Genomic DNA, 56,853 nt, shown 5'->3' on the forward strand with positions numbered 1-56,853 from the left:
CCAAGCTGATCAACGAAAACCAAGTGATCTGTTTAGAGGACTTGCAAGTAGAAAATATGGTCAAAAATCACAAGTTAGCAAAATCCATTGCAGATGCTTCGTGGTCTATGTTTCGCACGATGCTGGAATATAAGTCAGAATGGTATGGCAGAAAGGTCACAATTGTTGGGAAACAATTCCCTTCCAGCCAGCTCTGCTCGACTCCAAACTGTGGATACCGTAACAAGGACGTAAAAAATCTAAATTTGCGTAGTTGGATATGCCCGAACTGCGGCGTACAACATGATCGTGACCAAAACGCTGCCATCAATATTGAGCAAGAAGGACTTCGATTGTTGGCGTAGCCAACTAAACTGTGGGACTCACAGGGATAGCTTGGTATATTTCACTCTGTTAGGAGTGACTACCCAAGAATCCCCTGTCTTTAGGCATGGGGAGTGTCAAAAAAGCGTTCAAGATCGGAATAGAAAATGAAGCACCAAACAAATAGAGCGACTACTCGAAGCTTAAAAACCATCATCACAAACGAAAGAAAATAGAGTAATAATTCACCTATTTCTTCTGAAGTCCAATTTTTCACACTAAGAGCCTCCTCAGTATTCGATTAAACAGCAGAAGTTAAAAAAACTTGTAATTCCTCTTTCATCATTTCTGACACACTTCACATTTCTCAAAATTAAGGGCAAGAAGTTTATTTCTCCCCACGTCTTACCTCGAATATCTGACGAGCTGCTAAATACACAATTAACAAAATTGAGAGAACCGAGCTTGCAAGTCTAGTCAAAGCCATAACGATAAGAACAATGTATACAATGATAACTGATATACTACTCACTTTTTCAAAAAAAGGTAATTTGAACCATAGCTCCATTGGATCAGCATCAAGCATAAGGACTTTATCTATTGGATTGAGAAACAACTGGCTCGCAGATAATACCACCAAAATTGCCATCAATATGTTTATACCTGTTTTTAGAACCATGCTACTCACCTTTCTCAAAATGAGCTGCTCTTTTTGAAATGCAAGAAGTCACGATTCACATTTCAACACAGTCACAACTCTTCTTCTCTGCCTTCTAAAGGTTCGATGTTAGTTTCAACAAACGAGGCAAAAGGAAGTCACATTTGTTGTTCCAATTTGGCTCAAGTATAACCTTACGGGTACTGCGAAGAATAAATGCAGACTCTATCATCAGTTCCAGAAGAGCTAACTTATCAATATCTTTTATGATCCTAGTAGAATGCTGATTGGGGTTGTCTACGTCAATGTATTCCCTTAAACTCCGGCACCATACTTCGCTTTGTGGTGGAATATCTGGTACACGTGATAATAATTTGTATGTATCACAAAGCGCAAGGATAGCAAGCTGCTTACGGACAGAACTTGCCGCACTCTCTCTATTCGCTCCGTATTTTACAATCACTCTAGAATCATCTGGAAAATGCAGCAATAGGTAAGAAATGTACATTTCCTCCAATTCCATGAGCCGATCTTGCATCACTGGTTTCAACTTTTTTAAGCATAGCTCCCGAAATCCGCCTTCCCATAATTCGAAATCATGAATAGAGCTATTCCCTTCGTATAATTTTCTACCAAGATCAGTTAAGACTGAAAAAGGATCTCTATTTCTTATTTTCTGGAAGAAACCTAACACCTAGTAACACCTCTTTCTATCACCATCAATTAGATACTACACTTTGATTATAGCTTCCGACTTTTAAAACATCTTTTCCAATGTACACAAGTCCAATAGCAACAAGTAAAACGATTGGATTCAAAGTATATACAAAAGTATTTATGATTACTAATATCAATCCTACACCAATAAGAGTATCAATGAAAAACTTCAGGCCATCCGAAGAAAAGGCAAAAATACTATTTTTAATAGATTTCATGCTAGGTTTTGTGAAAAATGGAAGCAATAAAGCGGAGAACAGTATCATTGAAAAACGAAGGATCTTGATAATTCCTACTCCAATGATAATTGCGAGCGTGGTAAAGTAGATAATGGATGAAAAAGATATAGGTGTAAGTGATCTTATTCCATTCAAAAATTGATCTTGATTAACGCCATACCGTTCTTGTAAAACGATTGTTAAGCTAAAAGTGAAATATCCAATAATCATTAAAATAGTATTCACAGCACAAAAGTTTCCTACCAGCAGACTCGTTTCTTTGAAAAAACGTTCACCTTTTATAACTTTGTTGACAATAATCCCACTTACAAAAATAGCAAAAATAACCCAGAATATTCTCCAGATTTCCTCAATCCCTTTCATTATTAAATTCATGTCTATGGGAGTAGAAAGCTTATATGCGATCAGAGGGTAATCACTCATCAGATCGACACGTGTTTGTCCAAGAAAAATATAGTCAAATGCAATCCAGATCACCATCAAAAAGAACACTAACCAACCAATTGCTAATGCTGTAACAAAATACTTGCCATCAAAAATATTATGTATTCTTTCTTGTACAAACTTTGATTTAATCATATATAACTCCTTTTATCTTCCTTTTTTCGATTTGGTCATTTTCCAGCTAAATTATTCTTGATATGAATATTATTTAAATCAACTTTAATCAACCAAATAATCTGACTTCCATTCAAAGTTACACTCAGTGAACTCATATACTTATTGCCATAATAATCGATCTAAGTGAGTCATTAACTAATCTTGGCTAACTTACGTGCTAGAGAAACCCTTACTCCTATTCTTAATAAGCACTCAGCAATTGTCGATGCTAGGGAACGCGATTTACAAAAGCCTTCCCATTTAACCTGTCTGATGTATCTATCACCAATCTTGTCCATGACATGTGACGGTATTGTTGCACCATGAAGCAATTCAAAATAACAAAAACGCAAATCCTGGTCATTGTCTGGTGAACATACCTTAAAATCCTGGTATGAGATTTCTGCGCTCTCATCAGGCATAGCAATTAAAAGTAGTGCTGGTTCATATATCAAAACAAACTTTGAAGCAGATGCCATGAATTAACACCTCTTTCCTTGTAACAAGAGAATAAAAACTAGATATCTTTCATGGACCATTGCTTTTCATATAACACTGCCAGCTTAGTGTTTCGCTCGGCTTGGGCAATCGTAGTAACCGTTACGATTCGTTCTTAAAAAATTCAATATCCCGACCAAATCGGATTGCATAAAAACAATTGTCAGATGCTTGTACAATCTCATATTCTGTATAAGTCGGATGTCTATTTATTGGTGTAAGCTTTCCGTTCTGATAATCGATGTTCAATATTACCAAGTCACTTTGATCAAGGAACACGTCCAATTCTATAAGCTCACCACTATCTAAAAAATCAACTAACCAACCACCAACAACGAATTTCCCATCCATGCCGTTAATATTCATCTCAGCAATTATTATCACCGCCATTACGTTTAGCTGCTTCGCGCTTCAAATTCAACCACTATTCAGTACATTTCTCCTGGTGTGTTATGAAAAATGCAATTACTGTATCGATCAAATACCTCACCTGATTCATTATTTGTGGCGTGACTAACCTGAACAGTTGAAGCCCCTTCCGAAAAAACTTCCTTTAATACCTTATGAATGGCTAGCTTAAAATGAAAAGCATCAACATCCTTTTGATTTTCTAGTACTTTCCCACCTATGTAAGAAGCCTGATAGTATACAGTAAATTTAATCAATCCATTTTTTTGAAGTGCTATATCTAATTGGTTTTTCAAAGTTCCATTCATCTCTAATCCTCCATAAATTTAGTTAGCAAGAAGTAACATCATCCTTTCTTAATAAATACCGGAGAAAATAAATTCATTTTAGTAGAACGTCTCTTTAAAAAACACTTCCCTAAAGTTGGTCCACGCCTCTATATTCATAGACAAAATTAGTTCTATGGATAAGTCATGATAGATGTCTTCTTTTGTATGATGTACCTAGGTGCGATTAATCCGCGCTGCGCTTCGACATTGTTTTTTGGGGCAATATTCTTCCCATCAAGATAATCCAAATTTTTCCTTCCACTCTAATTTAAATCCGTCCGTTTAATTTGTTTAATAAGCTCTATTGCCATTTCCCAATACTCACGATCAACTGAATATCTCTGTGTAAACTCTTCATACGAAAACAAGTCTCCATGTTCGTTTAAAAAATCATGCATTGTGATATTCAGATAGTCTTGTCCATGACGAATCCGAAATGGGCTAATTGAGATACTATTTTCAGGATTTATCTTTATTATCTTCCCATCCAATTGTTTTACAATATGATCAAGCTCTTTCTTATCCATTATCCTCACCCTTTTTATCTTATTTGCAATGTGAAGCCACTGGCTGAAATAGGACCTACTACGATTTATTTTGGATACTCAATATGATAATTCTTACCTTGTTACAAAGACATAAGTTGCGAAAGCAAACAAGAACATCATCCCATATATTAGAAAAGAAAAACCTATGTCTCCACTATTTTCTAATTCCACAATTTTACTAAATATTTTCACCCGTTCTTTTTCGGTTAGATTTGAATCATGCAGTTTTTCCTTAAGTTTCACTATCTTCAATATATCATTCAATTCACTTACACCCCCTTTACGTCTACTTCCTGGTCTTGTTGCTTTAGAATCTTGTCTCTTCAACTATTGAGCAGTACGTATGTAGACTGATTCAATTTAGAAAATCATCAAGGGATTGAGTAACGATTGCAGGTGATTTTTCCAGTAGGAACTTTTCACGAAGCTCATTAACCTCTGATTCATGGTAATACCAAGATGTCTGGAAGCCTTCAATGTTCAAGACCTTAGCTCCAATATTGCCTTTCTTTGCTAAATTCCTAAGACGGTCTACATTGGTTCCTCTGCGAGTATAGTAATGTGCCGATTGCCATCCATCCAAAATTATGTCTTTTTTGTATTGCTTCAGTTCAGTTCGAGTAATATGAATTATGTTTATCATTTCGTTCCTCCCTACACTATCAACTCGGATCACTGATGCCGACTGCCTGTACTTTGTCTTCTATGATTTGCTCGATCCTGTACCATTCGTCAGTATCGTCATTTTTGATGATGCCACCCCACCCAATTTCGGTTTATAGCTTAATATCATCACCCTTTTACCGCTTGCATTTCATTTCCCACCCGTTTGTCAAACTACATAGTAGATTTAAATTACCTGAATGCACGTCAAAGCCTTGATATAACAACGTTTGTATATCGTGTACCGACAGGATTTACATGGAGATGCGAGCATGATAGGCTCAGGAGCCAAGCGAATCCATTACTGGCATTGCTCCGTTCGCCCTCAATCATGCTCGTAGAGGCTCCGTGTCAATCCGTCTTTACTGTTGGTACACCATATGTAACCCCTACAGCCTGTAAGGATGACAGGTGTTTCTCGACAAGTTAATATAATACACATTAAGTAAAAATCGATCCAATCCAGCCAATAAATTTAATTCCGCATAACTACCGATCAGTTCTTCAAAGCGATCGATTCAGAACTTGGTTGAATATTAAACGACTGCTGCTTCCACGCTAATTTGAGCTTGCTACATTTTTTCAAATACCGCTCGGCCAGTAATTCTCAATTATTAAAATAAATCCATACGTGAGTATTAAACCGACTATTAGAGTGACTGACATTACTTTTAAACTATCCAACAACAAATAGCTCTCCTTTCTTCAATGAGCAATTTGTATCCAGTGCTGGTCACACGAGCAGTACGCTAACCTAGTTATAATTTAATTCTATTCCAACCTTTGTTTAAGCATTTTAGATTGATAGCCAATCGGTTTCCCTTTTTCATAGACATCGTTAAGAATTTTCTTTGATTCCTCTGAAATTTTAGGGAAATGGGTATGCGCTTCATCTAGTACTACTAATTTTTTCTTCTTGTCCTGATTCATCATTTTGAAACCCTCCATTTATTTGAGTGAGCAAAATGTATATAATCCAAAAAATTCGGCAATACAGTTAATGGAACCAACACAAATGTACCTGGAATACTGGAAGGACGTTGAGCCGTCGTTTTAATCCCTGCATAGGTGAGACTGCCGACTCGTAGGAAAGGTACCATATGACTGTATTGTAACGTTAAAGCAGGGGCGTTAAGGTTTTTTATGATGCCGTTCCAGGGCACTGGGCGGCAGTTTGTGCTGCACTGGATCCGGATCGGTGACGCAGCTGCACTCCTACCCGTTTTTGTCATAATGAGCAGTGTAACCAGCGCGGATCATCGGGATCCACAATACACATTAAGTAAAAAGCAACCAAAACATGGTAATAAGCCCCGATACAATTATGATTATTGATATAAAGAAGTCTACTCTATCTCTAATCTCAAACATCTAAACGCCCTCTCTCAATACTTTACGCCTTTCAATCCATTGACCAATTTCCCAACCTATCCAAGGTGCTACATGCCAAAGCGCAAAAAGTACGGGTAATGAAAATACAAACCAAGGCTCAAACATCATTACTTATTTCTCCTTTCTGCTTCACGCTTCCAATGTGCCCGCAGCCATTCCGCATCCTCTTCCGTAAATTTCCGATCTTTCTCGACTGACATATATTTCTTTAAATCAAAATGCATAAACACAATCAAAGTAAGACCAAGAATCACACCAAAACCAATGATCCAAGGAGAATAATGATCATTCCCCACAAATGTTTTAAGGGATACAAGTGTAGAAGTCATAGAATCAGAACCAGGAACCATGATTTACCCCCTCATCCGCAGCTGCTTCAACAATTCTGTATTCTTTCTTCAATACACACTAAGTAAAATCCGTCCGTTTAATTTGTTTAATAAGTTCTATTGCCATTTCCCAATACTCACGATCAACTGAATATCTCTGTGTAAACTCTTCATACGATAACAAGTCTCCTTGTTCGTTCAAAAAATCATGCATTGTAATATTCAGACTGTCATGCTCATGATGAATCCGAAATGGGTTAATCGAGATACTATTTTCAGGATTTATCGTTATTACCTTCCCGTCCAATTGTTTTACAATCTGATCAAGTTCTTTCATATCCATTATCCTCACCCTTTTTATCTTATTGAGCATTGTGTTAAATAGCATTTTTACAAATCGTGTGTTGTGACAAGTCGACGTATTGTGTCGAAAACAACTACTGTAAATCAGGACATACGAGCTGTATAATTTGCTTGCCCGTTGTAAATTTTCTTTCTTATTCGTTGATGGAACGCCGTGTGCGATGAAAGTCGCCTGCACGGTGTAGGCTCGAACGAAAACCCTCACAAAAAGAAGGGGATAAGTCGAGAATAGCAATCGACCTCCTGTAGTTCATGATAATGATGGAGTTCTAGAGGTAACTTATATAAATCAATATGCTGAGGGTACTGGTACTTTAAGTCCGATTTACTCTGCTTTTTCGGACCCAGACGGAGATGAACTTAGATTTACAGCCAATTCAGATGACCCATCAGTCTCCGTTTTTGTTTTTGAAAACAATTTATTTGCGAGATTTCCAAAACAAACGGTTGGAAATACTATAACTATTACCGTTACAGCTCACGATGACAAAGGCGGCACAATATCCAGTAAGTGGCTTATCATTTGCAGATAACAACTTCCATCAACGGCCCTCGGGTTACTCCGGGGTTTTTTTATAGCCTTTTTCTAGGAGCGTACATCATACTTTCCACAATTACCGATGTGTTAAGTTAACCTTCCTCTATCTGGAAATACTTTGTTACAATCAAGCTTGAGGTGATCCATTTGAAGAAGGTTGTTAAGGCAAAAGTTAAATGGCTAACTGCTGAACAAGGTGGACGTACGACTCCTTTGGGATTCGGTTTTCGTTACTGCCCAATTGTCGAGTTTGAAACTCAAGTTAAAACTGGTGATACTTGGAGCGCTGATATCATCTGGCATTCCGAGATTGGTACTGATCTAACTACCATTGCAGATTTCTCATTCTTTTCTGAGGAAGCACCTTTTGAATTATTAACCCCAGGAAGCAAATTCAATTTATTTGAGGGTAGCAGGCACGTTGCTATCGGTTACCTACTTTAGGCGCTAAACAACATAACTACTTTGTTAAATCCACGTAGGACTCGCTTATTTGCTCTCAGATTGTTCCAACCTTCGAGCCTTTGCAGCAAGTTGCAAAGCCTTTGTTCTAAGATTTCCTGCTCTATCAAGATCACCTTTCAAGGCAGCTCGCTTTGACCTTGTTTCCCAAAGACCTGCTCTATCAAGTAATTTACCAACCTCACGATTTTTTGCCATGTATATGCCCCACCATCCAATCTCAATTGAATAGAATACACAATAAGATAATGGGATTTAATAATTAAACCCCTATGGACACCACTCAACAGTTCTGCATCCAGACAACCTCCTGGATCGTCAGCCGTCGTCTCCATCTGAATAGTCTTCTAGTAAAATATCAAAAGCCAAAATCACGATGCATCAAGTTCGTTGTATTCACGCAATATAACCTCGTAGAGAACCGGGCTATGAGGAGTTATATATTTTGAGATTTGTTCAAAAAACATTTCCCGTCCCTCAGCGAATATCGACATATCGCTCAGCACATCGTAGACAGCTTCACTAAGTACATCTAGCTCTTCTTTCGTAAGTTCCTCATCAATCCATTCCAAAAACACACCATAACTTTGGTGAAAATGTTCTGCGAAAGGATGTCCATCCATTCCATTACATTGAGATGCTTCAATTATGAAATTAACCATCCATCGAACAGCCATCTTGCTCATATCGCTCATTTCTAACACAACTCCTCCATAGTTGCAGCCTCCTGCCGCAAGTTATCAAATATTTGTTTTGGGTACCGAATTATCGACCGATTATTTATTGATTTCCTCCAACAATTCTTTTAATTCCTCTTTTGTCAGCCAAACAGTATGGTTCAACTCCCCATCCTTTTGAATAACACAAATTAGATCTTTTTCTTGGTAGAACACTACACTCGTTTTCTCATTTAAAGCTATGCCTCTACTCAAGGGATTACCCTCCTTCACTTAGTGAGCATTTTGTTAATTGAGTCTTAAATGAAAAAAAGTATGATAAAGCAGATTCTCATGGGAAAACATATGACCTGTGCGATTGATAGTTCAGACTCTACTGATTTAGATTCGATCCTGTTCACTTCTTTGCATACAGCCTCAATTGCCTTAATAAGTAGTACTGCACCAATGACTGTTCCAGTAATGGCCCAGCGAACATGCTTAGTGAATGCATCGAAATAGATACTGTAGTTTAGTAAGAACATCGAGACAAACAATAAAATCCCAATAACCCGAGCAAAGTAGATCATGAAAGGTTTCTTTTTTTTTCGCACTTTGTTACCCTGCTTAACATAACCATTCCCCCTCTAAACTGCTTTTTTACTTATTGAGCAATGACGTCCTTAAAATCATCCTTATCTAAATTGGACTTTGAGTTCTGATATTAATACTGATTCAACCATAAATCTCGGAATTTCCAATACGTCAGCGATATTTTCAACGTCTAGTTGTTCTTGATAAAACCGTAGAATTTCACTTTTAACTTTCTCAAACTCTTGTTCGTCCATAAGTTGGGTCACCTCTTTAACTGGAATTCCATACCGATCCCGTTATTATCAAACCTAATGTATGTTAGTTATCCCAGAAGTTCAGTTACACTGCGCTGTCCTCCATAAAATAAACCGTGAACTAGCCATTATGAGCACTGTTATTTTAGTGAATCTTCTTATTGATGTGAAAGCTCTCTTTCAAATCGTCTCATACTGTTTCCAGAACTTTACGCTCCGCTTCTTTCTCCATCATCTCTAAACGGTCTTTTTGGAAGTCGCGGTCTGGAAAGGTAAGAAAGGCAATTCATTTAATCCGTTGCTCATCGTATTTGTAGAATAGATGTTCGGCTCTTTTTTGAAATATAAGAATGCGAATTTCATTAATAATGGTGACAATGGTTGCGCCCAGGAGAAAGTAAAATAAGTTGTTTAACAAGGTAGTTGACTCCTTCGATTTCTACTCTTCTAAAATGTAATAGAACATCGGTGCTTTTCCCTCAGAAGATCTCTCATAGTCGATAAGCCCGAGCCCATATAGATCATCCCGAGAAGAAGAAATAGTATTATTCGCTATGCCTACAAATATCTTAATGTCCTCACGTTTAACGAGAATTGGTGCCTTCCCTTCAAGCTTTTGTTCTATACGAAAAACATGAAGAGCAAGATACAATCGAAGAGCAGATTTCGATACCCCAAACAACTTTTTAACAACCAGCGGGTGCAAAACAATGTATTTCATTTTTTCAATTACCCGCTCCACAAAACGATAGTAATTAACGTTATTTGTTGTCTGTTTCATTTCAAGGAAAGAAACATCAACCAACCGCCTGATTCCGTGTGTAAAGGTATCACTACTTGTCCCTAGCTCCTGCTTAATCTCGCCGTAGCTACACTTGAACCAATCCTCTGAGTCGGTTCCATTTACACAGCGGAAGTACTGTAGAGCGAGATAGATGACCATGACCGCTTTTTTCTCCTCCAGGAGCTGATCATATACAAGGAGATCCATGACTACTCGATCGTGATGATATGACTCGATGACCTTGTCCATACGACTCTTTCCCTCCAACAATATAATCCCAAGAAAGAACTAAGATAGAGGAATGCCTAGAACAGCCTCTATCCCCTCTCTATATCCCCAGTACAGTATATATGCAGTAGCAGCTAGTAGTGTAGTTCTATCCACAATCACATACAGAAAACGGGGAATCGGGACTCCAAACCATCCTTGTCGAACTGGCCAAAACAACTGTATACGCCCAACGAAAGCGTCACTTAAAAGATGAGAAAGTAGACCGTATAGAGCAGCAAGGGCAACAGACGAATCAGAAATAAGAAGAGCCGGGAGCAACAATATGACCCAAGAATGTGTCAACGTTCGGTGACCAATCCCTTTTTCCACCAACCATGACAATGGCCATATTGCTTTCCCGGCTTTACTTCTTGCTTTATCAACATCGGGCACTAACGCCATAGTCGCACCTACGAGAATCCCCTTCCATGAAGGGTAGGCATAGTAACCGGCCATTGCCCCTAACACTACATGAGTCTTCCATGTCATTAGCTGGCTACCCCTGCTTTTTTCTTTTGCTTGAAAACTTTCCCTAAGGTCATTGAAGTAGCAATGATATACGCGATACTAAACCACACGAAATATTGCGCCTGAAGACCATTCGTAACGAATATCATCATGATGTTTAATACCGCAAGAATGACACCCATCCGCCGTAATCCAGAGTACAAAAGCATCATCAAAGATAAGAGAGTCATGAGACTAAACAATATGGTAAAAAACAACACCATCAAACTACACCTCCATTTTGATGTACAATTACTGGTTTGCTATTAAGCACATCTTATCATACAGATATATCCAAATGCAAACCATTTTTTGTACATCAAATGTAGTTGTCAATGATTCGGGTATGTCTATTCAATCAAAAAAACGACTCAGGTTGCTGCGATGTATTCTTTCATGCGGTAACTTGATACCCCTTCTAGAAATATGTCCACAATATGTGGAGCATATTGCGTCCCTTTGCCCATTAACAGCTGTTCAACAGCTTGTCCATGGCTCAATGCGGGTCGATAGGTACGCGTGGTCGTCATAGCATCAAAGGAATCCGCTACTGCCACGATCAATGCTTCTTGTGGTACCTGCTCTAAGCAAAATCCTCGGGGATATCCTTTGCCATCCACCCGCTCATGATGGTAGAGAACGATATTGTGGATTCCAATTTGACTGAACGGTGTAATCTCTTTCACAATATCGTGACCAATGGAGGGATGCTTCTTCATAATCGAATACTCATCAGCTGTGAGCACTCCCTCCTTCAATAGAATGGAATCAGGAATACCGAGTTTACCTATATCATGGAGTAACCCACCAATATAGATGGCAGTAGAATGGCTTTCATCCAATCCCATATGTTTCGCTATCATCCATGAATAGTAACCGACATTGAGGGAATGACGGTACGTATAAGCATCTCTGGCTTGAATGGCCAGTAAGAACGACTGGATCGTTTCGATTGTCTGATGGGTAGGCAAGAATCCATTCCGTTGTAATGTTGCTAGTAATTTAATCATTACCGCTCCTCCTGTCTACTCATTAGCATCTAATCACCTGCATGCAAATGTGGATACAGCTCCATCACACTATTTCCACGTAGGCGGTTTTGAAGGCGAGAACGACCGCTTCGGTTCGGTTTTTCACTTTCATTTTCAGCAGAATACTGGATACATGATTCTTCACGGTCTTTTCACTGATCCCTAAGCATTCCGCAATTTCCTTATTTTCATGGCCTTGTAAGATTTGATGAAACACACTGACTTCCCGATCAGTGAGGATTCCCCAATTGATATCATGGACACGTTTTAAACTAACTCCTTGAATAGGGGGTTGCGGTTCCTTTCGCTTAGTCATGTGGGTTCCTGTATTTGGCGGGACAATAATAATGTTAATTTTATCTTCACTTACACCTTCTAACTGTTTCATAACGGTTTGAATCGCCTGCATTCTCTTATCACCTCGTGGTTTTATTTTCGAAACATCCGTTTCAAGGAATGGGTTACTCTTTTTCCAAAACCCTCTTTTCGAATGAAGACCTTTTCATCAATGTACTGGGACAAGAACTCTTCAGCTATGTTAATCATGTGTTCGTCATCGATTGGTTGGTGATTCCACTCAAGATCTGAAAAGTAGGTACCCATGTCCGGGATTCGCATGGAAACGGGAACCTGTACTTGATCACGAGCTGGATTTTCTTCCATGGATTGTAGGTAAACATAAACGTAATCCTTAATTTCCTTGTATGTGTCTGAGTATCGGTTTAAACAAACGGAGAAGCGGTCTCCGTATTTTTTCATCAGATACTGAACGCTAGGAGTCGCAGACCAGAGACGACTATTCGAACAGTCAGTTACACCGACGATGGCATCCGCTTGCATCATCCAATGTTCTGCATAACGTGATCGCCAACCGCGTCCAATATCGACAATGACGAAAGGATGTTGGCGACTGTTGCTAATGAACAACAGATTCTCTTCTTCCGAATACTCAAATTCTGGGCAAGCAGGATCTAATGGCGCCCAGTGTATTCCATATTGTTCCCAATGATTATGAATGGAGCCAGTGTCTTTCGTCTGCCTCATCCAGCTGATCCATGGCTCACCTTCCTTCCCCATAGGCAAGTTTTCTTGCCCAAGGTACTCAAGCATCTGAGGGATACGTCCCTGTGTAAAGGCTTCAACAACAGCCGTATAAGGACCAATTGGAGCTAAAGCAGCTGCTAACAAATGACTAATCGTTGAAGCACCAGAACCACCGGTCGCGTTCAAGGTTCCGACGATAATGACAAGCGGTTTTATTGTTACGCTTGCATTGATCCGTACGACCTTCTCAACAATTTTTTCAACGACGACCTTTTCCTTTTTGTAGACGATTTTCGGTTCGTTCCCTACAGTCTGCGCGGGAGCTGCTTCGTATTTTGGTAGAACTTGATTTTCTACATCACCTGGTTGTTGTTCGGCCTCTTCATTGGAATCTGGAGGAGCGGGAGCAAACGGGGTCCAATTAAACCCTTTGCTCATATCACTTAAATAATCCACGTCCTTATAGTCCAAGCGGTTCTCGTCCAAGAAGTGAAACGAAAACTTCTCTGGATCGATCGTTCGCTGATACCAGATGTCATAAATACCAAGATGGACCAGCTCTCCTAAGAAACCGTCCCCCTCTTTTCGATGGGGATGAACTAAAGAGAGAAAGATAACCCGAATTTGCTTTTGCCGTAAGACCTTCATGATTTGTAGTAAAGCAGCGTCTCTATCTCTAGGGGATTCATCCTTCTCATCCCCCATCAACTTATCACTCATGACAATGATCTCTGGGCTATACTGCTCAACATGCATTAACAATGAGCTGCGCACGTTGATTGAATCATCCAGGATAGGTGTCATGTTCGAATTTTCCGCTACCTTCACGACGAACTCATATAGTTCTGTTGAGGCATTGAGTGCTATAAGTACTTTTTTCATCTTTTCAATTCACCCGTATTCTTTCGAAGTAGGAGAGATAACTGAACATATGTCCACGTAATGAAAAAGAGCGACTCACCTTGTCCCCGAAAGACAAAGTGACTCGCTCTGGTATCTCCATCGCATTTATGAAATTCTATTTCCACAGTTCCATGATTACTGCTATCTATTATAAAGCATTGATAAATCGAATGTAAACAAGATTTACCAAGGAACACGGATAACCTTTAATCATCCTCCCAAACACTGTCCATTAGTTTTTTGATTTCATCTTGTCTGGATGAGGTCTCGGTTACATCCTTTACCCATATTCCATTCTCCAGCGTCACTACATCGCCAGCAACGACATCCCGGTCTACCTTATGCTTTTCAATGTCTTGTGTCTTGCCTTCTATCTCAATCACGACAAAAGAATCCTCAAAACGATCTACGATACCTTTCATCACTCATCCTCCTATTTTTCGCATGCAATGCCATCATTATCACGGTCGAGTGCAGCTCGATAACCAGGATCACCTTTTCGTAATGGAGCTGCTCCAGCTGCTTTCGCTTCTGCACAATTCTTATAGTACACCGTTTCCTTTTGTTCTGTCGTTGCTTGACTAGGTGACACTTCGATTGGTTTACTTACAGGTTGTACAGGCACTGCACTCTTTGTGGAAGGCTTCCATTCAGTAACGGAAGGGATTATCTCTTTTCCGTTCGAGGAAAATACAATGTTCCCTTGTTCATCATTACGATAGATTTTGATCCCTTTCTTCGCAAGGCGATCCAACACTACGTTCGTAGGATGGCCATATTTGTTTTCCTTGCCACTTTGTATGATCGCATAGGTAGGGTTCACTCGATTAAGAAACGCTTCGCTCGTAGACGTTTTAGATCCGTGATGACCAACGAGGAGAACATCCGAATTTAGATTAACTTGAGACTGAACCATGTCTTTCTCGCTTTCCACTTCAGCATCCCCGGTGAATAAGAAAGAAGTTGTTCCGTATGTGAGCTGTATCACAGCACTCATATCATTGGCGTCCGGATAGGTTCCGATCGGTGCAATCATCTTAATAGTGACATCGGGTTCCCACTCTAACGTAAGCCCCGCTTTTGCGGTTGAGACCTTCAGTCCCTTTTTCGCTATTTCGGTTAACACACTTTCAAATGTCTTCGTATTTGCTTGAACCCTGGGCATATAAATCTTGCCTATATCAAAGGTCCGAATGACCGCATCAAGCCCCCCCGTGTGATCCGCATCAGGATGAGTACCAAGGAGGATATCTATCTTTTTTACGCCTTGTTTCTTTAAATAATCCGTGACCACTTTTTCTTTATCATTGTTGCCAGCATCAATGAGTATCGTTTTTCCAGATGGACCAATGATTAATTGAGATGCCCCTTGTCCAACGTCTATGTAGTGTACGACTACCTTTCCCTCTTTCAAGGGAAGCGGGCTAGCAACCGAAGTTGTCTTTGCCTCTTCTTTGTTTGTGGGCTGATCAGTTGAAACGGGTTCAGGAGCGGCAGCTTGCGCTGTAGTAGATCCATTAGCCTGCTCTGTAATCGCCCCTTGTGCATTGACAGAATCTGTCCCCAGGTTACTGTTAGAGCATCCGGAAAGCAATACGGTTACGAGGAGTAGTGCAATCGTTGATGTATGTAAGGTTCTACGAATTACACTCATCATTTGGTGGTTAATCAGCATTCCATTCACGTATTTCAGTAAGTTCACGGATATCCCCCTAGTCGATTTTTTCTCTTATATCTCCCCACAGGTACGCTTGAAATGATGTAACCCATATGGTTGATGGGAGTACACCGTAACACTGATTCATACCTGGTCAATCTGAGTCCAAGTTTAAACGGTTCCATCTCTTGAAAGAAATTCCTTTGAGCCAGAATAGGGGATCGCTCTTCTGTAAATATTATCCTCAACAAGGAGGTGATGATCATGCTTCAAAGTAGTGGAAGAAACAATCAAAACGTGCTGGTCCCTAGTGCTCAGCATGCCTTGGACCAGCTCAAATACGAGGTCGCTACCGAGTTAGGCGTCCAGCTTGGCCCAGATACGTCTTCGCGATTGAATGGCTCAGTAGGTGGAGAAATTACGCGTCGTCTCGTGGCATACGCGGAGCAATCTCTAACTCGTGGCCATATCTAATGAGCGGCATTTATAATCTACTCGGGTGTGCGACAAGGTGACTCTAGATTTGAAGAGCCACCTTGTATCTTGTTCGGGCATCAATACCCGATACGAGGCAGCTGCGCTCCCCTTCGACGTACCGGCTCAGTTGAGATCCCATTGATAGATCACTACATACTTTTCTTCTCGATTCTCATCAATTAATTGCTCTAAATTCCGAGACCAATGGGAAACGGTAAGATTTTGCACGTCATCGATTTTGAGGCCGATTTCTTTTTTAATACTCTCTTCTGAAAACGGATTACTGACCCGTTGATTCATGCGATCATAAATAAAGTAAGATCCAAAGTGATCCCGTAACATAACTAAAGCAAATTGTTTCACGATTACCACCTCATCCCTATTCTACCTACAAATCTACAATTTTGACTATTCCATTTCTATAAACACTCCCCCGCTCCCATACTGAGACGAAATCAGAAAAGGCCTGTTGGAATAGAACATGGCAAATACCCATGATTCTAGCCAACAGGCCAAATGAATGTTTCCTGAAACCCTTCAGGTACCGATCCGTCTCAAAAATCCAATAGTCTTCAGCTTGATACCTTTATCATATCAAACACATGATCTGTAAGCAAAGGATCAGAGATAGATCATCTATTATTTGTTTTTAGCGCTAACGACATCAATTGCAATCATTCCGTACTCTTTGGATGACGAGAAAATGATCTTGTTTCCGTTTTTCTCGTGAACAATTTCTTGTTCGCCCTTATTCATTCGATCAATGGCATCGATAATCAGGTTAGCAGCATCTTGGTCTGTTGACTTTGGAATGACTTCACGCAAGAACGAAACCAGGTATAAGATTGTGGCCTCACTTTTTTCAGCACTGTTAGCGTGTTCAATTCCTGAGATGCTTAGTCTTTTTAAATCGTCTTTCGGTCCAAAGAAATTAAACGAAACCATATTATCCTCATCAGAGACACTGATATTTTCTAGAAAACTACCCTGATTATGAGTTTCCCACTTTAATCCGGTTAGCTTGTTCTCGAATGGTTCTAAGGATAACCCTGTGCCAATCATGGCATGGTATTTTTGTTCTGCAATACTGGCTTCAGGTGCAGCTGAATTTTCTTGTACAGCAACCTTCTCTTGCGGTTCAACAGTGGCTACTTGACTTGCCTGATTGTTAGAACAGCCTACAAGGAAAATGAGTACGAATGCAACTAAAGATAACCGTTTCACCAAAATCACTCCAGATTTTCTAATGGAAATAGGCAACTCCATATACTACCTAAGTCCTCAACTAGAACTTATCTTTCTATCGACAGAAATTAACATTCATGCTTTTGAAAGCAGGTTCTCTTATTCGTACAGCAGCTTGTTTTCCCCCAATGTATCGTCCTCTTCCCCTATGTGTGAGGCATTATCTTTTTACAAAAGTGAGGATGCCCATCACCGTTTGTATATTCAAACGCTGCATTCGTAAAGAGTCGATTGAAACCAACGACATCCTTCTCGGCGTTTGCAGGAGCGATTAAAAAGGAGACATGAAGAACTTTAGAAAGGTACTCTTCTAGTTCTTCAAGTGTTGCCTGCCCCAAGCCTTTTCTTTGATACTCTTCTTTTATTTGTAGATCTGTTAGAACAGCGATCCTTCCAAAAACAAGGCAGGTAAATGGATCTCGATGCAACCGAGAAGCAGATTCATAAAATCTAACGGACCGAATTGCTTTAAAAAGGACAGGATCTACTTTCTCAGCTAATTGATAGACATTTGATTCAAGCCAATTTTCATCAATTAGGTATAATTGAACCTCGCCAATTTCGAGTAACTCCCCATGTTTTTTGGCATGAATAATCCCTGTTACCAGTTGATACTCCTTTTGATAGGTCGTAGAAAATTGCGTACCTGAGTAATCTATTTCTCGATTCTCACCCAATAAGATTTCCAAACTTTCCGAATGTGTTGATTGTCTATTCAAAGAATATGTCCCCTTTCTGGTTCTTCATTAATCAAACGCGACTGGTACTACTTTCAGTCCCGCTTCTTTTGCAACTAAATAATGCATCAAGTTCCCAACCAAGCTGTTGCTAAATGGTTTAAGCAATACAGGTTGATCAAGTTGACCGAATAGTTCTACATGGAAGCGTATAGGAGCTAAGTCTTTATCCTTGACCTTTGGAGCTTTTGCCTGCATCGGTTTTGATAAGGCAATGTCTGATAGCGCTATCACCCTATCGGTTCCTCTTGGCGGTAACGGGCCCCAGATTCTCAGGAAGAAAAATTCATCTTGATCGAGAGACCATGGTTTCCAAGCAAGAACAGAAGATACTTGAAATTGCTGCGATAGATGGTACCCATCATCTTCGAATAAGGTGTCCTCTGGGATAGAATCACTTATGACTTGCTTATAACGATCCCAGATGTGGTATTGCTCAGTTCCTTTCATTTGGATTAACGCGTATCTCTTCACAAATACACCACCATGGATTTATCTTTACCTGATTAACATGTTGTCCTCAGAAACAAAAAGAGACAGGTTACCCATGCTTTGCTGGGATGACCTGTCTCGGTATTTCCGTGACCAATTATTGATTTGTTTCGATTGTAACATATGTTTGAAAAAGATAGTAGACCTAATCTAAGTTGAAAATGAATTTGTTCTAAGGAGGATAGAGAATACATACTACTATAAATACCAGAGAACTTTTATTAAGACAAAAGACTTTTATAGATTTCGTCATGCTTACGTACACTTATGCTCTACCCTCTTTTTAGAGAACGGAACCTAGAAGTAGCCTATGAAAGTGCGATGAAAAACGAGAAGCTCATTTTTTAAATCAGATAAAAGCTAGATCAAGTTGATTCATGCATTGCATAATAAACCGATTGTTCTTGGGAAGGTCAATTATCCACGATTGGATATCGCTTATCTACATCATAAACAATAATCACATCTATGTTCTAGGTTTCATCTGAAACTACGTTTTAAGCGTTGATAAGTTACTCAGATAATCCCAATTATGCACAATTGTTCTGCTGATGCTTCTAGGTTTCATCTGATTTTGAATTAAAAAGAAACATTCGAATGGATTCGGAGCAGATTAACAGGTTGCATAAAATCGTATAAGTGATGCCTAGTTTTGGATTTCCAGAGAAGTGTTGATCCGTGTTGCTGAAAATCTTCATTCCTAGTCCAAGCCGAATAGCCCTCTTTTTGAAGGTGAACAAAAAAGAGAGCTTACGGAGTTAACATATGAGAAAAATGAGTATGTAGATACGCTTCCAATGTAAACGTTGGCGGAACGATAACAATACGATCCGCTCCTGGAAGCTTTTCCACTTCACCTAACAGGTGATCGATGAGCTGGCTATCAGAAAGCTTACCTCGATTAAGATAAGCAGCTCGTTCCATCTGACAGTAGGCATCTACCTGCTTCTGTAATGAAAATGCCTTACGTCTTACCAAGTCAATGCCTGGCATGTGGTGAAGCTCCACAGCTCCTTGATACTCTGCGTAATCGTAGGATACGGTCCGTGTATATTGTTTTTGGAGGAGCGGTTCGGCAGCTTTACACACTTTCTCCACTTTTCTTGGAGAGTATGTACTCATGGCATTAAGGAATTGGCTCCACCGGGTGTCTGCTTCCGTTTCTAAAGGTGATAGATAGTCGATGACACGAGTCCGTTCTAAGATCCCCTGAAACGTGAATTCTGTCATTGAGCGAATGGATTTTACTAAGTATCCAATCAGATTATGAGGAAGGTTCCGGTGTTTCTTGTGGTACTGCTTAAGGATCTCTAATGCTGGCCGAATGATGCGGTACCCTTTGCCTTTAAAATAGCGAACCAAGTCGTTCAATTCGATCTCCGTTACATATTCACGAAGGGAAAGCGATGTAAGAATTCTCTCGATAAAGGCAGCTGTTCTTTTATACACCTTCTTTGGTGCCAGCGCTTCTCGAAATGCTTCCCCTTTTTGCGGGGAGAGAACAAAGTCTGGGTGAATCATCATGAAGGCTTTGTATTGACCAGATGCTTTTTGAATCTCAGCACGAGCAAAGAGTGGTGTTTGCGTAAATAGAGATGGTGAAGAAAGCTCATCTAACACCTTACGAACCTGGTAAGGATGGGCTTTATGGAGGAGTTTGTATAGACCTGTGTATTGAACATCTTTGTTACGATTGGTAAAGAGGCGCTCTACTGCTTTATTTTTCTCGTTTCCTTGTTGAGCAGCAATCGAGTAGAACAGTTTTTTGCTGGCAAGAGATAAGGATGTAAAGGCAGCACTGAATACGACCGGATGCAAAAGGAAGTATCTTGCTGCTTTCGGTCGCTCTGTCTTTAACCATGGTAATTCATAGTCGTTCTCATCTTGCAGGAAGTAATTGATCTTATAGCTAACTACACCGTATTGATGTTGCTCTTCCGTGATAAGACGGTGTATTTTGAATTTTTCCATCGCTTCATAGAATTGAGGAGAGGATATTGGATTCTCATAGAGCTCTTCCATGCGTTGATAAATGGCATGTCGCGAAACACGATTGATGTGGCCATTCGTATTGCACAAACCAAAAAGGACCGTAGCGACATAGAGATCCGCTTCGGTTACGTGATTGAGATGGCGCTTTCTTCCACCATCGTTGATCGAATAGGTCATGCTTTTATCATTGAAATCTTGTTCGATGTTAAAGAGTGCCCGTAAAAATGGAGCGCTCATCGCAACTGGAAGTGTTTTTTGTCCCGCTATGCCCCGTTTATTTGCTAGTATCAACGCTTTTCCCCTCCTCTCTTCATTGAATATCAGCGATCGATTTGGTATATTTATGAAAAAGGCATGCCTTAAGTAGACCTCGGACAATCCTCTTTTTTGAAAAGGGATGTAAGGTGTCAAATTAAGGGTATGGTTTTAATCGGCTGGTAACCGATGCATTTAAACGTTGAAAGGTTACAAGGTACTGGTAATACCTTGGCAGAAGCTCCCGCTGGTAACGGGGGCTTTTTTGTTCTGATCCATTGTCTTTGATAGAGAAAATGTTGGTAAAACTCTACCTGTTTACGAATATATCCTTCATTCTATCATCTTGCAATATCACGAAAAGAACGGATAACCATCGTACTAGCGAGTATAAATTTGAATGCTCTGCTGCGAGGATGTTGTACTAACGAGTATATTTTGTTTGAAGGGAATGACAATGTAAGTATCGTACTAACGAGTATTTTTGGGTGAGGCTCATATCGTACCAACGAGTATATTCGAGTAATTCCTGAGTTCATGAATTAGAGAAATGATTCGGAAAAGTATCGTACTAAAGAGTATAATGAGCACTCTTGTGAAGTAGTTCCTTAATAATCGTTTCTATCGTACTAACGAGTATATAATGTCATAGCGAAGGGATCGAATGATATCGTACTAACGAGTATTTTTTGTGGATGATTCTGGATATCAGTGGAATTCAAAATATTTCTTAAGAACAACGACTATCGTACCAGCGAGTATAAAGTTAGAAGCTGCGTATTTTTGCATAGTCGTACCACCGAGTATATTTAAGGCAATACGATCGGGAATGGAAAGTAAGTGGTGTACATAGAGGAGAGTAATGAATTTAACTGAATAGTGGGAACCTCAATTATCGTACTAACGAGTATAATCAGTTTGCCTACAACTAAAAGATAGTCGTACTAACGAGTATAAACTTGAAGCGGTTTGATATCGTACTAACGAGTATACGATCGAAGGGAAAACGACTTAGATATTGTACTAACGAGTATATTTTGGGCTCAAAAAAAATTATCGACATTAATCGACAATAAGCAATGTATGCTGTTTCTCGACCAAAATGGGAAATATACCAGAAAGTAAATGCCATGATTGTAATCAAAACAGAGGCTGAAATGGACAAGAAGATAAGGTCCTAGAGTAGCCTCCGTTTTATGGATCTATCAAAACAGTTGAATTTATCTCATTCCTTGGCTTTGTAAGTCATCAGGCTTATAAACAAATACTGTCTGCGTGCCTTCAATAGGTTTAAACTTTAACTTTTCCCAGAACGTCGCGCTCTCTTTGTTGTTAGGGATTAAGTAAACTGTGCATCCAGGTAATTGGTTGTTGAGTAATTCCTCAATGATTTTTCGCCCATATCCCTTACCTTTTTCCAGTACTTCGAACATATCTATTTATATGCTATTTGGTTCATACATATCGGATTGATCAATGTCGATGATTCCAAGAATTTTCCCTTCAAGAACAATCTTATAAACACCGTCTGCCAAAGGATTTGTATTCTTTGAATCAACATTGTTGATAGCCATGCGCCATATGGAATCTAATTTGTATTGTTGAATCAGCTGTTGTAATTCGTTTTGTGTGCATTCATGAAATTCCATCTTAATGGCTCCTTTTTGAGGCTCCCAAGTGGTGCGCCTTCATCATCTTTTCCACCGGCTCCTTTTCACATTCCATGACTCCATTCGATGGCAACACTTCGCTAGTGACAAAGAGTAATCCACCATGGTGTTAAATACTCCCTTGCCACATTGAATTATTACAAGGTAACCGTATTACAAGCGAATGTCTTTTTTTATTAGAATGGATGCATCCTCTTCAAAATGGGCGTATATCACTCTTGGCTCTCGCTCAATGATGCTTTTAGCCCTTTCAACTCTTCCCTCTTGATAATTCGTAATGATCTCAATAAGGTCGGAACGATCCAATAGAAGAACACCATTGACCCCCGCTAGCGTCTCAGAGGAGTCTGTATAAGTAGTAGATGTGATAACAAGGGTTTTCTTTGCGCGATAGAAATTCTTGGCTGTATAAACCTGTTGAACGGCATCCAGGCCAATCTGGTAGTTCGTATCATATCGTTTCGCTTGAATAATCGCACGATCTCCACTGGAATCAGTAAAGACTACATCTGCTCCAAAATCTCGACTATTTACGGTTTTATAAGCGTCATGATAGCCTAACTCGATCAAGAGGCGTTGAAGGTATATTTCAAAATCTATACCATCTTGCATTTTATCAATGTCCTCAATCCCGATATTCTTGATATCATCGAAATTAGAAAATTGAAAGGGAGTAACCGGTGAGCTCCGTTTTATTCTCAATAAGATTCCAATAAGAACAAATATTATGATCAGTACAGATATCCCAATTAGATAGTAATCCAATTACGTCCGCTCCTACCCTGCTTTTTCAAGAACCCTGAAGCAATTGTTTTGGTTCACTTATACTCTCGTAAGTAATTCTTACACTCGTAGCTTTTGTTGGACTTGTTTTGACGAGAAAAAATAGAAACCAGCTATATGTAATCGCTGGTTTTACATTACTAAGCTCTTATTTATTGTTCTTTTCTCCACAGTGGTAAGTAACACGCTTTTTTCCGTAATAAGGTTTGTCCCATGAGTCTGATTTCAACCACTTCAAGTCTTTCTTATACGGTACGAAATTTTCAGGTGCTTGTTCTTTCCTCTTCCTAATTATCTCCAGATATCCTTTTGTGTCTATATCTAATTTCTCAATATCAATTTCTTGATGGATATGAGTTGATTCATGAGTTGACTCCCCACTTTTCTTGAATGTGAACACACTCAGTAAAAAGATGAGAGCTGCGGAGATAACTCCTGTTATCATGCTGATTTGAAGAGCTTCTTGTTCCCAATAGGCTATGGATTTCATCAGACCAAAAGGCTCGACAGTTATGAGATTAGAACCGTCATTAGGGATACTTATTTCTCCACTGCTAAAGTGCATAGCCATATAGACTTTATATACTGCAAAAGGTAGCATTATTAATATACCAAGTAACAGTAGAAATGCTTTCTTTTCCATGTTTCCTCCTAGCCAGCTACGATAATCAAGTTCATCAGGTAACGCAACTAAGGTGCGAGAGATGATCCTTTCTAAACGAGACGAAAAAGGCCAGTCGCTATCATGATAATAAAAGGAGCCATTGCAACGTATAAACGTTTTGGAGTCTTATAGGCGTGGAGTTGTTTTTTTTCATATAAGTCTACGACACGCAAGTATTCAACGCACCAAAAAGTTGCATACGTTAAAAAGGAGACCACAAGTGATAAAAACCATATGACATCCCAGTTCATGGATAGTTTCCCCTTTCGTTTTGATTATTCTATTCATGTCTAATGCCTTCGTCTTACTCTGGAACGAAACCTGATCATCCTAGACTATCATTAGCCTTTCACCCGAACCGTATGTCCTTCAGAGATATAAATTACATCACTACCTGCTACAATTTTGATAGGGCTTCCTTTCTCAAACGACCATTCATATCGGCCTGCTATCCATCCCCCGCCAAATTTCACCTGGATCGCATGTCCAGCAAATACCTTTTCTCCCAAAACAAAATGACGTAATCCATTTCCAGCGCCTTCATGGCCAAGAATGATTGGGCCCTCTATCCAGCCTTCTGAAAGCTGGACTGGAGCCATAGGATCATGTTCTCCCGCCCACTTTTTGCTTTCCAGATCCAATCTTCCGGAAATTGGCTCGACCCAATCACAATCGTAAAACCCACGCCCAGTTACCTTTTCTAACTGCTCGGGTGTAAACAACATGCGAACATTCGTAAGATATGGATTGCGACGATGCTCACCAATATGAGTATCCCGATGCTCAATGAGAGATGCCCATATCTCTGTCAGATAATCGTCATCACTTATTAAATTTGCTTTTGGTAAGGTCTGTACATATTGACTACGCTTTTTTCCGAGAGCCACTTCCGTGTATTCATCACTATAGTGGTGGCCAAGATCGGAGTATATACAAAAAACACCAAAATGGTAATGGTGTATTTCAATTTCATGATTCATGAGTAGATCAATAAGTTCCTTGTGCAATACAATGCGATCAGCTTTTACATTCGACCATACAAGTGCATCGGTAGTCATTTGCAGGTTTCGGAAAAAGGAGCGGGGATAATCAATCCAACCTTGAGGACTCCATGAGTAGGTTCTTATGATGAAAGGCCAATGAAGGTGCTGTAACTCCTTTAATTTTTTTATTACTAGATCTAACCTTTCGAGTTGTTCTGCAATCGATTTTCCTTTCACGAATTCCGCCCCTCTCTGCTCTCAAATAAACAATTCACTCTACTCATCATAACTGAAGAATGAAAGCGACCAACTTTAAAAGATCCTTACGTTTCTGAGATTTCATCTGTTCCTATTATGATTGGACACCGCGAATCAAAGCATACTTTGTCATTCAGGCTACGCAATTAGTTCCATTGTTCAATTTGGATGTATCCTAATGATATTGCATATTCTTTGGTGTCTTTGAAAATTAGATCCAAATCGTTTGGAACAGGCATCCAACTAGCAAAGTAATAAAGCCGTGAATATTCAGACCAAACATCTGCTGCTTGTTCCAAAGAAATGTCGAACCCATGCTTTTTGAATGCATCTTTAATCAAATTTTCTTCAATTTGATCTTCCATAGTAACCTCCTTATCGCGCATCAAAACTAATGTCTGCTCCCCATCACTTCGTATTGCTGCATCTGCTCAAATTGAATAAAGTATAGTGGGGTGTGGGCCTGCATATATGGTGGTATGTGAAGAAGGGGGCAAAACGTCCCCTCTTAATCGATTGAGCGGGCTAGGATTTGCGAACAGGTAAATAAGCTTTTGGAATTTTACACACGACACTGTAAGCGGGATTGAATACGTTGGCCACCTCATATTCGACGACCTGGCCGAGCAGCAGGCTTGCTTCATTTACCGAGAGCCCATAGTCTTCGACAAGTAAGGAGAGCATTTCAGTAGTTGCGTGCTGAAGCGCTTGTTCAAGCGGTCTGGCGTTGCCGATGCAAGACAAGTAATTGTCAGACTCTACCCTAGGCCATTTTATCATCTTGCCCTTATGCACACGAATGGAAAAACGGACGTCTAACGATATTTCTATACCCGTACCGACAATTTCACCGCATCCCTGTGTCGCATGACCATCGCCAAGATGAAAAAGCGCGCCTTCAGCAAACACTGGAAAATAGACGGAGACACCGGCAACTAACGCTTTGTAATCCATATTACCGCCGTAATTGCCGCTAGTCGCAGTTGATATGGCCTGACCTTGGGAAGGGGCTACGCCGAAACAGCCGAGAAACGGACGAATCGGCAGGTTCAGGTATTCTAATCCGGGTGTTGGCTTCTCTAACCGCGCTATATCATGGGCAGCATCCACCTGCCAGCGGGTTATTTCCAGTGTGGGTAATGTTGTAGCTGTCAGTGGATCGACTACGTTAGGCGCAAGCACATTGGATGTCCATCCCCAGTCCCGGTTTGGCGTCATCGTTTCCAGCTTAACCTCCAATACATCACCAGGTTGTGCGCCTTCCACGTAGAAGGGACCCGTCATCGGATTTCCTCTGGGGGCAACGCTTTCTCCCATGTGATTCCATCCTCTTGCATCGATGGTAGAGGTGATCACCGTGTCGCCGTCATTTACAACCAACGCCGGTTCATGGGAGCCGATATTGTTGTAATACAGTTGCGGTTGAAAAGTATGTATGGCCATTTCATTCACTGCCTTTCTTGGAATGTTTGAAGTTAAATATCCGAGTATTTGTCTATATGCTTTTTGAATGCATCTTTAATCAAATTTTCTTCATTTTGATCTTCCGTAGTAACCACCTTATCTCGCATTAAAACTAATGTCTGCTACCCATTGCTTCGTATTGCTGCGGCTTCCTCTGAGGAAAGAACGGTAGTGTTGTAACCGATGTTAGTAATATAATTTTGTGTCTTGTTGATATCTTGTCTCCGCACTACTAAAAACTCTTTTACGTTGAAATGAGTTTGAGATTCTATAACTCGAAACATATGATCAGAGTATTCCGTTGCATTCCCTTCCAATAAACTCATTTTAGTTTTTAAATCCTGAATGCGTTCCTTAAGCTCGATGTTTTCATCTAATACTCTTATGGAACGAAATTGATGGATTAATGGATTTGACTGAATCTCCTGTAATTTCTCTTCTTGATTACGAATCCAATCTAAATCGAAAGAAATATCATTTCCTCGATACAATTCAAGGACACTATACAGGTCAAAATTCAGTTGATAAAAAGGTTGATTTTCAGCGACCATGAATAACCCCTCCGTTTCTTATGTAGTTTCAGTTTCTAAAGTACAGTGTTAAACATATTGCGTAACAAGCTTAGTTCCGGGTATGCTTATCGTCACCTTCCGCTTATCGTATTCCAGCACGAGCTGCCATCCTTTGACTTCTACATCTTCCTTCAAGCCATAATCAGAAAGCGATCCAAAGATAGAGGCTAATACTGTAAAAGACTTGACCTCATCCTTATCTACTTTCATTTCCCTAATATCTATAAAATTCTCTTTAGTCTCGTTCCAAATTTTAACCAAATCAATGATCTCATTACTTATTTCATGATTAATGAAGGTGTGGACATGAGTAATATTGAAATCCACCCCGCTTCCACTATTCATAGAATGTTGAGGTGTCTGTGTTTGTGGAGTAATAATAGAAAGGTTATGCCCATTAGGAGATTCATGCTGAAGTTTGACCATTCTTAAATAAACAGGGCCGTGTTTTACTTTTAGTCTAAGGCTTACTTGTACATGTGCTTGTCCGGGTTTATTTGAAACAATTTTACTGGGTTCGATTATCTCTATATCTAATTTAGGCTTTCGTAAGAATTGAATGTATATATGAGTTGCTAAATTAACTACGCCTAAAATAAACCCTCCAATTCCAAGCCATTCCGTTAAAGACACCAAAATCATCCTTTTTCTTATTAGCCAGTGAGTTCGACCAGCAATTTTAGTTACATATAATCCGCCTTTAAACCTGGTAAAGGTTTCATCTCTTTCTGCATTTGTCAACAACACGAAATTTGTGGTACGGATCCTTAAGCTGCACTCTTGGTAATTAAGTATTAACCTGTATTTTCAGCCCTTTTTAAAGGTGAGTGATGTAGTAACCGAAGTGTGGCCCTTTCAACAATGTGGTCCCTAAGGTAGTTCGATCTATAACGCAGGTAAAACAATTCAATTAGGTTTTTAATTTGGTGAGAAGAAATTCCACTTAATATAGAAAGTTCTTCAACTCTGGCAAAAGCTATTTTCTGTGGATTCAATTGTTCTTCCCTACTCATATGTTTGGTAAGTTGTTGAAACATGTGAAACATATCGTTGTCAATACCCCTATAATCATCGGATATCCAACCCGTTTCACGGTATGAACCACGCAATGAAATTAATAAGAAATCCATAGTGACTAGTCCAAAGATAATCTTCTTAAGTTTCCCTAAAAATCTAGTTTGAGGAAAGACTGTATCATCCGGATCGATCACTTTCCAAGCTTGCTTTATTTCTTCTGTCATGCACGACAGGCAAATATTTTCCGACTCTCGTTCCAATTTTATAATATCTGATCGAAATACAAATCGAGATGGTTTCTCGATAATAGGCGTTGCTATGTAATTTTCACCGCACACGACGCAACTGATTGGTTTATCGTAAACCATTCGATTCACTCTTTCTCTTGTTGCGAGCGGATAAATCTCATCCGAGTGACAATACGGGCAAGCAATCACTTTATCATCATTTACAAACCTCTCTGCTTCGTCCGTTCTCAACCAGGTTGTTTGTTTGCATTCCCAACATTGGTATGTCGTCTTTTCTGATTCCCGAACAAGTTTCTCAATGTGTTTGATATCTCTATAAACGTTACTTGATGGTTTATCAGAAAATTTTTCGGCCAGTCGTTCCAGTTCATTAAGGACCACATTCTGTTCTTTCATCAAATCCACTCCCTACACAAAATCAATTTAACGAAACGCACGTTCGCTGGCAGGCAGTTGTCAGTCTTCTTACGTTACCTTTGATTCAACCCCCGGTGCAGGTAGATGCGTACCTGGTAAATGGCACGCGAAGAGATCGGACCAAAAGCCCGAATGCGCCTCGTGGACGCAAGTAAGCGAGGTAATCGCTTCTCGAAAGGACTCCCAGCCGGGGGGATTCGTTTTCAGGCTGAGTAACGTGTTCACCGTTACTGATTATGCAACTGCAATTCGACCCACTCAACCTGTTGCCATTTTTCTTGACATTATTTCTTAATCAATCTTCGGCATCATTAACGCATGCTTCACATAGTTCTCCTTCATCGTCAGCGTAGTAATCAACTTCCGTCATGCAATTACTGCACACTTTCATTGTGACTTCCTCCCGTAGCAAGTAGTAAAACTGTTAAAAATGGCCCTTCTTCATTTTGTAAACTGATACGAAAACCAATCCGAATATATCTCCGATACCCAAAGAAATAATCTTCTAATACTCTCTTCGAAGAAACTCATATCACATATAGCAGCACGGTAAAGTGATCCACGCCTGCCAGCTACTCTCACTACATAGTAGATTGAAATTACCTAAACACACGTCAAAGTATTGATATAACAACGTTGGTATATCGTGTACCAACAGGATTTACATGGAGAGGCGAGTATGATAGGCTGATACACCAAGCGAATCCCTTACTCGGATTGCCCTGTTCGCTCTCAAATCATGCTCGTAGAGGCTCCGTGTCAATCCGTCTATACTGTTGGTACATCATATGTAACCCCTACAGCCTGTAGGGATGACCAGTGCTTCTCGACAAGTTAATATAATACACAATGTGTTAAGCATAGTGGTAGATGACGCCATCTATTCCTTTTTCACTTGGTACAAAATGCACTTCCGCATTATCCAAAAACATGATTACTATGCCGTCTTTTCCTCTGATAAAGTGAGTCCCCTCGTCTAAAAGCTCCTGCGCGATACTGTCGAGCTCTCCTGGTACCTTCAAAGGATCGTTAACAAGAGCGTGTAAAGTTCGATCAACCTCTACTAAACGCCGTTTCCCCATATGTTTTATCCCCCCGTTTTCACCTTGTTGAGTATCAGATAGCTTATTTACATAATCATCAAGTAGTTGCTGTATACCTTTATATAAGTCGCTTTCTGGAGACAGATACTTATGTTTCTCATCTGGATTTTCGATCTGATCTGCAAAGAAACTCGTGTCTAGCTTAGGCTTACCATCTACCATATCAAATCGGTAAAAAGTATTAGAAAAATTGTTGATCTGGATCATTCCCCAACCATCGCTTTTTGGCATTTCAATATTTAGGATTGTGTAACCCATTGCAATCTCTCCTTTACATAATGAGCATTTTGTTAATTGAGTCTTAAATGAAAAAAAGTATGATAAAGCAGATTCCCATGGGAAAACATATGACCTGGGCGATTGATAGTTCAGACTCTACTGATTTAGATTCGATGCTGTTCACTTCTTTGAATACAGCCTCAATTGCCTTAATAAGTAGTACTGCACCAATGACTGTTCCAGTAATGGCCCAGCGAACATGCTTAGTGAATTCATCGAAATAGATACTGTAGTTTAGTAAGAACATCGAGACAAACAATAAAATCCCAATAACCCGAACAAAGTAGATCATGAAAGGTTTCTTTTTTGATTCGTACTTTGTTACCCTGCTTAACATAACCATTCCCCCTCTCAACTGCTTTTTTACTTATTGAGCATTATGTTAAAAACCGTACCTCAAAGCGTATTGTTCATAAGAAAATGCGTGGTTTAATTTCTTTTTAATAAATGCTTCAATATCCCGATACGAATTATTTTCTCCATGTATTTCCCTATATTCTTTAATAACGTGAAGCCATTGCTCTTTAGTCAAGAATGTAAACTCGTCTTCATCAAAACATGTCATATTTGTTTCGAGTATTGCTCCATCTTCGAGCAGGAAAATTATTACCCCTTTTTCATAATTCTTCGTCATTAATGCAAATTTCTTTGTGTATGCTTCCATTCCTGGAGGGCCAACATGTAACTCTACAATATCGCCCATATATGGATAACTTAAAAAATCTTTATTCCCCTCAAGACTTTCATTTGAATAGAAAATATCTCCATTTTTAATGTCTCTGTATGCAAACAATTTAATCCCTCCATCTTTTTAACTTAATGAGCATTTTGTATCCGGGCCTGGTTCGTACCGGCCGGCACACTGGATACACGATATACAATTTGTTACTTTAACGCCTCCTAAGGCTCCACATTCCCAAAACAGATAAACAAACACCTAAGATGTTCACGAAATAACCGGACACGCTGCCCCCATTGAAATAATAAGTTAGGATTACGTTCACACCACACACGAATATCATGAGCAAGAAAAAACCTTTTACGTAAGGGATAAAGTTTGCCATTTTACTTCACCACCATTTCACATAATGAGCTGCGAGTGACCGGCGCGAATCATCGCAGCTGCATTACTGGATACACAGTACACAATTTGATAAATCACCACATCTTGATTCCTTTGCCTTTTGTCAGTTGCCAGGCGCCAATGCAGAAAACTTCTTGTTGGTTTACGCATACAAAGCATTCGTCTTTATACTCACATTTCTCTCGAGCTTTCAGCATTGATTGCCTGGTGACAAGTCTCCCAGTGCTCCCTTTGTGAATATATCTCTCTTCCGTATCCACAATGCAGTATCGCGGGTCCTGAGATAGTTCTAAAAGCTCCATATACGATCTACCGTTTCTCCGCACTTGTCACCACCCCCATTTATCTCCCTGAGCATTTTGTTAACCGGAGTGGATTACTCCATCTGCCTTCTTGGTTATACAATAACTAAGTTAAATCAGCTAATTTTTCACGAAGTTCATTAACCGTTGTTCATAGTAATCCATTTCATGAATAGAATGCCTGTACTGAATTAATCGACGATATCGGCATCCATTTTCAACTTGAATCGATCGTAGACACCAAGTCGTTCCGCTATTCGCATCATTTGATTGGGGTTATCCTGTCGTTCCAGGTAAATCAGAGCTCCGGCACAATGCTGTTGCTCGTTTTTCGGAAGGCTTAGGCTTTTATGACAGATGAAACTCATATCATTTTCAATGTCTCTCTTAATCTCATCTAATCTTCCCTCGGCCAACGTTATATTGGTTGCACTCCCCTTTATAAACGGACAATCTTTGCATGGCTTATACAAATCGAATTTCATTGCATAGTACTTCCTCTCAGTAAGTTTTTGGCTCGTATAGCCTCAAACGAGTAGCCCCTTTCAGTGCCAGCTATTTGATCAATCAAGCCTTCCACAAACGTGGAATAGTCTGTCGGAGCGGGATGAGCAATGCCTTCGAATATCTCTTTTCCCCATTGATCAAAAGCTAGTATAAGTGGCTCAAATGCTTTTTGAAGGTGAGAAGGTATAGTACCTTTCCAATGAGTGTATTTCCTAGCTGCCTCATCACTATTGTCCGACTCTAGAACATTCATGAAGGATATCTTTACTTTGTAAGCAGCAATTAAGACCGGTAGTTCTTTTTCCCAATAACGAATAACGTCCTTGTTATGGGATGTTAAGTGTTCGAATGGTAGGGATAAAACGTCTTGATCCTGCAAAAGCTTTTCCCGCTTCGTAAAGCTAAGGTTTCTTTTTATTTGCCTAGCCATGGTAATGATGATTGAGTTTGCAATGTTGATAATGTGCGATCTATAAACGACTAACGTGGCCTGTGGTAAAGAAGACTGAACCACTGCCTTTAATACAGGTACCAGTGGTAGCGATACGATATGTATGTGTTCTCTCTTAGGAAGATCAAGCAGCCGTGGCCCCAAGACTTCCAATCCGTGTAATAGATCTATCACTTTCCGCTTCTTCACGTCAGTTAAGATAAGGATTGGCTTACGGCTGTGATGAACTTCAATGCCTAGCCATTCAGGTGTGTAGAAGCGGGAATCTAAATCTAAACGTGATATATAATCACGAAAGATATTTCGAATGGTTTTTTCATGCAATCCAACAGCTGAAGCAATCTTTACAAACGTTTCATCGAAGCAACGCTGTTCGATATAGGCAAGAAGCCGATGGGTACAGCTGCGCTTCTCATCAATAGAGTGATCCAGCCGCTCCCAAAACGTGTGGTTACAGGACTTACAGTGATAGCGCTGTCGCTTCAGGATGAGTCTAACATGCTTATTGCTATATGGTATGTCAGTTAATCGCTGCGTACGGTTATCGTGCTTACTCAGCTGTAGGGAGCTGCCACAATATGGACAGGAGTCCGGTTTCTCGGTAGTAGAAAGGTTGATCGAATATTCGAGATCATTTTCTGTAAATTGCTGTATCGTAAAATGAGGATAAAGAAAGTGATCGGGAACCATGTAAATGTCGCCACCAATCTGTGAAATCATGAAGATAAAGAATCCGTGGTGTGTATAGGTTTGGGGGAGAAATCTTGGTAGATTTCTTCTTAATCCCCACTTAAAATTATACCAAAAATAAGCAAAGACACCAACTAAATAATCCGATTGTGTACAGATTTATCCGAGATGATGATGTTGAAAGTGTAAGGGCTTTTCTCATAAAGGTAAAAGCGAAATAGATATCGTACTAGCGGGTATAAAGTGCAAGGTCTATCGTACTAAAGAGTATATTTTTAGTAACAATTGAATCATCCTTACGTAAACGATTGAGAAATGACTACTACTGAAAGGGAGTTTGGGGAAGAAGAGGCGAAAAACATGAAGGTATCATAGGTTCATACATCTAACTGAGTCAGATTTACCATCAGTACCTATCGTACAAAAGAGTATAAACAGCGGATGCTAACGGTAGTTAACTAGGCCATTACGACAGCTATTTTTCTGATAGAATAATGTCTTGATCTGAAGAATTTTGACCAAACACTTCGGTAATTCTGGAGCACTTGGTATCGTACTAACGAGTATAATTGTTCAATAAAAGCAAAGTTTAATCTCGTATGTCAGAACGAATAAGTGCAAGGTATATTCTCTTTCTAAAAGACTATCGTACTAGAGAGTATAATGAGATGGTAAAATCGCATGAGGAATATCGTACTAACGAGTATATTGTATAAAATGCAGCGATATTTACTAAAAAATGAATATCTACTTTAAGGTGAAATCCATGATTCCATCTAAATCAAATTTGAAAAAGACCCTAAAAGGAATACCTTCCTTTATAGGGTCTTCAACTAACCGAGCAAAACGCTAGCATGCTTTTTTTCAATTCGCTCAAGAAGAAGCGGGATTTCATGAGACTTTTCATCTAATACTCTACCTTCTGTGCTGATAATGGTAGCAAACCATTCGGAAGGATAGAGAAATACCTTCGTTGTTCTGGCTGGGAATTGGGCCCGCTCCAGCACTTTCACATCGATCAATTCATTAATGGCCTCATTAAGCAGCTGCTTCTTTTTGTATTTGGGGTGTTCCTTCCTGATCCCGATAATATCGCAGAGATCATCGAATTCAAATTCACATCGTCCAAACTCTTGTACGGTGCTGCTGCTTAACAAAAGGTACAGATGGTGAGCTGTATCCTTCTGAATGTCTTCCAGTAAGGCTAAGCTGATATAACTCACGTACCCTTCTAGTAAGGACAGTTGAAGAAGGTCGGAGAAGATAATAGACCGCTGGACAGACAGCTTTTTGTCAGTTCCAGGTGCAACCGTCGTGATTTGCTGATCAGCGGAGAGCATATGAAAGCGGGTGACAATGATCCGCTCGTCTTTTTGCTTAATGTAGTAGCGCATTTCAACAGCCATGTTGAACAATACTTCGAGCGAGTTCTCGATGTTCTGATAGGTCTTCCCGCTCGTATTGAGATTTAGTACTTTGCAAATTTCATACATTGTGAAGGTAAACTGCTGATTTCTTCCCTTATCATCCCAGAGCTTGTGAAGGGCAATAAATACGCGAGAATCGAACCTGGATGCCTTACCAAGAGGATTATAATAGGTAAGGACCTTTTCTCCCTTGGCATGTTTCTCAATCGGCATAGGGACCATTTTCTTGCTCTCATTCTTTTTACTAGAACTAGCAAACATAATGGCACCGGACTCCAATATAGCCTTGGAAATGGTGACATCATTTTGCTGGTGACCCTTTTTTCTTTTTTCTTGTGCTAATCGAATCAGCTTAATGCTGTAGTCTAGGATCTTAAGCTGATCTAGCTCTATTGATTTCATAGAGTCGCGTTCTCTGACGAGTTCGTTCTCTTTTGTAATCAGCTCGATAAAGGTATGTTTTGTTTGTAAAGCCGAAGCAGCTTTTTCGAACAACTCTTGGTTTAAACGTACCTTTTCTTCTTCGGACTCTTTCGCTTCTATGACTAAGAGTTCTTTTATGAATTTATCCAAGTCCTTTTGGATCTTCGTCTGCTTGGTAGAAGTCGCCATTTGATTCACACTCCCCCTACCCTTCATTTTGCTTGACTTTTGGTTTATATTCAAGGGATTTTTGTCCACGAAATTCACCTCTAGTTGGATAAAGTGTGTTTATGAATCGGGCAGGATCTCTGTCATCCCCCGCTCCTCAATAAAGAAAGCACATCGATTAATACTCCGCCGCTTTTTCCCAAAAAAGAAAGGGGCAATAAACCCCTTCTATAAGGAGTTTATTGCCCCGGTATTTCCGCAGCGGTAAATTTAGTTAGTACATAGTATATCATAGGTTCACGAGGAGAGCCAAGGATAGCCCGTTTATGTAGGGATACGAGAAGGTTTCAAGCCCTTGAATACGTAACTAATTTCTACCTCTTCTTGTAGGATCACAGTATAGGTGTCGGAGGGTAAATGCTTTTTAATCATCGTACAATCAGGATGAATAGCATGCAGTTTTTCATAACGCTTAATTGATCTCCATTCTTTGTACCAGGAGCGGGTGTATAAGACGATTACTAGTACCATACCTGCAAATGCAAAGGAAAGAAAAATTGCGTTTTCTCTAAAGATGGTAGCAACAGCTGCTACATCCATATAGATCCCCCCCGTCTTTTTGAAAATCAAATCAGGTATCTAAATCACGTGGATAAACGTCAGGTATGTTCGGTCTAACGGAAGTGATTTCTTTCGTTAGCAAAGCCATGTTTTCATGTATTTTAACCGCGAGCGTTTTTTTCTGGAGACGTGTCAGTTCCTTTTCGCCTTTGTATTGCCAAACTAGAAAATATTCTCCTTGCTCATATTTATGGAGAAGGATTCGAATGCCCTTGGCGTAAAGTATTTTTTGTGCACGATCGAGCTGCTCTTTCGCTAAATTTTCTAAATGTATGAAGATCGCATCTGGAAAAGTAGGCAATTTCATAGAAGCTTGTTTGAAGGTTTGACGATCGGCTTGGATAGTTGGGATCGTCTTTAACCAGGAGTACCACTGGAGAACGTCCTCAAGTGGGTTATAAGCACTTTCTTTGCTCACAGAAGGAAAACCCTCTTTCGCTTGAAGTAGCGGCCGTTTTTGGAGCTCCTACACGGTCTACGTGCCTCACTTATACCCTTATTATACCATAATACGTTATTCGATCTAATGCTTGAGTCATTTTCATAGGAGCGGGGAGACTCACGAATAAGGGATGTAGAAGAAACAGAGGATAAGGTGATACACTGTTCCTTAAGATAATAGGGTTAAAATGAAGGAGGATTGCAGAATGTGTGGGCGCTTTACTCTAGACGTGGATGTACATTCCCTCCTAGATCGATATGACATCACCGATGACACTTTTCTGTTCGAACCCCGCTATAACGCAGCTCCTCGTCAAGACTTACCGGCTATTCTACGCGCAAACGGAAAAAACCGCATTGGGTATTTGAACTGGGGATTGATCCCCTTTTTTGCAGAAGACGATAAACTAGCTTCAAAAATGATAAATGCAAGAAGCGAAACAATTACAGTGAAACGATCATTTCGTAACCTTTTGCAACAGAAGAGGGTGATTATCCCTGCTAATTCCTTTATAGAATGGCAGACCGTTGACGCAAAGAAGAAACAACCTATGCGCATCATGATGCGGGATGAACGAATCTTTTCTTTTGCTGCTTTGTATGATACTTGGCAAAATGAAGCGGGGCAAAAGATTAGTACCTGTACGATCATTACCACAAGGCCTAATGAGCTGGTTGAAAGGATCCACGATCGGATGCCCGTAATCTTAAAAAATGAGCAGGAGCTGGAGTGGTTAAATCGAGATCTCTCAGATGTGAATTACCTAACCTCGATGTTAGTCCCCTATGACGCTAACGATATGAAGGTGTACCCTATTTCACCGATGATCGGAAACGTTCGTAATGATACGCCAGATTGTTTAAGACCACTTTCTTAATATGATATGAATAGAAATTATAATCGCTTTCTAATGAAATAGGAGTATTTTGCTAGATAAGACCGATAAATTATAGTGTAGATAAATCGGATTATTTGGTTGAATAAGGTGTGTTAAAATTATACAATTGAAATAATACGTTATGACAGAGGGTGTTTAGATGGGTTGCAGTATTCATCTTCTTGTAGAGAAAAAAGAAGATAATAAATGGATAGCTGTACAAGATCCAAATCCACAAACTGATGAAGAAACTCGGGATTACCTATGGCTTTCTTATTGGCAAAATTATGATGATTATGCTGCTCTTTGTGGTGTTCGTAATTACAGTAATGTTGTGCCAATTCACGAGGCAAAGGGTTTTCCTGATGATGCAAGTGATGTTACTAAAGAAGAATATGAAATATGGAAAGATGACTGCCATCATCGTAGTTGGGTTACCCTGGAGGAGTTATTAAATGTCGATTGGAATAGGAAGGTTACTAAGGTCTACTATTTACCGATCCATATAGCAGAGAAAAAACGTAATGGAGAAGAGCCTGCTTTTGTGTTACACACCAGAAATGCGGATTCTGATGTTATGTTTGAGGAGGAAATGACACTTTCTGAATTTGCTCCATTTCTTCTAAGGATCATTGAATTCTTGCGACCAATTGGTAAACCTGATGAGGTAAGAATCGTTTTCTGGTTCGAGGATTAGTTCTAATCCGCTTAATTGAGAAAGGACGAGCAGCTTTGGATGAAAAGCTAAAGAAGAATATAGGAACTTTTTTCATTCATGTAATTGCATTATATTTAGCGTTTGTTATTTTGGCATGGGGTTGCCAATTTTTACTCTCATCAAGGGCATTTGGCAACTTCATGTGTGGTGGTGGATTTGAATCACCATTATGTAGTGCCTTTGAACATGTGCAAGCGGGAGGGAACGTCGGACTTCTGGACCTACTTCTCTCTTCGTGGGGCGGTGTGTATCCTTTTCTTTTGCTGTTTGGACCATTTCTACTACCTATATGGCTATTTCTGCTTTGGTCATCCCTTAAATCGGTTACTAATGATGATTATAAGAGTGAAAAGGAACCAACATAATGAATTGGCTGATTGCATATATGAGGTAATTCCATTGAATAGTGTAGATCAAAAAAGAGTAGGGAGTGATTACCCTACTCTTTTTTTACTTGTGAAGCCAGCATGTAAAGTCTGATCATGGAGAGAATCGCTTGTAATTCCTTGTGATGAAAATTCGCAATTCGTATGTTTCCCCCTACATTTAGTGGATCAGGGATATGGATATGATATGGCTCTGTTGCTGTCTGGTAGTCTTCATGCTCGTGAGATTCGCTATGGAATTTAAGAATGGGTTGATTCGAAGCGGTAACCCAGTCATAGTGGTAATAGTCGATTTTGTTTTTTTCTAATCTTTCGGTAACAAATATCTTGCTTCCATCAGATAGAAGCAACGTCTTTCGAATTGCACTATAAGTGGTAGGAAGCCCTGAAGTATCTCCGTCGATGACATCAACTATGATATCCTTATTATCTTGTTGTAAAAATGTAAAGTTAGATGGTGGGTTACCAATCATAATTCACGTACTTTGCGCATGAGGTATTGCCACTCCGATGCGTCCCTTTCCTGTTCTAAGGATTTCGTTTTCACTTTTCCTAACGTGTTTTCGAAAGAACCACCATATTTGTTCTCAAAAATGGAAATCTCAGTTGACAGTTGTGATAAGCGTTCAGCATAAGTATGTTCCTGACCTGCATCCACAGAACCTCTTTTGGCCTGCTCTTCTTCGTACATCTCAATAATTTGTGCAATCGTAAATCGCTCTTTTATAGATGAGAGATATATAGCTGTTTCTGGTATACGAATATGCTTGAATCTTTCACTCTTTTCTACACCTGAAATCCGACCTTCTTTAATCCAAGCATGAATAGTTTGGGTAGAAACTCCAAAAAATTTGGCTATTTGCCCTGTTGAATATGTCCGTTCGTATTGCAGCTCTTCTGATCCTACTTTAATGATGTGTTCAAGAAGATACCGAAAAATTATCTTATGCTGTTTTTTACCTAATTCTGGACTATTCATAATCTCTGAAAGAGATTGAAGGCTGCTAGGATCTACTTTCTCCATATAGTTAAGAATCGATTTGGACCAAAGTAAACTATCTTTTGGATTTTCTGCTGCTATAATTGCATCGGAAATATGCTCAGAAGATGCTAATAGTTGATCCACTTCTTCTTTTGTTATCATATATATCACCCCTGGTACCTCCTATCTTAAACAATTCAACCTCAAACTTCAAGTAAACTTCAAGTAGATTAGGAAAACATCCCAGCCCTGTTAATTCCTTAGCTTTTCCAAATGACATCTCTATAACCCTATTGTAAGGGGGATTTTAACCTTTTGAGAGGCATAAAAGTCGTATTATTCAGAGTAAGTACGACAGCATTAGATAAGCGTTGGAGGTGTTTAGAAGGTAGGATGAGAGGCAGTGACGAGACATGTCGGAATCAATCACTTTTGTTTACCTGAAGAAAAAGCAAGTGAAGGTGTTTGCGTGTTTAGGAACTACTCTTTGTGTAGCAAGTTAGCCCGCTACTAGAAAATAAAAACACAACAGATTAAGTAACAATCTGTTGTGTGAAGTAATTCTAATCCTTACCTTTAAAGCCGGGATGCCTTATACTCAAGAACAGCGATGTAGATTAACAAGTATCCGATAAGAGGATACGTATATAAAGTGAAAATTTGAGACGAGGCATCGGCATCAAATTGATAGATACGTTGAAGGAGATCAGAAGATGCATAGCCAGTCACGATACCATGAAGTCCAATGAGCAAAAGAGTTGTTACTCTTAGTTCATTATAGGCCTGCTTCTTATCAAAGGAGGACTTAAGATATACCAAGTGAATGAAAATCAAGGGAGCTATGGTACCTAAGGGAAAGATATACGGCCAATATACTTTTTGAAACTCAAATAAGTCTGCCAAAGACATAAACAACAAAGTAAAAGTAAACGCTATTCCGAATGAGCAAATAAAAAAAGTAATGCTTAAGGCAAAGCAGCGAACTAATCCTGGAATAGTTTTGAACCGATCCCCATTAATTAACTTCCAGGAAAAATAGAGAAACAGTATGATAACCGAGAGTGAAAGAATTAATGTGAAAAAAGCTCCTAGCTTGGATTCTGGGAGAGGTATCGCGATCAACCCTATAAATATAACAACTTTAAATACAAGCGGGATAAGATAGTAGGTCAAAGCGGTTTCGATATCATTCTTCCAGACGATTTTCATGAAAAGCTCCTTTTTGAATTCTGTTTAAAGGTAAAGCGAGATAATTCAAAAGACTTCGCCGCTGCTCATCGATAATTTCATTCCAAGGCAATAGAGATCTACATTGAATTGTTCATCTGACCATATTACTTTGGGCCTGCACGATTAACAATAACCGGGGAACTTTTCCATGATGATTGGCTGGATAATGTCTACCGTGAGTTTCCGTAATCCATTGAGTCCAATCCCGTTTACTGAGTTGAAGTAATCTGAAAGAATAACGACAGTATCAGTGCCATCAAGAGGTTCCGAGACATGGACTTCATCCTTATTTTTGGTTAGGCTGATTGTTTTTTGTGGTAAAAAAGTTGCCCGCAAGTACTTTTCAAAAAATAATTTTTTTACCTCCTTAGCGCCTATTCCAACAATGATTGGAAACGAAAATTCTTGGATCGCCTTTTTTAGATAATTGGCCCTCCTATCTCGGAATTCTTTTGATTCTTCGGACATTGATCTGTGATTTCTGAAATCAAAGGCATTATTATAATCGTTCTCCTCAATATTTGAGTAGGGCCACTCGCTACTTGCTTGACTCTCGTCTCTTCGGGGTAATGGTCGTAAATCTAATAATGCACTACCTACTTTTGCTTGTTTTCGATATAAACCGGAATTGGCATAGTCCCCAATGTTCCGGTAATAGTCAGCTATTGTAATGTAGGCTAATGGATTATTTACGCACCGCTCGAACCAATCTCCTTTGAATCCATTCTCAATGTAGAGCATGATTCGTGCTTGATACTCTACCATGGGTGAATAGAACTTAGATTCGGGAATAAGTGATCCTCTGATTCTCTTCATTTCCTCCTTAAATCGTAAATCAATCTCTTCACCTTCGACATAATATCCATCTTCCCACGTTGACCCCAAATAGGTTTCTGGATTGTTGCCATAAGCTGCACAGCGTGCTTTAATCCCATACTTTAGTTCATAGCCACCTAACCCCTCTTCATTACCCATAAAGGCAATTTTCGCTGAAGGATAATGCCCATACCCACAGAACGCAAAAAGCTTTTCCCGTTCCCGCTCCTGATCGTCTAATTTGTACTTTTCCATAATAATCTCCTTATTCGAGTCTCGTGTATTTCATGGGATTAGTAAATTCCTCAAGATATAAGGGTTTGAGTTTATCATATAAACAAGAACGGGACAGTGACAGCTCCTTATACTTCTCTTATTGTTTTTGTTCCTTTAAAGATATAACATCACTCATTGATTTCCAGAAAAAATGTCTTCGTAATTATCAACATGATGACTCATCCAAACGTGATCTAAGACATGAGAAGCCACTCCTGCTTCAAAGGATGCTTGTTTATCAGGAGGAATTAGTAAACCATATTCACCATAGTCAGGGTGAAGAAAGGAACTTACTTCATCTGTTGATTTATCCTGCACATGGTCACACAAATTTATATAACGCGGATCGGCAATGACTTTCCCATTAGGCAGTTTAACACTGCGTGTCTTGTAGACAATTCGGTGAACCTTAGTGGTGCCTACATTCTGGACTAGAACATAAATGATACCGTTTCCGGAGTCAAAAGCGGAAGGATCAAAACCTAGGGTTCGATTTTCTGGATCAAACTCCAGAGTGGATTGTCCATCACTTGAGAAAGTTGAAACATCTGTTAGCGGGACCAATTCTTTTGACTGATGGTTAGCTAACAGGACTTGTCCATGAACCCTTTCAAACGAATAATGATAGCTCTTGTGCCCATGGCTGCCTGAAGAGTGGTTCATAAACTCTTCTCCTTCCATGCGAAAGCCTGTTTCATTCATTCCTGCAATTGCGAAGACTGGAGAAATACCAAGTTTTTGATATGCGGAAGAACCACAGCGATTCATGATGGATATAAGCGAACCCCTCATAGCTTTAGCTGCTTCTGCAATTAAGTATCCCTGGTTCCGTTGAATATTGTTATAAACGGCTTTTGTTAATAGGTCCCTGATACCGGGAATCGCTTGTCCGGAACCTAATACAGTTATCCCCTCTTCTAAGGGTAATAGCATAATACCGCTTCCTATTTTGCCTTGGATCTCAAAATACATCGTCTTCGTCGGCGTCCAATAGACACCTAAACCCATAATTTTTGGAGCAGGGCCATTCCGTGGAGCGGGAGTTTGTTCCATCAATGTTCGTAATGTAATGTAAAGCGGGCCATCCGTAGAGACAATATTATCTACCGTGATGTCCTTCGCAACGTTATGGATGGTTTGGGCAGCATTAGTCCAAACGGGAACTGATCCAGCTGTAAAGAATCCCATGCGATCGTCAACTTGAAAATACTTTAGAATTGCATCTTCACGATTACCAGTAGGAAATGAAGCTCGAAAGTCAGACAGAATCGAAACAGCATTGTCTTGCTTGTAAGCAGCGATTATGGTCAAACCTATCCACTCTTTCCATAGTGAATTTAGATATTACAGTGAGGAATTTTCGTCTATATTCTATTCCCTGGATGGGATATGCTTTAAACGTTAAAAATAGGTAATTCTGTTTAGATTTTCTGAGTAAAGAACATCGTTATACTATGATGTAACCGGGTTGTTTTCTGCTCTTTCTAACTGATATAATATTTGTTAGGAAATTGGAAAAATTATAATGTCAGGAGCGGGGTTATGGATATATTGCAATCTTTTTTTGATTTCATACTCACAGCTGTCATTGGGATTTTCACAGCTATTGTGGCATTTAGTATGTTGTTTAAATTTAAAAAACAGAATCATGATTATCCAACTCCCTCAAGAAAAAACGAAGATTGGCTACGAAATCATTGGAAACAAAAGGCTACTGAGTATCGCGGAAAGATAGAGCATGGCCAGATGATATGTAAGAAATAATCGTGAGAGGATGCAGAATGCGCCTCTTTTTTGTTTGCCCTGACTTCCATCCATAGCCCGAGGTAAATAATGAAAAACAGAGATAAACTATGCTGAATACCTACATATCGTTATATGAGCAGCAAACATGTATTTGGTGAAACTGTAGGTTTGGTGCGTTAATGAGAGTTGAGTATTCCACTCCTGTTTTTCCAATAATCATCTGTTCTTTTGAATAGTAAGGGAGCGATACTTGAAGTACAAAAACCGGAGGATAAGAGGTAGTCATACTCTTGTATTCTCTGAATATACTGATATAGAAAAAATCCTAAAAGGATGATGTCACAAAATGCCTGACCATAACCTGGTTGGGCATTTTGTGTTGTTATACGTAATAACCATCAAGAGTGAAGTATTCATAGCGGGTATGTTTCCGCTCCCTTTCTTGTAGGAGGGTAAACGCTATGCTTGTACGATCAAAAATAAAAAGACCGCCCTTGAGCTTACCAGGCTAGGCGGTCTTTTCGCTATAAACCAATATGAGCTGATCACTTGTGGGAACATTTTTTGAAGTAGCCGGAGGTGCGCCAACACCTATAAATGAACGGCTAATTCTAAGAAAATTATAACAAAATGTAAGGTGTTGATCAATGGTGAAGGATTGTAAAAGCCACTGTGTATGGTTAAATTATTGCTTTATTCCGACTGTGTATACCTATCAGCATAATTCTCGACATGCAGACTCATCCACGTATGGTCCAAAGCCAAGGTAGCTATCCACGGGAATGTTATCGCTCCCATTTTTGTTGAGGGTAAACGCTTTGCTTATACGATCAAAAGAAATAGACCGCCCTTGAGCTTACCAGGCTAGGCGGTCTATTCGCTATAAGCAAGTGTGCGCCGATCCCTTGTGGGAACGTCTATTGATGTAGCCGTAGGTGTAGCAGCACCCATAAATGAACGGCTAATTCTAAGAAAATTATAACAAAAGGTTAAGGTGTTGATCAATAGTGAAGGATTGTAAAAGTCACTGTGTATGGTCGAACTATTGCTTTATTCCGACTGTGTATACATATCAGCATAATTCTCGACATGCTCACTCATCCACGTATGATCCATAGCCATGATAGCTATACCCGCTTCGAAGGACGCCTGTTTGTTATATGGCACAATTAAACCATAATTCCCAAAGCGTGGTGCATTTCGAAAAGATTCCAACACATGATTGGCTGGATCCCTGCGCACAACTTCACATATCCGTTCATAGCGAGGGTCGGCTAAGACGCTGCCATTAACGAGTCGATGCGCATACGTTCTAAACACAGTCCTTCGGATCATTGAATCGCTTAAACTCTCCAGTAAAATATAGATAGCGTTGTTATCGGAAATATAGGCTGGGGCATCAAAGCCGGTCGTTCGATTCTCAGGGTCAAATTTTTCTGTGGCCTTCTCACTATCGGAGTATGTTAATATATCCACAAGCGGGACGGTTTCTTGTGTTTGATGGTTGTCTAAAACAACATGACCATTTACTCTTTCAAAAGAGTAATGGTATCTCCCCTGCTCATTGGTTGAAGAGTGGCTCATGAACTCTTCCCCTTCCATGCAAAAGCCTGTTTCATTCATCCAGGCGATACAGAATACCGGGGAAATCCCAAGCTTTTGATAAGAGGAAGATCCGCAACGATTCATAATCCCTCTTAGATTCTTCCGAATCACTTCAGCTACATCGAGTGGATGATGTTCTGGTTCAAAAAGGATACATCTATGGACTGCTCTAGCTAATAGGTCGTGAATGCCAGGGATCACACTCCCGTTCCCTATTACGGTGATACCATCTGTCATGGGAGAAAGTATGATACCACTTCCCATTTCTCCTCGAAGTTCGAAATAAACCGGTTGAGTAGGATGCCAATACACCCCAATTCCCGCTATTCTTGGAATGCCATCATCGGGGTTATAGTATGATGTTTCCATTAACGTCCTTAGGGAGAGGTAAAGTGGGCCATCTATTGAGATTACATTCTCTAACGTAATTTGGTCTGCAATGGAATGGATCGTTTGAGCAATCGACTCCCATGCTTTTACGGATCCAGCCATAAAGAAGCCCATACGATCGCCAAACTGAAAGTATTTTAGTATCGAGTCAGCTTGGTTTTCACGAACGGAAACACGAAAATCAGAAACAATTGAAACGGAATTACCTTGCTTGTAGGCAGCTACTATGGTCAATCCAATCTCACTCTCCATATTGTTATCGGCGTTCATTCAGGGCCGTTCATATTTTAATCTATTACCTTATACCCTGGTAGACGTATAATCGAAACATAAAAAATGGAAATGCTGTGTGGGTTTTTACATGCGTCCAGCAAACAAAATTACGTAGACACACTGAGTATTGGGTTTGAAGAACCTGATTCGTGTACAGCTTTCGTGAGCGGGAGTTGAAATGTAGTCTCTTGTTTACATTAGAAAAGCACAAAGGGGAGCATGCATGATGCATCTCCCCCTCAATCGTAGGGACATTAGTTCTAGAGTAGCAGGTAAAGTATTCTTTTTAGTAGAATACACCTTCTCTGAAGGAGGTGTAATAGTAATGGGATTCTTTGGCGGAAAAAAGCAGGATACTGACTCCGGAATAGATATGTTAATCATAACAATTGAGACCATTGACAAGCCTTTTGAGGCTCTTGGTTTAGTGACAGCTACGATACTCAAAGCGCACGACCCAAATCCCGAAATTATTGCTAAGGAACTTGCGAAAAAAGCTAAAAACATGGGGGCGGACGCAATCCTTGGTTTCAGGTATGACGTTAGAACTAACGCACTTAATTGGACTGACCAAGTAGGATATGGAACCGCAATAAAATTCAAGTAAAACAAAAAGACGCTTCATTCGGGAGCGTCTTAATTTCTTCACTTCGGTTCTCATTGCTTGTTTAGTCTGGATGTGAATGTGAGTATGAATATGCTTTTGAAGATGGACCAACGAAACATTGCTATCCATAGCATCAAAAGCAAATAGAAAAAAACTAAGACCGCACCTAATTTAACGAAGATAGATAGATATTCGTTCATATTAGGAACAGGTAATACTAACACAAGAGGTAATGGACAACATCATAAAAAGTAAACATTTAAATTGTCTCTTTGTTCCATCTCGTCATTCTCCTAAATTAAGACTTTTATAGTAGGGCGAGGATCGTGATGCATTCATCTATTGCGATATGTTTTAAAAGTGGCTTGTGACGATATATGCTCGATATATTGAAGGAAGATCATCTCCTTTTTCTCTACTTCTTCATAATCATTTATGCAGGATGTCCACATCTTTTCCCTAAGGTTATGAAAATGATAACAGATGATCTCGCCATACATGGCATCCTGCGAACTTCGCTTGAAGGAGAAAATGCAGTTTTGATAAGCATATAATCTCGAATCGCTTATGGATAATTCCTCAGACGATAACGAACCAACGAGGGTAAGCTCCTGGTAAAAAATCGATCGCTCTAAGTGCCTTACCAATTCTACAAGGTCAGGTAGCGAATTCTTAAAAGTGGATCTGAATCGCAATGAGGTTAGCGCTTCCTCTTTATAATCTCGTGTATCCCCTTTTCTTATGGAACAGATAACAGACGGATCTAGCGGTTCCACTAAAGTTAGATTAACTTCTATTGTCGAGTACATCCCCAACTCGTTCGCCCTCCTTACTTATTGAGGAAATATTGGATAGACCATCTATTTGCTTGCCGGTACCAATTGGTCCTAATACAATATGATGAGTAGCTCGATAAAAAGTGGCTCGATCTTCTTGGCGGTACGTTCTTAACCATCTAGTAACTGCTTTCATCATCCATGTCATAATTTACAAGAATACCCTCCCCTCATTTGTTAATTTCTGCTATCGCGATATCTCACCTTCTACCTATACCAGTAAGAAAAGTAAACCACTACGTATTCGTTTGTATATTCAATCCAGAATAGGAAGGCCTTTTGTGCTTTTGAACCATACGTCGATCCGTATGTATCGCAATCTTCGCTATAACAATTACCTGATATACTCTCGTATGAACCAATATTTTCGCCAGCATAACAATGTCTTGATGTAATTTCTTTCGCTTCTGAATAGACAACTAGTTCATATTCTTCCCCTTCTTCTTTCGAACCATATCGCTTTTCCATTGTAAGGATGCGTTTAAACACCTGGTAATCAGTAAACGAGAGGTGGTAAGCGTCAATATCTTGTAGGAATGTGTGATCATCATAAGCGCTTATATTGATCTGAATCGTGTGCCGTCCCCTCTTTGAGTTTTTTAAGGCCGAGAAAAGCGAAACATTTTCTCTGAAAATGGAATCTTTGGCGATCGCTTTTAGTACAATCGAATCAATTAAGTGATCCATATGATAATAACCACGTTCAGCCATGTAGACACCAAGGATCTCAGAACGCATATAATCAGCATCAAACTTCTTGGCATCTGAGATCGAAACATGATCTTTTATAAAAAGTGAGCGGTACTGACACAGTAGCAATTCTTCTTTGTTACTATCCAAAGGTAGCCCCCCTTACTTATATGAATCCTTCTGTATTCAAAGGTTCTCTTAGGAGCGGGGTGTTATCGGGTAAGGAATGGTTCCGTTCTGCTACGTACGATTTTGCAAAGAGACGCGTATTAACTGAACAAAACCAATTAAGGTAATGAGAGGAAAGAAAAGCATGATCCAAAAATAGGTGAACGCTTCAAACTGATTCTCTGACCACATCTTCACAACTAAAAAGGAGGCTGGATTCACCAAAAAAGAGATGACGCCTGAAAGGGTCGTGAAAAAAAGGAGTCGTGTATTTGGTTTTAAATAACCTGCTTTCATATAACTTACTGCTCCCCAGATTGCCAAGGGCGTTAATCCCAACGGAAGTCCGATGAGCATGAAGGATACAAATGTTTCTGAGCGACTTCCGACTTCCCACTGTATGAATATGGTGAAAAGAAGGAGAAGCGACAGTATGATGGAGAGCCACTGAAGGATAATGATCACTTGAGGGCGCTTCGCTAATGCCTGATTTAGTTTTTTAATTGGGTTCACCACTAAGCAACAGCTCCTTTCTCTGAATGGTATCTTCCCATAATAGGTTAGGGTCGGTGGCCTTATGGACTCTGCAATTTCTGTAAAGCAAGGAAACGTGTTCATGCGATTCCAGGACAAAATCAATAACCCACCAATAATGCAAACTTCCAGCAATGGCCAATATTTCGTTATCATCTGAGGATCGGGCGAATGAAATTACGATCTTGTCCTTCTGAGCGTTCTCAGCGGATAGGAGCTCGTCTCGTATCGCGAATATTGTCTGGTATTTGTTCTTTCGTTCCCTATGTTTTTCACTCTTTATGTAATTTCTCCACCTATAGCGAGTAACTTTCACGATCTTCACCCTTTATCATGAGTAATCAAATCGAATCAAGCGTAGTGATTGCGGTGTTATAGGAGCGGGAATCTAACGATATCTGATTCAATACGTTGCTCAATCCAGTGATTTTTTCTGCATACTTATCTTCCAGCTGGACTTCTCCATAACGTGGGTTATCTGGAAGATAATTAATGACTTCTCCACGATCATTCACTTTCGGAATCACAATTTTGTGAATGAAACTAGTTGTTTGTTCTAGAATGGAGTAATACGAAAGATCATCGTCGTCGAATTGATTTTCCCAGTCTTCCGGTAAGAGGAGCTGCAATGAATATGCTGCTTGTTTTACTAACCAAGGATCACGATACAACGCCATTATTGTCTCTAATGTACACGCATTATTCCCAAAAACCTGCTGATAGGTAAGATACGGCTTTCCTTTGGTAGGATCAGCTAGATCGGGATAAGTAGGGTTGAGCGTGCGAATGATCGTCTCTATTTCTTCTCTAGCATCATGAAAAAGCTTTGCAAGCAAGATGTGGTAATACAAATGTACAGCTGGTGTGTGTTTATAGAAATCTTCTTGATCAGGATGAACTCCCTCTAATTCGAAAACCATTGTGGCAGCTACTGCTTCAACTGGGCCACTCCACCCGCTACGTAGACGATCCGAGATCGTATGACTTTGTTTCTCATTTACATCCCTATTTTTCATGAATTTCTCCATTTAACGAACATCTCCTAATGAATGAATGAACTCCGTTCTAATAAGGGGGAAAGCGGGTCTGAGAAGACCTTCCTTCCCCTCATGTTTTTCCCTACCACTATTTTGCCTTTATTATCCACTGAATCGGAACGACAATTTCTCCAACAGGGAATGGTGTGCTTCTTCCAGCTTTTGTACCAACTGTTTGAATCGTAATATCTGTTATCGGTATCGTCTCATTCGGTGCAATAGAATCTGGATTTCCATCTGTATCACCATTTTTCATTGCAGTACTTAGAATAATTTCCGATGAATTGGTAGGAAAAGAATCTCTGCGGGATGGTCTACCATATGGTTTCCCAATTTCAACAGCACTTAGTTCGTCATCACGGTCACCATAATTAATTCCGGTCGGCGTTAGAGCTCTTCCGAATAGGACACCTTTCGTGTTTCCCGAGTTCGTTACTGTAATCGATTGAAAGTTATAACTGCCTTCCTTATCTCCGATTACTTCGACTTCTGTTACCCCGGCTAGTGTTAATCCAATGGTTTCTTCTACAACGGTTACCTGAAAATTTGAGACGCTGCTTACTTCAGCTGGAGCAGCTGAAACAGAATATAGAGGTACCATCGAAGTGAGGACAGCCAGTGTGGCTAAGATTCTTTTTTTCACCGTATCTTTTCCTCCAAAGTAGAATTTGAGGAGCGGGCGCCCTCTTAATCGGATGTATTGGAATGTGTTATTCCCTAATAATAAAAATGGCATTGGAGAATCTTGAAAACAGCCACGAATGCTACCGTAATTCATCTGCTGTGACTAGAGCTTCGCCTTGTGACAGTGCTGTGGTTGCATAAACGTTACCTGTTTCATTTTTAACGATATAGAATGCTTTCTTATCGTTATCCAACACATTCATCCCCTTTCAAACATCAATAGTGTGGTGAGATTAGTCCTTTTTTGAAGTAAAGAGTAAGTGACACACAAATCGTAGAAAATCAAAGGAGGCGATAAGAAGGATCACGAGTAAGGATAAAAAGCCGTTAACCAGCAAAAAATTCGGAAGCGCTTGTGTCTTAAGATCCATGGCCCCCAATTGAATGAGCATCATTGTTAACAAGGGTACAGCAGCTGCTATCGCAATTACTTGAAACCAGGATTGTTTTATTAGGATAGGAGTGTAATCTTCAGCTTTTTCCATTCTTTTATTAAGGGCTTCAATCTGTTTTGACTTCTTGTCCATCTAAATCACCTTCCTTGAGACATGTGCAGCACCAATCGGAATAATTAGGAAGCGAAAGGGAGAACGCTATATCCTTTCGCCATAATTGGTTATCAAACAGTCATAATCATGATTCGCGTCTGTTGGAAGCGGGAGCGGTTTCATGAGTATGGCTTTATTCTTTTCGATGAAAGAACTGCGGAAAATTGATAAGGCTGTTTTACTACCCACATATGGCGTCCGGATAGAATCTTCTTCGTTATTTTCTCTGATCCCCAGATTTTGAAGAGATTGCGTATTATTCACTAGTACAGGGAATATTCGATTGGGAAAGGAAGCCATTATTCGATTTAACTGGTCAGATGTAGAAAGCTCTCTAAAAATAGGAAACGATGGTATGCCAAGGGTAACAAACACGCCTCTCTTTCGTGAGCGAGTAACCGCATGAAATTTATTCGTAGTAGATTGGAGAAAGGGAGAAGCATCTGTTATGTATAGGGAGTGATCAGAGAGAATCATTCGCTTGCTAATAGCTTGATCGATCTTTGTCATCCACAGCGCATCCATGATCGCTCGGGTACGTGGTGTCCCCCAGGTATCTGCTAGATTGATAAGGAGAATGCCTCCGGTAACAAAGTGCTCGTAAATGGGATCACTTTTCGAAATTTCCCCTGCTATCGTGTTCCTAAGAACAGAATTCGTCTTCAAATACATACAGGCGTTTACAACGTCTTTGATTTGTTCAGAGTAGGCATCAATGATGGTATCTTTACCACTGTGAGGGTGCCCTCTTGGGTATTGGATTTTCTCTTTATGAATAACGTCTATATAAGAGAGTGGAGTCCCGCGGTCCTGAAGTGTAAAGGTTTGTTGATAGCGAATGTTAACTTTTACTTGGTAACATGAATGCATAAACTGAATGACTGCTCTCATCGATACCATGATCTCTTTTGTTATGGCTTTGTCCGAATCGGTTGTATCCCCTTCCTCCTCTGAAAGCGGGGAAGAAAATTGGCTTTCGAAATTTGAAACAAGACTCTCAAGCGTTTCGGTTGCCTTTCTAACCAGATAAGGATCGGCATATAAATGAAGCCACTGGTCTATCGTACAATCAGAGCTATCAAATAAACTTTCATAGGTGTTTGTAATGCTCTTTTTTGTTTGGGAGTTCTCATCGTTAGATAGATTCCTAATATGATCTTGGTATGTGTGTAGATACTTTAGGAGCAGCGTATGGGAGTAAACATGCGATTGTGCGTGTTGATTCAATGAATGCCTATCTTCTGAAAAACAAGATATAAGTCTAACCATGGTGATCGCTGCATCCTTAGGTGTGCCACTCAAGGGATTGATAGGCCATGGTAAGTCAGTGAGGGTATTCCAGATGATTAGGGTATCTGAGTGCGCCGTGGAATACACTTTTTCAACAGCTCGTTCAAAATGATGTTGGCTACGTACGAGAAGCGTGATACCTGTTAAATTTCTCTTCCATGACTTCGTCTGGTAATTTGCGAGATCTTGGTTAAAGAGCGGGTAAAAATAACTGTCCCAAATATCTGACTCTTGATTACCTCCTATTAATAACGGTGCCCTTCTTTCGTTTACTTTGAGTGTGACTAGAGCGGGAGAAGCGGGACTTGCCAATACACGTTCACCTATCACAATGGTTGGGCCATCTTGTCTCGTGCATGTATCTTGATCCATTCTCGTATCTCCTTTTCTTTTCTTTGCCTTGATTACATCCACGTGGTGACGACTGTACCACTTGGAATACCTAGGATTACTCCAATGATCGGTGCGAATTGGAGCGGGTACTTAGAAGGATCTCTCAGAATCTGTACGATCGGATAGAGAATCGTGATGAGTATGGGTGCGTAAAATAAGTCACTCCGAAACGTTGACTGCATATAGCAGCTGATCATGACAACAAAGCAAGTTATGATACATGGCAACAAATATGTTTTGACCATTACTATCCCTCCTTCACTTTTTTGGAATCTCCGTATCATGAGGAATGTTCTTCAAAGTAGAAAAACAGACAATGATGATCCGGAAACGGAACTGGTAAGAAGAGAGGGCTCTATTCCCTCTCTTCTCGTTAATAGTCATCCGCGTTCCCATATTCGAGAGTACGTGGTGAAATACTATTCTTCCCTATGCCTACCAATCCGTGTTGGAAACCAAGCGGGGAAAATAGTCTTTCGTGACTGATAAACCATACGTATCGATAGTATTCTTTGTATGTATTTGCAAACGTATGAATTTGATACGCTTCAATGAGTTGTTGGATACTTGAATCACTTGGTACGATAAAGACAAGAGCAAAATCATCTTCCAGTAAGTGTTCACCACGCTGTGCAAATGCACTTAGCTGCTCCAAACGTTGAGTTAGAAAACGATCGACCTTTTGCATTCCTGATATACGTTCCATGACTAAATGAAATGGGCCATCTGATAATGCGATTTGAGCGGAGCAAGCTACTTTTCCAAAGGTAGAGATTTGAGGATGATCTTGCCAAGAAATCAAGGCATCGTTTTCAATGAGTTGTAATTTGATCTCATTGGAAGCAATTAAGTTTACGGGAAGATTGGGAGATCGAAGAAAATCGGAACTCCCCATACAATGCATTCCTGGTTCTGTCAGACGAATGTAATCTTTCCCGGTATCGGTTAACGTGATGATTCCGGGGTAATTTTGTTCCGGGTCACGTTCACCAGTAAACTTTCTGCGTTCTACCAATCCGTACTTTTCTAGGCGATCCAATCGTTTATTAATCGTGCTGTTTGTAAGTGGCTTGCAAGCTCTACGAAATTGATCTTCTGTTAAAGATTTTGCTAAAGCAGTTGTTACCAAAATTTGATGTTCTGTTGAAGTTAGGACACCTGTATGTTTTGCTTGCACAGCGTATCTAGCGAGTGCAAATCGATGCCTGGTTTCAATCAACTTAACCTGCCAAGTTGGTACATCCCATTTACTCAGACTCCCATCTGCAAAAGCGTATGAAATGGTAGGTACTTTTCGAGCTATTTTCAAACCTGAGTTTGCCGCAATTCTGAGCCCCCCAGGTTGAGGGGCATCAGAATGGGACGATTGGTTGTTATTGGTCAAGAGGTTGCTCGTGTTGTTGTTCTCGTTGTTGCTCCCGTTGTTGGTTCTGTTGTTTCCTGATGTCGCGGTTGCTGATCGTGATAAATTTGTTGTATCTGTTGGTCTCATTGAATGCGTTCTCCCTCCGATTAACCACTTTTATGATGGATCCGCGTCCCTTTCGCTCATCTTCATTCAAATATTCCAATCGAAAATTAACTTTGTCGCCTGAGGCTGGAGGTTGAAGGCCTATTCTCGGGGTGCAACGGATCACAATTCCTGTTTTGTCGACCTTTACAAAGTAACCTTGCCATGATTCTCTTTCATACAAGGAAATATTCACAACTTCACCTGAGTAGTATTCGTTTACTTGGAGAATATCGGATGCCCCAATCCATGGATCAGGAATCAAGGCTTTTCGTGAGACTTGAATAAGTTGCTGGTCTTTCCAAATTCGAACGACTTGAAGTTCGATGTCATCCCCAGGTTGCAGATTGATATCTTGTGGTAATTCTGGGACATAGGTATGATCCCAATCCTCTTTCCGCATCCAAACGTTTTGGCCAAATACATTGAAGTGAAGTTTTCCAGTCTCGACGTTCATGCTACGGAAGTTAGCAAGAAGCACTTGTTGTTCTTGTACCGTCTTCCATAGATTTTCTTTCAGGATGTCTAATGCCTTAATTCGATTGAGCATGATTACGTTATTTTTTACGTCTACTCGTTCTACTAGAAATGGTTCTTCATAGCCAACAAAACCAATGAGAGAGTCAAACTTGTGTGCATCGAAGTGTTCCGCATTGCAGACGGCAATCGTACCATCTGGAAACTCTACTTCGAGTGCCTCAACCGTTAAGGTTTCACCATTAATTACTCTTGAAATGGACTGACGATGTGTAATCATACCGGAGAGTATTTTTTCACTCCTCTGATATTCTCTAAATTCCGCAGCTTTTTCCGTTGTCAATTTGAAATTCTCTAAACTCATTCGTCTTCTCCTCCGATACTTCGTCTTCTATTCTTGTTTTTGTGTTCTAAAGCGTCTGCTACAAACGTTTTTAATAACTCATCCTTATCGGCGGGAACCGGTGCCTCTTTAAAGTTCTCTGCCTGTAACACCTTATCTGGATGCTGGCTTCTCTGTTGTCTTATTGGATGAGATTGAGCAGCAGATTGGTTCTGGTTATTCTTTTGTGGAGAGGGAGCGGGCATTAAATTTGATAGATCCACATTTTCATATGGATTGTGATTTTGAACGGACGGTTGATCTTCGTGTTTCGAACCGTTTCCATCAGGTGGTGATACCGTTGGAGCCATAGTTGGTGGTTTATCTTCTCTTTCTTTTCTCGGCATCACAGGTGGACGAATATCAAGAGGGTTCGAACGATTTGCTTCATGCTTAATGACGTTGTTCGTTACTCTCGACCCCATCACTCTACCTGGCTTAATGTCTACTTCTCTCTTGTTTTCCCGAGGATTTAGAGTACGTTGAACTCTTGGTGTAATGCTATTCCTTTGATTTCTCAACTCTTGAACATGGATTTTTTTACGATCCACTTCATGCAAGTTGTGCTGCTTGATTTCTTCCCCTTCCAGGAATACTGGAATTTCTGGCTCCTTGTTCTCTTGTTCCGTTTGCGTTACTGATTGGGTAGTTTTGATAAACTCCTCATAAATTGGAGTTCCTTCTAATCGCAAAATGGGTAACAGAGAATCATCGTGCTCGTTGGTATCAACATCTTGCTCAATTCGTTCCTTAACTGGCGGGGCAGTTGGCATTGAGAAATCAAAAGGTTGAGCAGATGTTGTTTCTCTTCTTGGAACCATAGGTGGCTTCTGAGATCCACGTCCAGGTTCTGGGGCTTGCCTTGTTTCTCGCTGGACAACTCTAGTTTCCCGGTTTGTTTGTCTTTCTAGGAGCGGGGCGCTGTGATCCTCTGTGCTGTGTACTTGTTCTAGATCTTTTCCAGCTTTGAAATCTTCAGCATCTTGGTCGATTAAGCCACAAACGTATTTGCCTTTAGTAACAGGACCTTGTGCTGCTTCATAATGAATTCTTTCGACCCATGCTGAGAGTGCTTGCGAATCGGGTTTTTCCTTCGCGTTCTTGAATTCCTTCCTTGGAACGAAATCCGCTTTTACTCGTCTAGCCGTTTGTTGTTCGTTATCGATGTTAAGCTGTAATACAGCTTCGAATTTTTTGCTTTGAGAGATTTCATGAGGTGCAAATCTTGGAACCTCTACTAAAGCGTAACCTTCCTTTTCTGACATCCCGGGAGAGTCCTGATAAGCAGAGGAAAACGTACGACCCTCTTGAAGTTGATAAATTTCCTTAGTACCGAAGTATTTAGAGAAATACTCTGCATCAAGGAGCGGGACACCTTGGTATACCATGCGATTACGATGAACACCGATGATTGTCTCCAGATAGGCTTTTGAGAATCTACTTTCCATTTGGGCCATAGTCTGCATACCGATCGTGACGAAACCTCCATATTTCCGGGCATTTGCCGGGAAGTCCGGGTAAGATTCGTATGCATATTTAGGAAACTCATCGACTACGATGTGATGTCCGTGAGGCTGGCCCTTAGAAATATCTCTTCGATAAACAGCCTGTACCATAGACTGAAGCATTATCTGTGCAAAGTAACCGGATAGCTTTCCCATGATCCCGTCTGCGGTGTTGATTAATAGGACGCCACCAGTACGAAGCAGAACGTCTAGATCAAGGCCACTGTCTCCAAACATAACTCTTCTAAAGTAGGTATTTGACGACATTTGATTTAAGACGTTGGTCAAACCAGTGATTTTCTCTGCGTACTTATCTTCTAGTTCGATTTCTCCAGCGTGTGGACTATCAGGGAGATACTTATTAACTTCTCCTCT

72 protein-coding genes and 1 pseudogene (1 of these 73 only partly in view) are annotated in these 56,853 nt (G+C 40.1%); 9 read left to right on the top strand and 64 right to left on the bottom strand.

All coding sequences use genetic code 11. The features are described 5' to 3' along the window. On the top strand, positions 1-344 hold a 344-nt coding region (locus C3B52_RS26820; RefSeq protein WP_164684948.1), incomplete at its 5' end, for an RNA-guided endonuclease TnpB family protein. Between the two features lie 80 nt (positions 345-424). Here C3B52_RS26820 and C3B52_RS36820 read toward each other — a convergent pair. The 14 genes from C3B52_RS36820 to C3B52_RS36830 all read right to left on the bottom strand — a co-directional run bounded on the left by C3B52_RS36820 (position 425) and on the right by C3B52_RS36830 (position 7,021). After that, positions 425-580 carry a hypothetical protein gene (locus C3B52_RS36820; protein WP_164684949.1) on the bottom strand — a complete coding sequence of 52 codons (156 nt, stop codon included), beginning with the start codon at positions 578-580 and terminating at the stop codon, positions 425-427. A gap of 111 nt (positions 581-691) precedes the next feature. Beyond that, positions 692-982, bottom strand: coding sequence for a hypothetical protein (locus C3B52_RS26825; RefSeq protein ID WP_103109443.1), 291 nt, complete (start codon positions 980-982; stop codon positions 692-694). Positions 983-1,076: 94 nt separating this feature from the next. Beyond that, complete coding sequence (locus tag C3B52_RS26830) at positions 1,077-1,655, bottom strand: hypothetical protein (protein ID WP_103109444.1); 579 nt, start codon at positions 1,653-1,655, stop codon at positions 1,077-1,079. Between the two features lie 25 nt (positions 1,656-1,680). Next, a complete protein-coding gene (locus tag C3B52_RS26835) occupies positions 1,681-2,496 on the bottom strand; it encodes a hypothetical protein (RefSeq protein ID WP_103109445.1) in 816 nt (271 codons plus the stop codon). Positions 2,497-2,669: 173 nt separating this feature from the next. Next, positions 2,670-2,996 (bottom strand): hypothetical protein, encoded by a 327-nt coding sequence (locus C3B52_RS26840; protein ID WP_103109446.1) that lies wholly within the window; start codon positions 2,994-2,996, stop codon positions 2,670-2,672. 121 nt (positions 2,997-3,117) lie between these two features. After that, positions 3,118-3,405, bottom strand: coding sequence for a hypothetical protein (locus tag C3B52_RS26845; protein ID WP_103109447.1), 288 nt, complete (start codon positions 3,403-3,405; stop codon positions 3,118-3,120). A gap of 38 nt (positions 3,406-3,443) precedes the next feature. Next, complete coding sequence (locus C3B52_RS26850) at positions 3,444-3,731, bottom strand: hypothetical protein (protein WP_103109448.1); 288 nt, start codon at positions 3,729-3,731, stop codon at positions 3,444-3,446. A 284-nt stretch (positions 3,732-4,015) separates the two neighbouring features. Next, positions 4,016-4,279 (bottom strand): hypothetical protein, encoded by a 264-nt coding sequence (locus tag C3B52_RS26855; protein ID WP_103109449.1) that lies wholly within the window; start codon positions 4,277-4,279, stop codon positions 4,016-4,018. A gap of 93 nt (positions 4,280-4,372) precedes the next feature. Beyond that, positions 4,373-4,627 (bottom strand): hypothetical protein, encoded by a 255-nt coding sequence (locus tag C3B52_RS37510; RefSeq protein ID WP_235615873.1) that lies wholly within the window; start codon positions 4,625-4,627, stop codon positions 4,373-4,375. Positions 4,628-4,655: 28 nt separating this feature from the next. Beyond that, positions 4,656-4,943, bottom strand: a complete 288-nt coding sequence (locus tag C3B52_RS26865; RefSeq protein WP_103109451.1) for a hypothetical protein — start codon at positions 4,941-4,943, stop codon at positions 4,656-4,658. A gap of 791 nt (positions 4,944-5,734) precedes the next feature. After that, positions 5,735-5,896 carry a hypothetical protein gene (locus tag C3B52_RS36825; protein WP_164684951.1) on the bottom strand — a complete coding sequence of 54 codons (162 nt, stop codon included), beginning with the start codon at positions 5,894-5,896 and terminating at the stop codon, positions 5,735-5,737. A gap of 438 nt (positions 5,897-6,334) precedes the next feature. Then, positions 6,335-6,463: a hypothetical protein gene (locus C3B52_RS37895; protein WP_268811909.1), complete on the bottom strand. Its 129-nt coding sequence runs from the start codon at positions 6,461-6,463 to the stop codon at positions 6,335-6,337. After that, a complete protein-coding gene (locus C3B52_RS26870) occupies positions 6,463-6,705 on the bottom strand; it encodes a hypothetical protein (RefSeq protein WP_103109452.1) in 243 nt (80 codons plus the stop codon). The genes C3B52_RS37895 and C3B52_RS26870 overlap by 1 nt, the downstream gene beginning before the upstream one ends. Positions 6,706-6,763: 58 nt before the next feature. Beyond that, entirely contained in the window at positions 6,764-7,021 is a 258-nt protein-coding gene (locus C3B52_RS36830; RefSeq protein ID WP_164684952.1) for a hypothetical protein, read from the bottom strand. 271 nt (positions 7,022-7,292) lie between these two features. On the opposite strand from C3B52_RS36830, the pseudogene C3B52_RS38275 reads away from it, so the two are divergent. Both C3B52_RS38275 and C3B52_RS26880 read left to right on the top strand, forming a co-directional pair. Then, positions 7,293-7,580 (top strand): annotated as a pseudogene (locus tag C3B52_RS38275) (hypothetical protein); the annotation flags it as partial. A 152-nt stretch (positions 7,581-7,732) separates the two neighbouring features. Continuing rightward, a complete protein-coding gene (locus tag C3B52_RS26880) occupies positions 7,733-8,029 on the top strand; it encodes a hypothetical protein (protein WP_103109454.1) in 297 nt (98 codons plus the stop codon). A 45-nt stretch (positions 8,030-8,074) separates the two neighbouring features. On the opposite strand, the gene C3B52_RS36835 is transcribed toward C3B52_RS26880, so the two are convergent. The 12 genes from C3B52_RS36835 to C3B52_RS26935 form a co-directional block, all read right to left on the bottom strand. Continuing rightward, complete coding sequence (locus C3B52_RS36835; protein ID WP_164684953.1) at positions 8,075-8,245, bottom strand: hypothetical protein; 171 nt, start codon at positions 8,243-8,245, stop codon at positions 8,075-8,077. Positions 8,246-8,418: 173 nt separating this feature from the next. After that, positions 8,419-8,742 (bottom strand): hypothetical protein, encoded by a 324-nt coding sequence (locus C3B52_RS26890; protein WP_103109456.1) that lies wholly within the window; start codon positions 8,740-8,742, stop codon positions 8,419-8,421. Positions 8,743-8,823: 81 nt separating this feature from the next. Then, positions 8,824-8,979 carry a hypothetical protein gene (locus C3B52_RS36840; RefSeq protein WP_164684954.1) on the bottom strand — a complete coding sequence of 52 codons (156 nt, stop codon included), beginning with the start codon at positions 8,977-8,979 and terminating at the stop codon, positions 8,824-8,826. Between the two features lie 419 nt (positions 8,980-9,398). Next, positions 9,399-9,551, bottom strand: a complete 153-nt coding sequence (locus tag C3B52_RS36845; protein WP_164684955.1) for a hypothetical protein — start codon at positions 9,549-9,551, stop codon at positions 9,399-9,401. A gap of 439 nt (positions 9,552-9,990) precedes the next feature. Then, on the bottom strand, positions 9,991-10,584 hold the full coding sequence (locus C3B52_RS26900) for a hypothetical protein (protein WP_103109458.1): 594 nt from the start codon (positions 10,582-10,584) through the stop codon (positions 9,991-9,993). 39 nt (positions 10,585-10,623) lie between these two features. Beyond that, on the bottom strand, positions 10,624-11,094 hold the full coding sequence (locus C3B52_RS26905; protein WP_103109459.1) for a metal-dependent hydrolase: 471 nt from the start codon (positions 11,092-11,094) through the stop codon (positions 10,624-10,626). Continuing rightward, a complete protein-coding gene (locus tag C3B52_RS26910) occupies positions 11,094-11,336 on the bottom strand; it encodes a hypothetical protein (protein ID WP_103109460.1) in 243 nt (80 codons plus the stop codon). The genes C3B52_RS26905 and C3B52_RS26910 overlap by 1 nt, the downstream gene beginning before the upstream one ends. A gap of 147 nt (positions 11,337-11,483) precedes the next feature. Further along, positions 11,484-12,122, bottom strand: coding sequence for an HD-GYP domain-containing protein (locus C3B52_RS26915; protein WP_103109461.1), 639 nt, complete (start codon positions 12,120-12,122; stop codon positions 11,484-11,486). Positions 12,123-12,186: 64 nt separating this feature from the next. Next, positions 12,187-12,552, bottom strand: coding sequence for a helix-turn-helix domain-containing protein (locus C3B52_RS38280; RefSeq protein ID WP_103109462.1), 366 nt, complete (start codon positions 12,550-12,552; stop codon positions 12,187-12,189). Between the two features lie 20 nt (positions 12,553-12,572). Next, on the bottom strand, positions 12,573-14,069 hold the full coding sequence (locus tag C3B52_RS26925; RefSeq protein ID WP_103109463.1) for a hypothetical protein: 1,497 nt from the start codon (positions 14,067-14,069) through the stop codon (positions 12,573-12,575). A gap of 227 nt (positions 14,070-14,296) precedes the next feature. Then, on the bottom strand, positions 14,297-14,512 hold the full coding sequence (locus C3B52_RS26930) for a DUF3006 domain-containing protein (protein WP_103109464.1): 216 nt from the start codon (positions 14,510-14,512) through the stop codon (positions 14,297-14,299). A gap of 11 nt (positions 14,513-14,523) precedes the next feature. Next, positions 14,524-15,792, bottom strand: a complete 1,269-nt coding sequence (locus C3B52_RS26935) for an MBL fold metallo-hydrolase (protein WP_103109465.1) — start codon at positions 15,790-15,792, stop codon at positions 14,524-14,526. Positions 15,793-16,011: 219 nt separating this feature from the next. Between C3B52_RS26935 and C3B52_RS26940 the strand changes: the two genes are divergently transcribed. Further along, positions 16,012-16,221, top strand: coding sequence for an alpha/beta-type small acid-soluble spore protein (locus tag C3B52_RS26940; protein ID WP_103109466.1), 210 nt, complete (start codon positions 16,012-16,014; stop codon positions 16,219-16,221). Between the two features lie 126 nt (positions 16,222-16,347). Here C3B52_RS26940 and C3B52_RS26945 read toward each other — a convergent pair whose 3' ends face one another. The 22 genes from C3B52_RS26945 to C3B52_RS27060 all read right to left on the bottom strand — a co-directional run bounded on the left by C3B52_RS26945 (position 16,348) and on the right by C3B52_RS27060 (position 36,494). Further along, positions 16,348-16,587, bottom strand: coding sequence for a hypothetical protein (locus tag C3B52_RS26945; protein ID WP_103109467.1), 240 nt, complete (start codon positions 16,585-16,587; stop codon positions 16,348-16,350). Between the two features lie 276 nt (positions 16,588-16,863). Beyond that, on the bottom strand, positions 16,864-17,490 hold the full coding sequence (locus tag C3B52_RS26950) for a hypothetical protein (protein ID WP_164684956.1): 627 nt from the start codon (positions 17,488-17,490) through the stop codon (positions 16,864-16,866). Between the two features lie 125 nt (positions 17,491-17,615). After that, positions 17,616-18,188 (bottom strand): GNAT family N-acetyltransferase, encoded by a 573-nt coding sequence (locus C3B52_RS26955; protein ID WP_103109469.1) that lies wholly within the window; start codon positions 18,186-18,188, stop codon positions 17,616-17,618. Positions 18,189-18,215: 27 nt separating this feature from the next. Next, the gene (locus C3B52_RS26960; protein ID WP_103109470.1) at positions 18,216-18,680 is read right to left on the bottom strand and encodes a hypothetical protein; all 465 of its coding nucleotides are present in this window, start codon (positions 18,678-18,680) and stop codon (positions 18,216-18,218) included. Between the two features lie 768 nt (positions 18,681-19,448). Next, the gene (locus C3B52_RS26965; protein ID WP_103109471.1) at positions 19,449-20,981 is read right to left on the bottom strand and encodes a hypothetical protein; all 1,533 of its coding nucleotides are present in this window, start codon (positions 20,979-20,981) and stop codon (positions 19,449-19,451) included. A gap of 1,184 nt (positions 20,982-22,165) precedes the next feature. Then, positions 22,166-22,378: a hypothetical protein gene (locus C3B52_RS26970; RefSeq protein WP_103109472.1), complete on the bottom strand. Its 213-nt coding sequence runs from the start codon at positions 22,376-22,378 to the stop codon at positions 22,166-22,168. 6 nt (positions 22,379-22,384) lie between these two features. Then, positions 22,385-22,594, bottom strand: coding sequence for a hypothetical protein (locus C3B52_RS26975; protein ID WP_103109473.1), 210 nt, complete (start codon positions 22,592-22,594; stop codon positions 22,385-22,387). A gap of 174 nt (positions 22,595-22,768) precedes the next feature. Next, the gene (locus C3B52_RS26980; RefSeq protein WP_103109474.1) at positions 22,769-23,380 is read right to left on the bottom strand and encodes a restriction endonuclease; all 612 of its coding nucleotides are present in this window, start codon (positions 23,378-23,380) and stop codon (positions 22,769-22,771) included. 166 nt (positions 23,381-23,546) lie between these two features. Continuing rightward, positions 23,547-24,041 carry a hypothetical protein gene (locus C3B52_RS26985; protein WP_103109475.1) on the bottom strand — a complete coding sequence of 165 codons (495 nt, stop codon included), beginning with the start codon at positions 24,039-24,041 and terminating at the stop codon, positions 23,547-23,549. A 362-nt stretch (positions 24,042-24,403) separates the two neighbouring features. Then, a complete protein-coding gene (locus C3B52_RS36850) occupies positions 24,404-25,282 on the bottom strand; it encodes a hypothetical protein (RefSeq protein WP_164684947.1) in 879 nt (292 codons plus the stop codon). Positions 25,283-25,449: 167 nt separating this feature from the next. Further along, positions 25,450-25,668 (bottom strand): hypothetical protein, encoded by a 219-nt coding sequence (locus C3B52_RS26995; RefSeq protein WP_103109477.1) that lies wholly within the window; start codon positions 25,666-25,668, stop codon positions 25,450-25,452. 160 nt (positions 25,669-25,828) lie between these two features. Beyond that, positions 25,829-26,746 carry an acetamidase/formamidase family protein gene (locus C3B52_RS27000; RefSeq protein ID WP_103109478.1) on the bottom strand — a complete coding sequence of 306 codons (918 nt, stop codon included), beginning with the start codon at positions 26,744-26,746 and terminating at the stop codon, positions 25,829-25,831. A gap of 143 nt (positions 26,747-26,889) precedes the next feature. Then, a complete protein-coding gene (locus C3B52_RS27005; RefSeq protein WP_103109479.1) occupies positions 26,890-27,318 on the bottom strand; it encodes a hypothetical protein in 429 nt (142 codons plus the stop codon). A 48-nt stretch (positions 27,319-27,366) separates the two neighbouring features. Further along, the gene (locus C3B52_RS27010; protein WP_164684958.1) at positions 27,367-28,080 is read right to left on the bottom strand and encodes a hypothetical protein; all 714 of its coding nucleotides are present in this window, start codon (positions 28,078-28,080) and stop codon (positions 27,367-27,369) included. A 53-nt stretch (positions 28,081-28,133) separates the two neighbouring features. Then, positions 28,134-29,000, bottom strand: a complete 867-nt coding sequence (locus C3B52_RS27015) for a hypothetical protein (protein WP_103109481.1) — start codon at positions 28,998-29,000, stop codon at positions 28,134-28,136. A gap of 875 nt (positions 29,001-29,875) precedes the next feature. After that, positions 29,876-30,382 (bottom strand): hypothetical protein, encoded by a 507-nt coding sequence (locus C3B52_RS27020; RefSeq protein WP_103109482.1) that lies wholly within the window; start codon positions 30,380-30,382, stop codon positions 29,876-29,878. Between the two features lie 403 nt (positions 30,383-30,785). Then, on the bottom strand, positions 30,786-31,196 hold the full coding sequence (locus C3B52_RS27030) for a hypothetical protein (RefSeq protein ID WP_103109484.1): 411 nt from the start codon (positions 31,194-31,196) through the stop codon (positions 30,786-30,788). 784 nt (positions 31,197-31,980) lie between these two features. Continuing rightward, positions 31,981-32,274, bottom strand: a complete 294-nt coding sequence (locus tag C3B52_RS37520; RefSeq protein WP_103109486.1) for a hypothetical protein — start codon at positions 32,272-32,274, stop codon at positions 31,981-31,983. Further along, on the bottom strand, positions 32,271-33,467 hold the full coding sequence (locus tag C3B52_RS27045) for a transposase (protein WP_103109487.1): 1,197 nt from the start codon (positions 33,465-33,467) through the stop codon (positions 32,271-32,273). The genes C3B52_RS37520 and C3B52_RS27045 overlap by 4 nt, the downstream gene beginning before the upstream one ends. Positions 33,468-34,270: 803 nt before the next feature. Next, positions 34,271-35,476: a replication initiator protein A gene (locus C3B52_RS27050; RefSeq protein ID WP_164684959.1), complete on the bottom strand. Its 1,206-nt coding sequence runs from the start codon at positions 35,474-35,476 to the stop codon at positions 34,271-34,273. A 303-nt stretch (positions 35,477-35,779) separates the two neighbouring features. Further along, positions 35,780-36,055 (bottom strand): hypothetical protein, encoded by a 276-nt coding sequence (locus C3B52_RS27055; RefSeq protein WP_103109489.1) that lies wholly within the window; start codon positions 36,053-36,055, stop codon positions 35,780-35,782. A gap of 31 nt (positions 36,056-36,086) precedes the next feature. Next, the gene (locus tag C3B52_RS27060; RefSeq protein WP_103109490.1) at positions 36,087-36,494 is read right to left on the bottom strand and encodes a hypothetical protein; all 408 of its coding nucleotides are present in this window, start codon (positions 36,492-36,494) and stop codon (positions 36,087-36,089) included. 229 nt (positions 36,495-36,723) lie between these two features. On the opposite strand from C3B52_RS27060, the gene C3B52_RS27065 reads away from it, so the two are divergent. The 3 genes from C3B52_RS27065 (at position 36,724) to C3B52_RS27075 (ending at position 38,478) form a co-directional block, all read left to right on the top strand. Next, on the top strand, positions 36,724-37,395 hold the full coding sequence (locus tag C3B52_RS27065) for an SOS response-associated peptidase (RefSeq protein ID WP_103109491.1): 672 nt from the start codon (positions 36,724-36,726) through the stop codon (positions 37,393-37,395). Positions 37,396-37,555: 160 nt separating this feature from the next. Then, positions 37,556-38,092 carry a hypothetical protein gene (locus C3B52_RS27070; RefSeq protein WP_103109492.1) on the top strand — a complete coding sequence of 179 codons (537 nt, stop codon included), beginning with the start codon at positions 37,556-37,558 and terminating at the stop codon, positions 38,090-38,092. Positions 38,093-38,127: 35 nt separating this feature from the next. Further along, on the top strand, positions 38,128-38,478 hold the full coding sequence (locus tag C3B52_RS27075; RefSeq protein ID WP_103109493.1) for a hypothetical protein: 351 nt from the start codon (positions 38,128-38,130) through the stop codon (positions 38,476-38,478). 74 nt (positions 38,479-38,552) lie between these two features. Here the strand turns inward: C3B52_RS27075 and C3B52_RS27080 are convergent, their stop codons facing one another. The 5 genes from C3B52_RS27080 to C3B52_RS27100 form a co-directional block, all read right to left on the bottom strand. After that, positions 38,553-38,972: a toxin-antitoxin system TumE family protein gene (locus tag C3B52_RS27080; RefSeq protein ID WP_103109494.1), complete on the bottom strand. Its 420-nt coding sequence runs from the start codon at positions 38,970-38,972 to the stop codon at positions 38,553-38,555. After that, the gene (locus tag C3B52_RS27085; protein ID WP_164684960.1) at positions 38,969-39,643 is read right to left on the bottom strand and encodes a helix-turn-helix domain-containing protein; all 675 of its coding nucleotides are present in this window, start codon (positions 39,641-39,643) and stop codon (positions 38,969-38,971) included. The genes C3B52_RS27080 and C3B52_RS27085 overlap by 4 nt, the downstream gene beginning before the upstream one ends. Before the next feature lie 414 nt (positions 39,644-40,057). Then, a complete protein-coding gene (locus C3B52_RS27090; RefSeq protein ID WP_103109496.1) occupies positions 40,058-40,690 on the bottom strand; it encodes a hypothetical protein in 633 nt (210 codons plus the stop codon). A 144-nt stretch (positions 40,691-40,834) separates the two neighbouring features. After that, positions 40,835-41,782: a hypothetical protein gene (locus C3B52_RS27095; RefSeq protein ID WP_103109497.1), complete on the bottom strand. Its 948-nt coding sequence runs from the start codon at positions 41,780-41,782 to the stop codon at positions 40,835-40,837. 153 nt (positions 41,783-41,935) lie between these two features. Continuing rightward, the gene (locus C3B52_RS27100; RefSeq protein ID WP_103109498.1) at positions 41,936-43,114 is read right to left on the bottom strand and encodes a hypothetical protein; all 1,179 of its coding nucleotides are present in this window, start codon (positions 43,112-43,114) and stop codon (positions 41,936-41,938) included. A gap of 231 nt (positions 43,115-43,345) precedes the next feature. Here C3B52_RS27100 and C3B52_RS27105 point away from each other — a divergent pair, with 231 nt between their 5' ends. Beyond that, the gene (locus tag C3B52_RS27105) at positions 43,346-43,567 is read left to right on the top strand and encodes a hypothetical protein (protein ID WP_103109499.1); all 222 of its coding nucleotides are present in this window, start codon (positions 43,346-43,348) and stop codon (positions 43,565-43,567) included. A 1,032-nt stretch (positions 43,568-44,599) separates the two neighbouring features. On the opposite strand, the gene C3B52_RS27110 is transcribed toward C3B52_RS27105, so the two are convergent. Beyond that, entirely contained in the window at positions 44,600-45,814 is a 1,215-nt protein-coding gene (locus C3B52_RS27110; RefSeq protein ID WP_164684961.1) for a hypothetical protein, read from the bottom strand. Positions 45,815-46,040: 226 nt separating this feature from the next. On the opposite strand from C3B52_RS27110, the gene C3B52_RS27115 reads away from it, so the two are divergent. Then, entirely contained in the window at positions 46,041-46,424 is a 384-nt protein-coding gene (locus tag C3B52_RS27115; protein WP_123058872.1) for a heavy metal-binding domain-containing protein, read from the top strand. A 1,043-nt stretch (positions 46,425-47,467) separates the two neighbouring features. On the opposite strand, the gene C3B52_RS27125 is transcribed toward C3B52_RS27115, so the two are convergent. From C3B52_RS27125 to C3B52_RS27175, 10 genes are all read right to left on the bottom strand, one after another. After that, positions 47,468-48,100 carry a hypothetical protein gene (locus C3B52_RS27125; RefSeq protein WP_103109503.1) on the bottom strand — a complete coding sequence of 211 codons (633 nt, stop codon included), beginning with the start codon at positions 48,098-48,100 and terminating at the stop codon, positions 47,468-47,470. A gap of 90 nt (positions 48,101-48,190) precedes the next feature. Beyond that, positions 48,191-48,631, bottom strand: coding sequence for a hypothetical protein (locus tag C3B52_RS27130; protein ID WP_235615874.1), 441 nt, complete (start codon positions 48,629-48,631; stop codon positions 48,191-48,193). A gap of 362 nt (positions 48,632-48,993) precedes the next feature. Next, positions 48,994-49,680, bottom strand: a complete 687-nt coding sequence (locus C3B52_RS27140) for a hypothetical protein (RefSeq protein WP_103109506.1) — start codon at positions 49,678-49,680, stop codon at positions 48,994-48,996. Between the two features lie 97 nt (positions 49,681-49,777). After that, positions 49,778-50,332: a hypothetical protein gene (locus C3B52_RS27145; protein WP_103109507.1), complete on the bottom strand. Its 555-nt coding sequence runs from the start codon at positions 50,330-50,332 to the stop codon at positions 49,778-49,780. A 274-nt stretch (positions 50,333-50,606) separates the two neighbouring features. Next, entirely contained in the window at positions 50,607-50,900 is a 294-nt protein-coding gene (locus tag C3B52_RS27150; protein ID WP_103109508.1) for a hypothetical protein, read from the bottom strand. A gap of 66 nt (positions 50,901-50,966) precedes the next feature. Then, positions 50,967-52,583, bottom strand: a complete 1,617-nt coding sequence (locus C3B52_RS27155) for a hypothetical protein (RefSeq protein ID WP_103109509.1) — start codon at positions 52,581-52,583, stop codon at positions 50,967-50,969. 32 nt (positions 52,584-52,615) lie between these two features. After that, entirely contained in the window at positions 52,616-52,849 is a 234-nt protein-coding gene (locus C3B52_RS27160; protein ID WP_103109510.1) for a hypothetical protein, read from the bottom strand. 128 nt (positions 52,850-52,977) lie between these two features. Then, the gene (locus tag C3B52_RS27165) at positions 52,978-53,988 is read right to left on the bottom strand and encodes a hypothetical protein (protein WP_164684962.1); all 1,011 of its coding nucleotides are present in this window, start codon (positions 53,986-53,988) and stop codon (positions 52,978-52,980) included. Continuing rightward, positions 53,978-54,955 carry a hypothetical protein gene (locus tag C3B52_RS27170; protein WP_103109512.1) on the bottom strand — a complete coding sequence of 326 codons (978 nt, stop codon included), beginning with the start codon at positions 54,953-54,955 and terminating at the stop codon, positions 53,978-53,980. The genes C3B52_RS27165 and C3B52_RS27170 overlap by 11 nt, the downstream gene beginning before the upstream one ends. Then, a protein-coding gene (locus C3B52_RS27175; protein WP_103109513.1) for a type IV secretory system conjugative DNA transfer family protein crosses the window boundary here: on the bottom strand, positions 54,952-56,853 show its 3' portion. It continues 1,518 nt past the right edge of the window; only the last 1,902 of its 3,420 coding nucleotides appear in the window; the start codon falls outside the window, past its right edge; it ends in the stop codon at positions 54,952-54,954. Before C3B52_RS27175 ends, C3B52_RS27170 begins: the two co-directional genes overlap by 4 nt.

Origin of the sequence: Brevibacillus reuszeri, from assembly GCF_002897295.1 — a bacterium.
In the GTDB taxonomy this organism is placed as follows: domain Bacteria; phylum Bacillota; class Bacilli; order Brevibacillales; family Brevibacillaceae; genus Brevibacillus; species Brevibacillus reuszeri_A.

What these genes read in the sequence shown, in the direction of transcription:
- C3B52_RS26825 (WP_103109443.1), bottom strand. Translation starts at nt 982, where the DNA reads ATGGTTCTAAAAACAGGTATAAACATATTGATGGCAATTTTGGTGGTA.
- C3B52_RS26835 (WP_103109445.1), bottom strand. Translation starts at nt 2,496, where the DNA reads ATGATTAAATCAAAGTTTGTACAAGAAAGAATACATAATATTTTTGAT.
- C3B52_RS26840 (WP_103109446.1), bottom strand. Translation starts at nt 2,996, where the DNA reads ATGGCATCTGCTTCAAAGTTTGTTTTGATATATGAACCAGCACTACTT.
- C3B52_RS26845 (WP_103109447.1), bottom strand. Translation starts at nt 3,405, where the DNA reads ATGGCGGTGATAATAATTGCTGAGATGAATATTAACGGCATGGATGGG.
- C3B52_RS26850 (WP_103109448.1), bottom strand. Translation starts at nt 3,731, where the DNA reads ATGAATGGAACTTTGAAAAACCAATTAGATATAGCACTTCAAAAAAAT.
- C3B52_RS26855 (WP_103109449.1), bottom strand. Translation starts at nt 4,279, where the DNA reads ATGGATAAGAAAGAGCTTGATCATATTGTAAAACAATTGGATGGGAAG.
- C3B52_RS26865 (WP_103109451.1), bottom strand. Translation starts at nt 4,943, where the DNA reads ATGATAAACATAATTCATATTACTCGAACTGAACTGAAGCAATACAAA.
- C3B52_RS36825 (WP_164684951.1), bottom strand. Translation starts at nt 5,896, where the DNA reads ATGATGAATCAGGACAAGAAGAAAAAATTAGTAGTACTAGATGAAGCG.
- C3B52_RS37895 (WP_268811909.1), bottom strand. Translation starts at nt 6,463, where the DNA reads ATGATGTTTGAGCCTTGGTTTGTATTTTCATTACCCGTACTTTTTGCG.
- C3B52_RS26870 (WP_103109452.1), bottom strand. Translation starts at nt 6,705, where the DNA reads ATGGTTCCTGGTTCTGATTCTATGACTTCTACACTTGTATCCCTTAAA.
- C3B52_RS36830 (WP_164684952.1), bottom strand. Translation starts at nt 7,021, where the DNA reads ATGAAAGAACTTGATCAGATTGTAAAACAATTGGACGGGAAGGTAATA.
- C3B52_RS36835 (WP_164684953.1), bottom strand. Translation starts at nt 8,245, where the DNA reads ATGGCAAAAAATCGTGAGGTTGGTAAATTACTTGATAGAGCAGGTCTT.
- C3B52_RS26890 (WP_103109456.1), bottom strand. Translation starts at nt 8,742, where the DNA reads ATGAGCGATATGAGCAAGATGGCTGTTCGATGGATGGTTAATTTCATA.
- C3B52_RS36845 (WP_164684955.1), bottom strand. Translation starts at nt 9,551, where the DNA reads ATGGACGAACAAGAGTTTGAGAAAGTTAAAAGTGAAATTCTACGGTTT.
- C3B52_RS26900 (WP_103109458.1), bottom strand. Translation starts at nt 10,584, where the DNA reads ATGGACAAGGTCATCGAGTCATATCATCACGATCGAGTAGTCATGGAT.
- C3B52_RS26905 (WP_103109459.1), bottom strand. Translation starts at nt 11,094, where the DNA reads ATGACATGGAAGACTCATGTAGTGTTAGGGGCAATGGCCGGTTACTAT.
- C3B52_RS26910 (WP_103109460.1), bottom strand. Translation starts at nt 11,336, where the DNA reads ATGGTGTTGTTTTTTACCATATTGTTTAGTCTCATGACTCTCTTATCT.
- C3B52_RS26915 (WP_103109461.1), bottom strand. Translation starts at nt 12,122, where the DNA reads ATGATTAAATTACTAGCAACATTACAACGGAATGGATTCTTGCCTACC.
- C3B52_RS38280 (WP_103109462.1), bottom strand. Translation starts at nt 12,552, where the DNA reads ATGCAGGCGATTCAAACCGTTATGAAACAGTTAGAAGGTGTAAGTGAA.
- C3B52_RS26925 (WP_103109463.1), bottom strand. Translation starts at nt 14,069, where the DNA reads ATGAAAAAAGTACTTATAGCACTCAATGCCTCAACAGAACTATATGAG.
- C3B52_RS26930 (WP_103109464.1), bottom strand. Translation starts at nt 14,512, where the DNA reads ATGAAAGGTATCGTAGATCGTTTTGAGGATTCTTTTGTCGTGATTGAG.
- C3B52_RS26940 (WP_103109466.1), top strand. Translation starts at nt 16,012, where the DNA reads ATGCTTCAAAGTAGTGGAAGAAACAATCAAAACGTGCTGGTCCCTAGT.
- C3B52_RS26950 (WP_164684956.1), bottom strand. Translation starts at nt 17,490, where the DNA reads ATGGAGTTGCCTATTTCCATTAGAAAATCTGGAGTGATTTTGGTGAAA.
- C3B52_RS26970 (WP_103109472.1), bottom strand. Translation starts at nt 22,378, where the DNA reads ATGTTCGAAGTACTGGAAAAAGGTAAGGGATATGGGCGAAAAATCATT.
- C3B52_RS26975 (WP_103109473.1), bottom strand. Translation starts at nt 22,594, where the DNA reads ATGGAATTTCATGAATGCACACAAAACGAATTACAACAGCTGATTCAA.
- C3B52_RS26985 (WP_103109475.1), bottom strand. Translation starts at nt 24,041, where the DNA reads ATGGAAAAGAAAGCATTTCTACTGTTACTTGGTATATTAATAATGCTA.
- C3B52_RS26995 (WP_103109477.1), bottom strand. Translation starts at nt 25,668, where the DNA reads ATGGAAGATCAAATTGAAGAAAATTTGATTAAAGATGCATTCAAAAAG.
- C3B52_RS27000 (WP_103109478.1), bottom strand. Translation starts at nt 26,746, where the DNA reads ATGGCCATACATACTTTTCAACCGCAACTGTATTACAACAATATCGGC.
- C3B52_RS27005 (WP_103109479.1), bottom strand. Translation starts at nt 27,318, where the DNA reads ATGGTCGCTGAAAATCAACCTTTTTATCAACTGAATTTTGACCTGTAT.
- C3B52_RS27015 (WP_103109481.1), bottom strand. Translation starts at nt 29,000, where the DNA reads ATGAAAGAACAGAATGTGGTCCTTAATGAACTGGAACGACTGGCCGAA.
- C3B52_RS27020 (WP_103109482.1), bottom strand. Translation starts at nt 30,382, where the DNA reads ATGGGTTACACAATCCTAAATATTGAAATGCCAAAAAGCGATGGTTGG.
- C3B52_RS37520 (WP_103109486.1), bottom strand. Translation starts at nt 32,274, where the DNA reads ATGAAATTCGATTTGTATAAGCCATGCAAAGATTGTCCGTTTATAAAG.
- C3B52_RS27045 (WP_103109487.1), bottom strand. Translation starts at nt 33,467, where the DNA reads ATGATTTCACAGATTGGTGGCGACATTTACATGGTTCCCGATCACTTT.
- C3B52_RS27050 (WP_164684959.1), bottom strand. Translation starts at nt 35,476, where the DNA reads ATGGCGACTTCTACCAAGCAGACGAAGATCCAAAAGGACTTGGATAAA.
- C3B52_RS27055 (WP_103109489.1), bottom strand. Translation starts at nt 36,055, where the DNA reads ATGGATGTAGCAGCTGTTGCTACCATCTTTAGAGAAAACGCAATTTTT.
- C3B52_RS27065 (WP_103109491.1), top strand. Translation starts at nt 36,724, where the DNA reads ATGTGTGGGCGCTTTACTCTAGACGTGGATGTACATTCCCTCCTAGAT.
- C3B52_RS27070 (WP_103109492.1), top strand. Translation starts at nt 37,556, where the DNA reads ATGGGTTGCAGTATTCATCTTCTTGTAGAGAAAAAAGAAGATAATAAA.
- C3B52_RS27080 (WP_103109494.1), bottom strand. Translation starts at nt 38,972, where the DNA reads ATGATTGGTAACCCACCATCTAACTTTACATTTTTACAACAAGATAAT.
- C3B52_RS27085 (WP_164684960.1), bottom strand. Translation starts at nt 39,643, where the DNA reads ATGATAACAAAAGAAGAAGTGGATCAACTATTAGCATCTTCTGAGCAT.
- C3B52_RS27090 (WP_103109496.1), bottom strand. Translation starts at nt 40,690, where the DNA reads ATGAAAATCGTCTGGAAGAATGATATCGAAACCGCTTTGACCTACTAT.
- C3B52_RS27095 (WP_103109497.1), bottom strand. Translation starts at nt 41,782, where the DNA reads ATGGAAAAGTACAAATTAGACGATCAGGAGCGGGAACGGGAAAAGCTT.
- C3B52_RS27105 (WP_103109499.1), top strand. Translation starts at nt 43,346, where the DNA reads ATGGATATATTGCAATCTTTTTTTGATTTCATACTCACAGCTGTCATT.
- C3B52_RS27110 (WP_164684961.1), bottom strand. Translation starts at nt 45,814, where the DNA reads ATGAACGCCGATAACAATATGGAGAGTGAGATTGGATTGACCATAGTA.
- C3B52_RS27115 (WP_123058872.1), top strand. Translation starts at nt 46,041, where the DNA reads ATGATGCATCTCCCCCTCAATCGTAGGGACATTAGTTCTAGAGTAGCA.
- C3B52_RS27140 (WP_103109506.1), bottom strand. Translation starts at nt 49,680, where the DNA reads ATGGAGAAATTCATGAAAAATAGGGATGTAAATGAGAAACAAAGTCAT.
- C3B52_RS27150 (WP_103109508.1), bottom strand. Translation starts at nt 50,900, where the DNA reads ATGGACAAGAAGTCAAAACAGATTGAAGCCCTTAATAAAAGAATGGAA.
- C3B52_RS27155 (WP_103109509.1), bottom strand. Translation starts at nt 52,583, where the DNA reads ATGGATCAAGATACATGCACGAGACAAGATGGCCCAACCATTGTGATA.
- C3B52_RS27160 (WP_103109510.1), bottom strand. Translation starts at nt 52,849, where the DNA reads ATGGTCAAAACATATTTGTTGCCATGTATCATAACTTGCTTTGTTGTC.
- C3B52_RS27170 (WP_103109512.1), bottom strand. Translation starts at nt 54,955, where the DNA reads ATGAGTTTAGAGAATTTCAAATTGACAACGGAAAAAGCTGCGGAATTT.